A 57671-nucleotide genomic window follows, 5' to 3' on the forward strand; every position below is an offset into this window, starting at 1 on the left:
AACCGGGATTAAATATTAGGATTGAAATGTTGTTAACTTAGAATTAACCTTAAGGTAAACAAACCTTAATTAACATCTAACCTGCAGTTAACACTGTGGTAATAATTTTGCCCTTATCAAATAAAGGCAAATTGGAATTACTAAACTCTTTTAAAAGAGCGGCACTTACTGTGTTCGCTTTGACGATGAGCATACTTTCGTATGCGCAAACTGGAAAAATTTCTGGAACAGTTACGGATAAAAAAACCGGTGAAACCTTAATTGGAGTAACGGTTAAAATTAAAGGTACAACTAAAGGTACTTCTACAGGTGCTGATGGCAAATATACTATCGCTGCATTACAAGATGGTAAATTTATAGTAGAAGCATCATATGTAGGTTATGCTACAAAGGAAGTATCAGCTGTTGAAGTAAATGGTGGAGGTACAACTACCTTAAACCTGGCTCTTGATGAATCGAATTCTCAAAAACTAGCTGATGTACAAGTAAAAGGTCAAGCCAGTAGAGAAACTGAAACGGCACTTCTATCGCTTCAAAAAAATGCTATTGAAATTAAACAGGGCATCGGAATCCAGGAACTCTCGAGAAAAGGCGTAAGCGATGTTGAAGAAGGATTGACAAAAATTACCGGCATTACTAAGGTAGATGGAAGAGGTTTATTTGTAAGGGGTTTAGAAGATAGGTACAATAATCTTTTAATAAATGGTTTAGCTGTACCTTCTAACAATCCCTTCAAAAAAATTGTTCCTTTAGATCTTTTTCCAACGGATATTGTAAGTGTTTTAGAAACCTACAAAACTTTTAACGCAGGCTTATATGGCGATTTTGCTGGCGGAACTTTTAATATTGTAACCGCTAAAGGTGAAAAAGCAGTAACCAAAATTAATATAGGTACAAGTTTTCTTTCCAACAGTAGCTTTAAGAAATTCTTAAGACCTGAGGGTGAGACTTCAATCGGTGATTACTTCGGTTTTACAGGAAGTGACCGTAAACTACCTAAGGTTTTTGGAAAAGCACCTTCAGCATATACGATGTCGGCAAGCGAAGCCAATTCACAGTTCGGATCGGGATTTGACGTTGAGGAGGGAAATGCACCGTTAAATACAAACATAGGCATATTACACACGCAGAAAATCAGGTTTGAAAATAACCGATATTTCCAGTATTTGGTCTCTGTAAATACAGATAATAACTTTCAGGTTAGGGAGGGAGTAGATCGTTTTTTCAATACGGCACAAGGTATTTATGATAATAATTTATACACCACCAAGTATAGATTTTCTACCAATTCATCTTTATTGGGTGCTATTAATTATGGTTCAAATAGGTTAAACCTGAATTTAAATGCATTTTATTTAAAGGGAACTGAAGCCATGATACAGGATCAATTGGGTTATACAAATAGCCAGGCTACTGCCACTAACTCGTTTATCCGCTTAAATCAATTGCAAAAAACCGATTTCTTTACTGGTCAGTTATTTGCAAACTATAAAATAACTGCAGATGATACACATAGCGTAAGGGCTGGGGTTTCTTATTCAAAAACAGATTACCAATTACCTGACAGGAAGTCGTTTAAAGGAGCAATGCTCGATGAGAATACCACTTCAATCAGTTACACGGGTAATAGTATTACTAGACAGTACATGGATTTTAACGGTGATTTCTTTGGCTCTGGCTTATTAGAATATAATTGGAAATTTGGAGAAGACGACAATGGAGTAAAGGCACATAAATTATCAGTTGGTTATAATGGATCTTTTAATAAAATCGAATCTAATTTTAGATTCCTGGTTTCACAAAATCTATTATCTAATAACGCCACTTTAAACACAAATAAACCTGATGCTACACTTTCAGAGCAAATTGCTAATGGTGGTTTTACTTATAACGAAGGTTCGGGTGCAACCTATATTGCTAAAATGCAGGAAAGTGTAAATGCCGGTTACGCTGATTTATCTCTTAAAATTAATGAAAAACTAAATTTAAATGGTGGTTTAAGGATTGAACAGTCACAAAGGATTACGAGGTTCAGGAATCCGGGAGATTTTGATGCCCCTTTTCAAAAGGTAACAAAAAATAATACGGATCTTTTGCCAGCTGTAAACTTTAAATATTCGGTCTCCGAGAAAACAAACCTAAGACTGTCGCTTTCAAAAACGTTAACCAAGCCGGTTATTATGGAAGCTTTCCCTTTAGAGTTTGTGAATCCCGATGCTACAATTGAAAACGGTAACCCAAATGTTGTGAACAGTCAAAACTACAATGCTGATCTAAAATACGAATTTTTCCCTTCAAGTACCGAAATGTTTGCCATAACAGGTTTTGCTAAATATTTAAAAAACCCAATCGAGCGTCTATTTTTACAATCAGCAGGTAGCGGTGGATTGGCTATTACCTATGATAACTCTAAAAAAGCAATATTATATGGTGCTGAATTGGAATTTTTATTACAACTTTCAAGGCTCAGCGAATCGCTGTCTAATTTCTCTGTAGGTTTCAATACCTCGTTGATGTACACCCAAACAACCATAGATAAGGCGAAAAATAGTGCAGAAACTGCTGCGATCGGCAACGATAATACCCGCAGGCTTCAAGGGGCTTCGCCATGGTTAATCAATGCTGATATTAAACACGAAACTGATTTTAGCAAAAAATGGAAAAGTACCATGACATTGGCTTACAATATTTATGGTGAACGTATTTACGCTGTAGGTACAAATGGATTAGATAACTATTACGAAAAACCATTTGGTAAACTCGATTTTATTTGGAACAACAAAATCTCAAATAAATGGGATGTGAAGTTTGGTGTAGAGAATATTTTAAACCCAGCTTACAAGATAGATTTAGGGGAGAAAAGTACAGTAAAGATATATGAGAATGACTTAACGGTTAAAGATTATAAAAGAGGTGTTGGCGTATCATTAGGTCTGGGGTATACATTTTAATCTAAGATTACATTTATTAATCTTCGGTTTACGCAATGTTAAAACTGAGTTAATGTATTGAAAACATAGGAAAACTAAATTTACAAAGGAAAATTAAAAAAGAGTTAAAAATGAAAAAATTACTTTATGCAATTGCTGTGTCAGCTACAATCTTTACGGGCTGTTCAAAAGATGATGATGAGGAAGTACCTACAAAAGTTCCGGTGGTAGGTGAAATCACAGGTGATATTACAGCTAACAGAACGCTAGCTTTTGGTAATTATACGTTAAAAGGTATTGTTAAAATTCAATCAGGTGTTACCTTAACTATTGAAGCAGGTTCTACTTTTACTGCAGATAAAGCTGATGGTGATGATGGTTTAGTTGTATTAAATGGTGGTAAGCTAATTGCCAATGGAACTGCTGATAACCCGATAGTATTAACAGAGAAATCAAAAATTGGGGGCTCTTGGAACGGTATCATTATGTATGGTGATGCGCCAATCGTAAATTCTGCAACAAAACCAGCACCGCAAACAGCTACTTCAGAAGATGGTCTAACTTTATCTTATGGTGGAACTAATGCAACTCACAATGGTGGTTCATTAAAATATGTAAGAGTAGAATATGCAGGTCGTGTAATTACTACGAACTCAAAAGAGCAAAACGGTTTCTCTTTCTATTCAGTAGGTAGTGGAACGGTTTTAGAGAATCTGGTTTCTTATAAAGGAAATGATGATGGTTTCGAATTTTACGGTGGTACTGTAAGCGCTAAAAACTTAATCTCTTATGGCAATGCCGATGATTCTTTCGATTGGCAAGACGGCTGGAGAGGCCAAGACAACACCAACTGGTTTGCTTATCAAACTGGTGTGGGTAATTACGGTATGGAAGTAGAGTCCAAAGGAGTAAACAACGGGTTCTGGCCAAAAATTACAAACATAACTTTAAAAAGAGCTGCTGGTACAACAACCGAAGCACAGAGCGAAATCCAACTAGATGCTTTTCAGTTTAAAGCAGAAGGTAATGGCGATTACAGCAATATCATAATTGATGGATACAATAGTCAAACAACTCCTACAGCATTTGCAGGTGGTGCTGTTCAGATTAAAGATTTACTAACCTACGACGACCAGGTATTGACAGGTAAAATCAAATTAACAAATGTTAAAGTAACTAATACTCCAACTTTGTTCGTTACTGGTGCAGCAGGATTTACTGTATCTGCTGCTAGTTTTGGTACAAACTGGACAACCTCTACAACTGCTACAGGTGCTGCTTTAACAAAAGGTAAATGGGCAACTGTTGATGGTGTGGATTTGTTAGCCAACCTATAATCATTACGCTTCCTGTACCAACAGGAGATTTTAAAAGGGTGTTCATCATGATGATGAACACCCTTTTTGTATTAATTATTTTTATGATAATCAGTCGTTTAGGGCTCGATATTGATTGTAATGACAGGTTGTTAATGGAGATAATTTGCAATTAATAATATAACTTAATACTTACTTATATGTTAAGCATCTTTAGCTATGAAATTACTAATTACTTATGTTCTCAAACTGCAATAATTGCAGTTTTATCAATCTCCTCCTTAGTGGGATGCAAAAAAGATGAAATAAAAATTTAATCTGTTACTAAAAATAACAGAAGTATCAGAAATTGAGTTTCAAAACTTCTACAGTTTGTTTCTATAACTACAACGACATCAAAGATCAAATTTGACCAACTATCTATCAAATTTTTACAGGCCAGTTTTAATAATATTTATGCAATAATTTACATTTATATAGTTTCTTGTTACGTTTAGGGTTAAGTTTTCAATTTGTTTATTTTTAACACTTTATACGCATTTTGTAATACAATCTCATTATGATTAATCCAAATACGATCTGTTATGTGCTTAATATAAATCGATAATATTTATTCTTATATAAAGCTTTTTAGAAAGTCGTTGATGGCGTTCTTATATGTAGAATTTAAAACCTCAATTTAGAGCATTTGAGCCAAGTGGGCAACAGGTAGTTTAATGTTGTAATAACAAAATGTTAACATGGGATTAGTATTTTAAATTATGAAAATTCTAAAAACTAATGCTCTTAAAATCGTAATAGTTATGGTTATTGGGCTTATTACAATCACTAGTTGTAAAAAAGAAAACTTATCAATAGAAACTGTTCTTAATAAAGATGAACAACTCTATAATTTAATAATTAGCAGTGGTGTGAAATCTGAAAACATAAAGGATGTTGGAGAGTATTATCTAGTCGAAGGAGATATGTTGTTTAAAAAAAATAAGTCCGATTTGAAAAGGGTTAGTCAATATTTGAAAGGCAGTGCTGATTTTTCAACTAATTTAAAACAATCCATTCAGATGAGTTCTCCTGGAAGTATCCCTAATAAAATATCTCAGTGGCGTACAAATAGTATAATTTCATCTCAGAATGTTGAAAATATAAAGGTTTACTACGATTCATATCCTAATCCCTATGGTGCTCCGTGGAGTTCTGCTTGGAAAGTAGCTACGGAAAACTGGCAGAATATTCCAAATTGTAAAATAAGTTTCTATAATGATTTTAATAACAGATGGACGAATCAATATACAGATAATGCAATAACTATCATTGAGGGAGTTCCGCTATCCCCTAGTACTTATGCTTATGCTGAGTTTCCAAGTTCGGATAATGCTGGCTATAGCATTCATATAAATACAAGTATTAATTTATCTGAAGGGCAAAAAGTATTTATATTAAGTCATGAATTAGGACATTGTTTAGGTTTTAGACATACCAATTGGCAATCAGACTGGAGAGAATATAATACTCCAGAAGGGGCTATCCAGATACTAGGGACACCCGCTACTGATCCGGCCTCTATAATGAATAATGGAGCAAGTTTTCAAACTGTTCCAACTTGGAATTCATTTTCTTCTTATGATGTTATTGCAGCTCAAACGCTTTATCCATATAGTTTATACGATAATTGGATAAATGATGTTAGTCCTTTTGCTGGCTATGGTGATTCTGATTTACATCCGGAAATTACATGGAATAGTAATTTAGTGTCATCTTCAACTGTTTCAATTGAAATTTATCAATATGGAGTAAGTAAAGGCATAATAGCTTCAAATATTCCAAATAATGGTTCTTTTATAGGTAGTAATAATTATAGGTATTATTTACAGCCGTCTACTCATGATTATTTCTATGTCCAGTTAAAAATAATTTCAGATAATAATCCTTCTATAAGTGATATGACTAAAGCATTTAATTTTTTCTGGGACTAATAGATTTTGATTATTCCTTAAATGCTTATTTTATATTTGAAATTCTTTGCAAACGAAGCTTATGGAAAGTGGCAAGATTTAGGTATTGATGAAACTATTTTTAATTTAGGTAGTACTCCTAAATTCACTTTAAATACCGGATCAATTTTATTAACAGGTGCTAGTTTTACAGGCTTAACTGGTTTTGATGTGGTAGCTCACCGTGGCGCATTTGGTACTTCAGACTGGACAGCAGGTTGGGCTAACTTTACGCCTCAAACTAATATTTATTAATTCTTATATTTTCAAATTATAAAAAAGGCAGGGATGTTCCAGATGGAACATCCCTGCCTTTTTATTTCAAATTATACGCCATTAAAGCGCTTATTAGTGCCGTAATGTCTGATAAGATTACTCGCTAACCGGCTCTTTTTTTACTGCTTTCTTCTCTGCAATAGGTTTAGCCGTTTTAGCCTTCAGAGCTGCAGGAGTAACTTGCTCTTCTTTGATATATGGCGTTATAGAATCATCCTGAATATGGAAAGTAACTTTTTTAGTTAATTGCTTTGCAAATTTTTCGATTACTTTATCGGTTTTTTTCGCTTTGCCGTACTAGATAACAAGTTCGTTAAATGCAAGGGCCAATTTCGATTCTAATTCTTTATGTAATTTTTTGCTTGTCGAATGATTTTAGCTAACTCAGTCTTTATCAGCTTTAAATTCGGAATCGATATCCTTGATAAAGAAACAGGTGATGCTTAACTGATAGAACTTCATTGATTAAAAACAATATTTTATCAATCATTTACTACAGGTAAAGATGTTGTTGCTAATGGTTCAACACCTTCATTCGCAAGCGCTGATTTGTTAAAAACATATTTAACAGGTAAAGGAAATACAATTATTGATGAAACTGCAGCTGCTGCTTTATTAAATGCTTTTTTCAGCTTAACCGCTCCTAACTTTACAGTTAAAAGTGGTTCTTCGGCTGCTACTGGCGCAAGCTTTTAAAATTTAAAAAATAGTCCCATACAATAGGCTAATATAATAAATTAAGAGCCCTTGTTAGTTTGATCTAACAAGGGCTTTAGTATATGTTCAATTTTTCGATTTGAAGATAGTCTTCCAAATAATTATTTGTTAGTCCTGGCCATTAACAATAAAATTAATGGCTTCAGAGGATATAATTACCTTTTATGGTTACCAGATTATCTCCATAATAACTTCTCCTGTACCTCATGTTTACCAATCCTTTACCCTCTAGGTAATAAATAGGTAGAGAAAAGGTAAGCAAAGGGTAACCCTGGGGTTAACTTGGTGTACAGAAAGGGTAAACAACAGGTAAAGAAAGGGTAAGCAATTTCATGTTGTTATACACTAATTTTAATCTATCAATATTGTCCTGTACTAAAATAGATGAACGAATTAATGCCGTATTAAAATGCAGGTATATTGTTTTATTTTAATGTATGTTTTGTTTGTTTATTATTAATGATATGTGTTGTATGATTTGTATTTTTTATTAGATTAAACTTAATGATTTGTTCATTATAGCTTAACACTAAGATGGTTAACTTGTTTGAAGGAAAACCTAACTATGAAGAAAACATCTAATTTAAGCTCATTCTCCAGGAAAGTGGGCTTGGCAGCTTTGCTGCTAACCTTAAGCATCTATTCATGTAAAAAATCTGAACCCTCTGTTATCGCGACCGAAAGCAAAGCAGAAGTTGACGCTACTGCACTTGCAAAAATCAAAGAAATGGGCTTTCAAACAGATGGTATTAAAGAATCTGGAGATTACTACGTGGTGGAAGGTGATATCCTGATTTCGAAGAAATCACTATCAACAGTTAATAATATTGAAAAAGCAAGAAATACTGGTGGTAAAATAGCGCAGGCAAATACAAATAATTTACTTCAGGGAAATTTAACTAATGTGATCATTACAACGGAAGATTACGATATCAGATGGCACTATGCAATCAGGGAAGCAGTTGCTGCCTGGAATGCAGTTAGCAACTGTCGGATCAACCTTATCCATTCCTATAGTCAATTTTATCCTCCGTATACGAATTCGGTGACACCTACAATTACTATAAAAAAATCGAATTTAGGAACTGGTGGTTTTGGACAGGGACAATTTCCTACCACATCTGGTACTGCTGGAGCAATTCTGCTTGTAAACCCTTTTACAAATAATGTTAATAGTAACGGGCAAGATAATGGTATTCCTAGAAGCCACGAGCAGGATGTTTATATGTTAGTACACGAAATTGGCCACTGCCTTGGTCTTAGACATACGGATTGGAAGGCGGAAGGTACTGGTGGAAGTGCTGTAGGTGCAAATCCGATTCCAGGTACACCTAATAATGGAAATCCCGGTAACGACCCTAACTCAGTAATGAATTCAGGTAGGTTAGGTACATCAAACGCGTGGTCGAGTTTCTCTTCTTATGATGTAATTGCTGCCCAATATTTATACCCGCCAGTAACCACGCCATTTGTAAGTACCTTTAAAAATGTAATCAATGGTCCATCTTCCAATTCAGCAGGTAGCGAAGTGATCAGTACCGCTGGCGCCATGTACAATGGTGGTTACTATGAATGGAGGATGTTAGATCAGAGTTTAAATGTTGTATTGCCAGTAAGCAGTTTTAGTAATTCGGCACAACAGGAATGGACGCACAGTACTCCTGGAACTTATTATTTAGAGTGTCGTTTGGTTGGTTTAGAATGTGCAGGAGAGTGGGCAAGACAAACCGTAACTTTTAATTAAGTATCAGCTGATCAAAATAGATCTGTTGCAAAAAAAAAGCAGGGTAATTTCCATTAGAAAATTATCCTGCTTTTTTATTTAAAACTGGTTATGCGCTAAAAGGTGATTTATGACCGTATGCGGTTAACTAAATTTTAATTTACTCCGCTATCGGCTCTTTTTTTACTGCTTTCTTTTCTGCAATAGGTTTAGCCGTCTTAGCTTTTGGAGCTGCAGGAGTAACTTGCTCTTCTTTGATATATGGCGTTATAGAATCATCCTGAGTATGGAAAGTAACTTTTTTAGTTAATTGCTTTGCAAATTTTTCGATTACTTTATCGGTTTTTTTCGCTTTGCCGTACTGGATAACAAGTTCGTTAAATGCAAGGGCCAATTTCGATTCTAATTCTTTACGTAATTTTTTGCTTGTCGAATGATTTTTCGACTTAGATTTATTCTTTTTCATTAAAACTTATGGGTTTTTCCAAAGGTAAAGAATTGGAAAGTTAAATTAATATTATGATTATGTTAACACGTTGCTGACTGCTTAACATATAAAATATTTCTTATAACTTAGGTTAAATCACATAGGTTAGCATTTAATCGAACAAATATGAATTACCCAATAGTAATCGGCGTTGCACTTCTGGTCGTTATTTTAATTGCTTACCTGATTAAAAGAAACCAAAAAGACAAAAAGGAATTTGAAGAAGAGGTAATTCAGTCAGAACTTCCACCGGAGAAAGAGGATAAAGAAAACAGCTAAAAACTACTTCCCGGTGCGATATCACCGCCCAGATCTAGTGTATTCTGGAAACCTTCCAGGTATTGAAGTAAATGCCGCTCAGCATTTGCGTAAGAAGTAAATGTAGATGCCGGTTCATAGGCATCAGCATCAGTTTTGCTTTTGTAAAATGAACTGATTTTGAAAACGAAAACTTTGTCGTCGTTAATGGGCGACATAATTCTAGCCTTTATGGCGTGGCCGTTTACCTCAACAAAAAATTCTTTTAAAACGGTATAGATAACAGCAGGCATAAACAAGGTTTTAGATTTAACTCAATATAAGAGGTCTAAATTACCTTAAATAGCTCATGAATCAGTGTGTTATTGATAAATTAATATGTTTTTAACATTAATTTAATGCTTGGTATTTTATTTAATACCAAAGTTCTATTTCTTAACAGGCTCGTAGGCATAAACCACTTCATATTTACTGTTCTTGAAATTTGAAGAAAGTTGTCCGATTTTTAAGTTTTGTGCCTGCGGTGTAGGCTCACAGTACGAATACTTTTTGCCTTTATAAGTAACCGGTTCACCAATTGGTTTATCGAACTGTACGGCGATAGTTAAATGTTTAGGGTAGAGTAGGGCAATCATCGGCAGGTTATAGATTTCCTTTACGAGATAGAAAAATAACGCGGCCCGGTCATCGCAATCACTGTAGGTACTTAATAAGGTTTGTTCAGGCGAGAAACGTTTTTCTTTGCCAAAGTTTTCATCGTCATCTTCGTATAAAAAACCATAACGGGTAAATCTCATGAGGTAATCAACACCTTTTTTCTGATCCATGTGTCTCAGGTTTTCTTTCAGGGTTGGAATAAGAGAGCTGTATGTTTCCCTGCTCAATGGAATATTAAAATAACTTTCAAAATCTACTACCGGATAATTTTTAAAAATGGTTTGTACATCTTCATTAACTTTTAGCTTAAAATGATGGATTTTTTGACCGTAACTAAATTCGATATCCTTTTCCTGGTAGCTTTCCGGTTTAAAATCGGGCATTCTGGTTACCTTATAAGAGAAAGGATTTTTAGCCTCTGGTATTATAATTTTAACGGGCTTATAAGCATCGGCCTGTTTAAATAGTTTGCCATAATCATGATAATTCAAACACATAAATTTTTTGTTGTCAATCATGAAAAATGGAATATCGCTAATGTCCTCTTCATTCCTTACATAAAAGATAACCTGATCATTCCCTACAGCTAACCGTGCATCGTAGCCGCATTTACTCAGTAAAAACCATTTATATAAAGTATAAGCAAAATAATTATCTGCTTTCGGACTAATCTGTTCAGCTGTCTTACGGATCAGTTGATAATAAATCCAGTCGTTTAAATGATATTTTTTCTGGTATTTTTCTAAAGAGGAAATAAGCGGCGCATATTGGCCAGAAGAGATGCGGCTGTAAAAGTTAGAAACAGCTGATGTTGTAGCTGTTTTAGGTATAGGAAAAACGACTGAAGAATCTACATTAAAGTTGAAAGTTCCATCATAAAAATCGAAAGAATAATGCTGTCCCTTCGAGATGACGGTATTCATCATCAGGAAAACGAACAAAATGGTCCTCAAAATAGATGTGTAAATTCCTCTTTTCAAAATGCTCCATATTTGGTTACATTAAATTTACCTATTATTAACATAAAAGCAACAATTTCTTTATGTGAACAATGGGGTAGCGCTTAACGGAGAATTAACATTGGATTTCGTAAATTCAAATAGGATTAATTTTTTAGTGCATAAAGTTCTTCTCTTAAATGTTTTAAAAGTGAGATATTACAATCTTTACACGCTATTTCTTTCAAATGAATGGGTTTGCCGATACTGATTTTTAACTGGTGACCATTTTTGTTGAATAACTCTGAAATCAGCTTTGCTGTTTGTAAAGAAGGGTGTATAAATTTCAGCAGGCTAAAAAAGATGCCATTATTGCCGTGAAAATACACTGGTAGTATCGGTACATTGGCTTTGGAGATGATTTTTCCAACCACGGGATGCCATTCGCGGTCGGTAATCTGATTTTTTCTGAATTTATAGGAAGAAACTTCGCCTGCCGGAAAAATAGCAACTGGGCAGCCGTCTTTTAAAGCTTTTAAAGTTGTTTTTAATCCGCTGATACTTGATGAATCCTGAACTTTTTCGAACGGATTTACCGCGATAATGCATTTCTCCAGATTTGGGATTTTCTTTAACAGAAAATTCCCCATAAACTTTGTATCAGGTCGGTGATTGGCAAGGATACTTAATAAGGCCAATGATTCTATAGCACCGTAGGGATGGTTTGCAATCGCAATAAATGCACCTTCTTTTGGAATGTTGGCTAAATCCTCATCGCTGATCTGAATAATAACGCCCAGAACATTCAGGATATGATTGGCAAATTTTTCTCCTTCTAAAGTATTAGCATCTCTAATAATTCCATTGAAGTCGTTAATCTTTAAGAACTTCATTAAAAAGGAAGCAAGACCAGGAATTGGAATATTACAAATGCCTGTTGCCTTTGAAAAATTCTCTTTAGAAATGACTGTCATAATTATAGTTCAAAATTGATTCCATTAGAGAACCAATTTGATAAATGATTTTTATTTGAGCTAAATATAAGGGAGGGAAACACTCAGTTCTCACGAAGAAGAATGTTTATCATAGCTCATACAGAGTACCTAAAGATAATGGAATAATATGAATAAGAGTGTATTAATCAATTAAGAAATTGTAAGGAATGAAATTCTATAAATAACATTTCATTAACATCAATTTAATAACATGAACCTACTTTTGTGGCATAAATATTTGGTTAGTATTTATAAAGTTTAGGTTAGTTGATAATAAAAAACCCAGATGGATGTCTGGGTTTTTTTATTGAATTAATTTACAGGTTTTTGCCGAGTTTTTCGAGCATTTCTGGTGGAATATTATGCGTATCAACCACTAAGAAACCATCCAGGCAGTCAGAGAATTTAGGATCGATATTAAATGAGATAATCTTCGCATTCAGATTCATATACTGCCTCAACAGCACTGGTACTTTAATATGCGAATTTTCAATGTCTCCGATTATGCTATCCAGATCTTTAAAAGACTCGCTGCTATCAACCAATGTATCCGTAGAAATTGGTAAAAGATCAGCTTTAAATTTATTTCTTGGCTTCACATATTTGGCCAGCTCATAATCGAAATGGTTTTTGGTAATATAATCAACAATTAAAGCCTTGCTGAATTTCGAAAAATTGTTGCTGATACTTACCGGCCCGAACATGTAACGGTACTGTGGGTTATCGATGAGGTATTTTAAAATTCCTTTCCACAGTAGGAACAATGGTAGCGGCTTACCCTGGTATTCTTTTCTGATCCAAGATCTGCCCAACTCGATACCCTGCTTTAACATGGGGTAAAACTGATCTTTCATTTTAAAAAGTTCAGAAAGGTAGAAACCACGGCGTCCCATGCTTTCTAAAATTTCATCTCCTTTACCAATACGGTAGGCACCTACAATATTCTCTAAATCTTTATCCCATATAAATAAGTGGTTATAGTAGATGTCGTAATTGTCGAGATCGATTTTTTTGTTGGTACCTTCACCCACTTCACGGAAAGTAATTTCTCGTAAACGGCCAATTTCTCTTAAAATATTTGGGATTTTTAAAGTTGGAACAATATATACCTCATAATTTTTCTCCGTCCAAACCCTGAAATCTTCCAGAAGCGTTACTTCATTTTTAATCAAAAGCCTCGAAGTTTCTTCAATTACCTCAGCAGGTTTCTTTTTAATTTTAAATAAGTTTAATGGGTTAAAGAGTTTCTTCTCTGTATCTAAACCAATACCCAGCGCATAGGTACGGGCTCTTAAAAAGTCCATCAGTTTATTGCTGCTGTTCATGTGCGAAATTTCAGATACGGCTATTGGTTTACCAATTCGTACCTTAATGGTGCGTCCATGTTTATTTAAAAATTCCGAAGGTAATTTTGCTGTACGCAGGGTAGGGTGTATGAAGCTCAAAATGTTAAAGAAAACACCGTTATTACCATGAAAATAAATAGGTACAACAGGTACTTTTGCTTTAGCAATCAGTTTTCCAACAACAGGATGCCACATCCTGTCCGTTACCTGCTGAGCATCTAATTTAAAGGTAGAAACTTCTCCTGCAGGGAAAATACCAATTGGGATTCCATTTCTAAGCAAATCAAAAGTAGTTTTTAATCCACTGATACTTGAAGAATGCTGCACATTTTCGAAAGGATTTACAGCAACAAAAAATTCATCAAGGTTTGGTATTTTTTTCAAAATGAAATTGACCATTACCTTAGCATCCGGCCTAACCGTACACAATAGTTTAACTAAAGCCAAACCTTCTACACCACCATAAGGATGATTTGCGATTGCGATAAAAGGACCTGTTTTAGGAATACCATTTAAATCATCATCATCAAATTCTATAGAAACGCCAATGGTTTCTAATATCTTGTCTACAAACTCTAAGCCTTTAAAATGTTGATTTTGAGCAAATACGTCGTTAATGTCGTTCAGTTTCATGATCTCCATCATCAAACCTGCTAAACCCGGTACACCTAGCTTATCTATCTTTGTTGCTTTCGCAAACTCAGATGTAGTTATGATCTTCATATAAATTCTTAGATTGTTGATAGGCAAAACCTATTCTGTTTTGCAATCCCAAAAATAAGATTTATATTTATAATACACATGTCATATCGCATCAATGAGAATTTGGTTTAACAAAAATTTTGGTGTCAGCAAAAGTGAATTCAACGGATTGTTGTTTCTCGTCTCTATTATTGTTGTAATTAAGGCCATTCCAACGATATATGGCTACTATCAGCCAATTTCGAACGATGATCCGAATCTTTTAGCACAAATTCAGCAGATCAGTATAACAGATCAGGCATATGCTAATACTATTCGCGATCGGATTGAAGAAGCTAACCCTCGAAAAACAATTAAACTTTTTAAGTTCAATCCCAACAGCTTAGATGCAGAAGGTTGGCAAACTTTAGGCTTATCTGCAAAACAGGCACAATCAATTATAAATTATACCAATAAAGGAGGCAAATTTTACAAAGCCGGAGATCTTCAGAAAATGTATACCATTTCGCCGGAAATGTATAAAAAGATATCGCCTTATGTTGACATACCCGATCAGCCCATCAATGCCTCAAGGAAGTATGTACATTTTGAAAAAAAGGAATATGCTAAAAAAACTGCTTTGATTGTTGATATTAATAAGGCAGACTCGATGCAATTGGATGAGATTAAAGGTATTGGCGGAACTTTTGCCCTTAGGATTATTAAATACCGTGAACGTTTAGGTGGTTTTTACAAAAAAGAACAACTTCTCGAAGTTTATGGTTTAGATTCCAGTAAGTATGCTGAAATTAAAGATCAGATTGAAATCAGCAATACTGCACTAAAAACAATAAATATTAATACAGCAACTTTTAACGATTTAAAGCGCAATCCATATCTTTCGGTCAAACAGATCAATGCCATTATTCAATACCGTAAACAGCATGGCAATTATGCTAACCCATCCGATTTAAAAAAGATCATCATTTTAAACCAGCAGGTTATTGATAAGATTACACCTTATATTTCTTTTTAGTACCTTAAACTTAGCGCCTGCTTAAAATTAAATAAAATTTATTCGTATGTCAGTCTGAGCGTACTCGAAGACCATTTCAGCGCATTTATAAAAGCAATCCATTATGCTATCATTGACAGCCTCCAAAAATTCGTCATTGCGAGAAGGAATGACGAAGCAATCTATCATCCAGTGATCCATGCTATAAAGATTGCTTCGTCGGGCTGAAAAAGCCTTCTTATAATGACATTCATGTAAACTACTGATATTCAGTGTTTTTTGTTTTGGCCATATAAGACATTTAAGGACCATATAAGCTTATATTTCTTATATGGTGTGAAAGCCTAAAGGATTATTTAATGAATTAGATTTTCTTAGGTGTCTAAGGTGGTTAATTAAACAGCGTAGTCTTTAATTTTGCGACCACCTTAGACATCTTAGCTCAATGAGTTTTACAGGATGCAAAATCTTAAACCTAATAAGCTAGAAAGCGCACATAGGATGTCATTCCTATTTTTTTATACCACAGACCTGATGGGTACTCGCAATGACGATCCCTCGGGGAGATTTATTTCCATTAAATTCTACTGTCATTTATATTGATTTTATAAAATAATTTTCTCTCAGTGTGAGAGAAAATGGACATTTATATTTGTTATTAAAATTTAAACATGCTCTTAAAAGCTAAAATTTTAATTGTGATTTGGAAAGCAATACCAGTGCTAATCGGTTCCGAAAGCCCTGCTTTATACTTTACTCACCCGATTAAAAACCTGAGAAACAAGTAAGCACACAATAAAAGTAAAAACAAGTGCTTAAACCGGGATTCGTGTTCGTTTCAATCAGGTTTAATTATGGAGGGGCAATGCTGGTTAACCCCAAATCATAGCGCCGGCCGTGCCACCTAAACCTGATCGGAACGACACGAAGTGAAACGGAGTAAAGTGGAGAGCAGGGCTGAATAACGCTAAACGCTTCTGTACCTGATTTCCAAAAAAAGATAGCCAGGTTAAAACTTATGCATTTTCTGTTCCAGTTTAGTTATAGGAGTTAATTGCTTGCAAGGTTTAAAAAAAAATCTGTTTTGGCCAAAGATGCTTTCTGTTCAGTTAATTTTTCACGCGATCCGTCATACTGAACTTGTTTCAGTATCCATCATGCTGTTTTTGTTTAAAGATCTTCCTACTGTTAATACCTTATCCTCGTTCAATCGAAAACGCCATTATGTAAGCTTATTCGGCTGAAGTTGTAAAAAAATAGAAAAAAATTTTTCCCCGGTAATTTCAAGGTTTAAAATTAACCGATAAACTAATTGAACCGAATACCATTTCATTCTGTAATTGCACAAATATTTAATGGTAACTAACTATCAAATAATTGTTTATAATTGCCTCAACTAACTTTAAAATATAAATTTAATGAGCGTAAGCTTCGATTTTTCAGAAACAGAAACTCAGCAGAGCGTAAAGGCCATGGTCCGCGATTTTGCAGAGAAAAACATTCGTCCAAATATAATGGAATGGGATGAGGCACAGCATTTTCCTGTCGGATTGTTTAAACAGCTCGGAGAATTAGGCTTAATGGGCGTTTTGGTTCCCGAAGAATATGGAGGCTCCGGATTGGGCTACCAGGAATATGTTGATGTGATTGTAGAAGTGGCGCGGGTTTGCGGTTCAATCGGCTTATCATTAGCCGCTCACAACTCTTTATGTACCGGCCATATTTTGGCCTTTGCAACTGAAGAACAGAAACAAAGATGGTTACCAAAGCTGGCTACTGCCGAGTGGATTGGTGCCTGGGGTTTAACCGAAGCAAACACAGGTTCGGATGCCTTAAGGATGATGACCACTGCTGTTGAAGATGGCGACGATTACATTATAAACGGCGCAAAAAACTGGATTACCCATGGCAAAAGCGGAGATGTAGCAGTTGTGATGGTAAGAACAGGGGAGCAGGGGAGCTCGAAAGGGATTTCGGCCATTGTGGTAGAACGCGGTACACCTGGTTTTACGGCAGGGAAAAAAGAAAATAAACTAGGCATGCGCGCATCAGAAACCACAGAAATGATTTTTGACAATTGCCGTGTACCGAAAGCCAATTTATTGGGCAATGTTGGTGAGGGTTTTAAACAGGCCATGAAAGTTTTAGATGGCGGACGCATTTCTATTGCCGCATTGGCTTTAGGAATTGCAAAAGGTGCTTTTGATGCAGCAGTAGCTTATTCAAAACAGCGCCAGCAGTTTGGTCAGCCCATCTCCAGCTTTCAGGCCATTAGTTTCAAACTGGCTGATATGGCTACAGAGATTGAAGCAGCCGAATTATTGATCCGCCAGGCAGCAGATTTAAAAAACAGGCATTTACCTATGACAAAAGAATCGGCCATGGCGAAATATTTCGCCTCAGAGGTTTCGGTAAGAGTAGCAACCGAAGCAGTTCAAATATTTGGCGGTTATGGTTATACCAAAGACTTTCCGGTTGAGAAATTTTATCGCGATAGTAAGTTGTGTACGATAGGCGAGGGAACATCAGAGATACAAAAGATTGTAATTGCCAGAGAAATTTTATCAAGGTAGAAGGTTTAGGGCTATATACGTTGAACCTTATACCCTAAGCCTTACGCCTTCAACCTTATATACAATAAGCCAAATATATTATGAGTAATCCGGATGGTTTAACTACCTCCGGATTTTTTGTTTTAAAATTTTCAAAACTAACTTTCAATTGCCGGTGTTTTGACTAAAGACTAAAGACTAAAGACTAAAGACTAAAGACTAATTGGGTTTGGAGTGGGGCGTTTGGCGTCAGTTAACCTATTAAACATACTAACTAATGAACAATTGACTAATGGACTAAAAATATGGCAAACTATTCAGAAAAAGCTGGTGAGAAAGTAGAAAAAACCATGCACGAAATGAAAGAAGGTAAGCTTAAGAGCGGATCGGGTAAAAAAGTGACATCCAAAAAGCAGGCAATTGCTATTGGGCTATCCGAAGCCAAAAAAGAAGGGGCAAAAGTACCTAAGAAAGGTTAAAAGCTTAAAGACTAAAGACCAAGGCAAATAGGTGTGGTGCCTAAACTATCTTCCCAGAACTTTAGTCTTTGAATTTTTCGCTCTAAGCTTATTGCGGTAAATCTTTTGATGTTAAAATGCTGTCAACCACATAAACGCTAAATCCTCGCCATGGTAGGGAATGTTTATATTCTTTATAGTGTAATTCGAAAAACTTACCACTGTTGGCCATCATTTTTTCAGCAATTTCCTGGTTAGCGATAGAGAATTCGAATTCGTTGTTCTGCAGCGTTCCTGTTTGCCGGGATTTTATTCCGCTTTGAATTAATTTGCCTTCATAGGTTTTAAATACATAGCCTTTTTTTACTACATAGTTTAACTCTCCTGCTTTAACACCTTCACCAAAAACAAAGAAATAACGGTAGTAACAAATTGCGATTAATGCGATAACAACTATAACTGCGATAATTGAACCTACTTTTTTACCTGTTGTCATATATGATTTTATATATAAATGTAGCTAAACAACACATAAGTTCTACTAATGATTTAAATAAAAATTCTTTTTATAAATCTTTCTCGTTTTCAATATTTTGCTTACATTTGCAGCCCCGATAACACGGGAAATTTAAAAACCACGAGAGGAGGTATTTCAGCGTTATGATCATTATCAACATTAAAGACGGCGAATCATTAGATAAAGCCCTTAAACGTTTCAAGAAAAAGTTTGAAAAAACTGGTGTATTGAGAGAACTACGTAGTCGCCAGGCATACGAGAAAAAATCCGTTGCTCGCCGTACTGAAATTAAACATGCTGTTTACATTCAGAACATGAATCTAGATACAACTTCTTAGTTGTTCACGATATAAATACAAAAAGTCCTTCCGATGTTAAATTGGAAGGACTTTTCTTTTAAAAAAGAAATCAAAAACATTTTAATAAACGATTAATTAATGATTTCTTTATATCAAAACTATTTGTAACTTCATATCAATGCCCCGCAAAAAGATATTGAATGTTGCTAAAAAGTTTTATCACCTATTTAACTCACGAGAAGCGCTATTCTCCACATACCGTTACCTCTTATCAGGTAGATTTAGATCAGTTTGAAGTATTTATTAAGGCATTAGAACTGGATTTTCCTGAAGTAAAACATACTCACCTGCGCAGTTACCTGGTTGAGTTAATGGAAAAGGAAAATTCAGAAAACACCATTAACAGAAAAATATCTGTTTTACGGAGCTTTTATAAATTTTTACATCGAACCGGAGCGATTGATCAAAATCCTGCTGTTTTAATTAAGGCGCCAAAAATACCTAAAAGGCTGCCTGTGTTTATAGATGCGCAGAAAATGGATCATTTGCTGGATTCGGAGCAATATTTCGATGAAAGTTTTCCTTCCATTCGCGATCATTTGGTCATCGAACTACTTTTTGGAACTGGTATTCGTTTAGCTGAACTGTTGCAATTAAAAGATACTGATATTGATCTGTATTCAGGAACGATAAAGGTGCTGGGTAAAAGGAATAAAGAAAGAATTATTCCAGTAAATAAACAGCTTATCAATCAGGTAAATATGTATATTGACCTAAAAAAGTTGCAAAACTTTAATAACAATTTGCTTATATTAATCGTTACCAATACAGGTGCAGCGGCATATCCGAAATTAATATACCGTATTGTTACCTCATACCTAAACCATGTATCAACCAATGAAAAGAAAAGTCCCCACGTGTTGCGGCATAGCTATGCCACTAGCCTGTTAAATGCAGGAGCAGATTTAAATGCGATTAAAGAACTTTTGGGCCATGCCAGTTTAGCAGCAACCCAGGTTTACACCCACAATTCGATCGAAAGATTAAAAACAATTTATAAACAAGCCCATCCAAAGGCGTAAAAAAAGGAGGAAAAATGAAAATCGGAGTTCAATCAATCCACTTCAGTGCAGACAGTAAGTTGTTAGATTTTATACAGAAGAAAGCAAATAAGCTTGATCAGTTTTTTGACCAGATCATTAGCGGAGAAGTGTATTTAAAGTTAGAGAACGTAGAGGACGAGGCGAATAAAATTAGTGAGATAAAACTGATTGTACCAGGAGGTACCCTCTTCGCTAAAGAACAATGTAAATCATTTGAAGAAGCCACAGATCTGGCCATCGAATCGTTAAGGAAGCAGATTACGAAACATAAAGATAAAACACGTGCAAAATTAAGTGAGCATAAAGCAATTTTAAGTGAGAGCGAAGCCGCTGACTATTAGTAAAGCACAAAAAAGTATAATGCAAATGGTCGGTACAATTAAATGTGCCGCCTTTTTGTTTTGGTGATAACTTTCCAGGTTACCGTCAATCTATGAAAAATTAAAAAGATAATTCCCTTTGGCGGCGTCATCTCGAGCGGAGTGTAACGTAGCCGAGAGGTCTATCTTGAGAATACTTTTTATTTAGATCTCTCCGTTTCGCTGCGCTTCAGTCGAGATGACGACTTTTTTTATATTAGTTTCTTCATATAATTTAAAGAAATCGGAAGCTATTCGTGCAATTTCTATAAACCAATTTTAATTTTCTAAGCAATTCTCCGTGAAAAAATCGGCCTTATGATATAAATTTTAACTTTTATTGAGATTAATACATTTGTTATTTTCTATTGATTATTGTGATTATAGATCGTAATCATGTTTATAAGGACAACAGGCATAAAAAAATATTCAATTTTAAGAGATTGATTATTAAGCTCCTTCAGGTGTATGATGAGCACTAACTAAAATAACTTCATTATTTTTTTCAAATTTATTTTGAAGTGAAATATAAGTGTGTATATTTGCATTCCCTTTCGGAAACGGCGTTACGCTAAGAAGAAAAGGGTTGTTCTTTAAAAAGATAAAAGTTTTAAAAAAACACGTTAATAGTATGAAAAATGAAGATTTTTCGTATCATTGCACAAAATTTAAAGCCTCCTTAGCTCAGCTGGTAGAGCAACTGACTTGTAATCAGTAGGTCATTGGTTCGATTCCGATAGGAGGCTCTTTTTATTTTAAAGTGTTAACATTTTGAAGTAAAAAATGGGGAGATTCCAGAGCGGCCAAATGGGACAGACTGTAACTCTGTTATCGCAAGATTTCGAAGGTTCGAATCCTTCTCTCCCCACACTTTAAATGAATGACCAAATGTTTTAATGATGGAATAATTCTCTCATTCTTTCATTCAATCAATCACTGATTTTTAAAAGCGGAAGTAGCTCAGTTGGTAGAGCGATAGCCTTCCAAGCTATAGGTCGCGAGTTCGAACCTCGTCTTCCGCTCCAATAAAAATTAGAAAGTGGGCAGTTATCGGTAACAGTTTTGATATAGTTAAAACTAAAGGCTGGAACTGGAAACTAAAAAGCCGACTTAGCTCAGCGGTAGAGCACTTCCTTGGTAAGGAAGAGGTCATGGGTTCAATTCCCATAGTTGGCTCAGGATAATAAAGCTTTGTTAAATCTGTTTAATATGCAGTGTAGACAAGGTTTTTTGTGTTGCATTGCAATAAAACAATAAATAAAAATTAATAAAAAGTTAACCTACTAATTAGTTATAAATAAAATGGCAAAAGAAAAATTTGACCGTAGTAAACCGCACTTAAACATCGGTACAATCGGTCACGTCGATCACGGTAAAACAACTTTAACAGCAGCTATTACAAAAGTTTTAGCTGATGCAGGTTTATCTGAGGCACGTTCATTCGATTCAATTGACTCTGCTCCAGAGGAAAAAGAAAGAGGTATTACTATTAATACTGCGCACGTTGAGTATTCAACTGCAAACCGTCACTACGCACACGTAGATTGTCCAGGTCACGCGGATTATGTTAAAAACATGGTTACAGGTGCGGCTCAAATGGATGGTGCTATTATCGTTGTTGCTGCTACTGATGGTCCAATGCCACAAACTCGTGAGCACATCTTATTGGCTCGTCAGGTTGGTGTTCCTTCATTGGTTGTATTCATGAATAAAGTGGATATGGTTGATGATCCTGAATTATTAGAATTAGTAGAAATGGAAGTTCGTGAATTATTATCGTTCTACGATTTCCCTGGTGATGATATTCCTGTTATTCAAGGTTCTGCTTTAGGTGGTTTGAACGGAGATGCTAAATGGGTAGCAAAAATTATGGAATTAATGGATGCTGTTGATAGCTACATTCCAATTCCTCCACGTTTAACTGATCTTCCATTCTTAATGCCTGTTGAAGATGTATTCTCGATCACTGGTCGTGGTACTGTAGCAACTGGTCGTATTGAGCGTGGTGTAATCAACTCTGGAGATCCTGTTGAAATCTTAGGTATGGGTGCTGAGAACTTAAAATCTACAGTTACTGGTGTTGAGATGTTCCGTAAGATCTTAGATTATGGTGAAGCTGGTGATAACGTAGGTTTATTGTTACGTGGTATTGAGAAAACTGATATCCGTCGTGGTATGGTAATCTGTAAACCAGGTTCAGTAACTCCTCACACTGATTTCAAAGCTGAGATCTATGTATTATCAAAAGCAGAAGGTGGTCGTCACACGCCATTCTTCAACAAATACCGTCCTCAATTCTATTTCCGTACTACAGATGTTACTGGTGAGATTTCACTAGCTGAAGGTACTGAGATGGTAATGCCAGGTGATAACGTTACCATCACTGTAAAGTTGATCAACGCTATCGCAATGGAAAAAGGTCTACGTTTCGCTATCCGTGAAGGTGGTAGAACAGTAGGTGCTGGTCAGGTAACTGAAATTTTAAAATAAAACCCCAAACCCCTTAAGGGGCTTCAGGTAAATAACTGAAAGCAAAGTACTTGAGTTCACTTAAGTACTTTGCTTTCTAAATACGGGAATAGTTCAACGGTAGAATAGAGGTCTCCAAAACCTTTGATCAGGGTTCGAATCCTTGTTCCCGTGCTCAAAACAATGGTTGAGTAATTGAATGAGTGAATGATTGAATTTGAAAGTTTACTTTCGGATATTATCATTCACTCATTTACTCATTCAGTCATTCAATAAATTAAATATGGCTAAAGTAGTTGAGTTTATAAAAGAATCGTACGATGAAATGACCAATAAGGTTACATGGCCTACTTGGGGCGAACTGCAAAGTTCTGCAATTCTTGTATTAGTGGCTTCTTTAATTATTGCATTGGTTATTTTTGCAATGGATAAAGGATCTACATTTGTGTTAGATACTTTTTATAAATCACTTTCTAATTAATATTTACTAATGAGCGATCTAAAGTGGTACGTTGTAAGGGCTGTTAGCGGTAAAGAAAAGAAAGTAAAACAGTACATTGATGCTGAGATCAGCCGTTTAGGTTTCTCTCATTTGGTTCCTCAGGTTTTAATACCAATGGAAAAATATTACCAAATGAAAGATGGTAAAAAAATTGCTAAAGAGCGTAACTTTTATCCAGGTTATGTTTTAATCGAAGCTACTCTTGATGGTGAGTTAGAGCACATCATTAAAGGAATTAATAGCGTTATTGGTTTCTTAGGTGATAAAGCCGGTAATCCAATTCCAATGCGCCAGGCAGAAGTTAACCGTATTTTAGGTGTGGTTGATGAAATGAGCGAACAGGGCGAAACCATGAATGTGCCTTACTACGTTGGCGAAGGTATTAAAGTTATGGACGGACCTTTCAATGGTTTCTCAGGTATTATCGAAGAGGTAAACGAAGAGAAGAAAAAACTGAAAGTAATGGTTAAAATCTTTGGCCGTAAAACACCACTTGAGCTTAACTACATGCAAGTAGAAAAAGAGTAAGAAAATTATTGAAATATTTAGAGAGCCCGGAAATTTTTCCGGGCTTTTTTATGCTTTAATTTTTTCGATACATTATTGTATTATTTGTTTGTAATTTTAAGATTATTGCTATATTAGTCTTGCTCATATATCATGTTATTTAATTTATTAAATCTAAATTAATAATGGGAAAACTCCATCTCTCAGTAAAGCAATGTGTGCTTACTTTAGCGATATTGCTAATGGCAATAACCATAATCTATTCCTGTAAGAAAGATAATACGACAGAAAATCGCGATATTGTATCTATCAGTTCTTGGGTACAAAAGAACCTGGATCATAGCAAAAACAACCGGTTTGCATCAATGCAACCGAATCTGGAAGACATTTATATAAATGTACAGGAAACTGAAACTATTTTTGAAATCAAGTTAAAGAATCCCGAGGGGATTTTTCAAGCCAATCCTGATATAAACATAAAAGAACAAGAATTGGCTGTTAAAAAGAGCAACATTAAGCTGCTGGTATTTAAGGATAATAAAACAGGACAAATTACGAAAGCCTGTTACATGTCTACCGTTTCGAAAACTGAAGAAAAGGCAGCTGTAGAAACTCGATACAAGAAGATGGATGATTTTAGTGGAGACATTTTTTATTTTAATCTTAATGGGGTACTGGTTAATGGTTGGGGTTATGAGAATGGGCGTGTAGAAAGGAAAATAAAGGTAGCGAGTGAGAATGAAATAAAGGTTGCTATGAATGCAAAATTGAAGAATTTGAATCTAAAATTATATGGCAATGGCAAAGTGATGATGAATTCTCCTGTAACCTGCGATTATATGCCTACGGCAATTTATGGAGAAAGTTGTACAGGAGTATCTGGTTATATGCACTGTGTGCCCTATGTAAAGGGCTATGAATATTTATTGATGTGTACAGGTAGTGATGGAGGTGGCGGTGGTGGATTTGAGCCTCCTCCAGGAGGCCCTGGTGGTAATGGCACACCGACTGATCCTCCTAACTACGACTGTGCCGGAGTGGCTAATGGCTCAGCATATAATGACCCAAAATGCGGATGCATTGGAGGGACGACAGGTAAAACAGAATGCCCTAAAGATATTATTGACAGTGTTAAAAATGCATGTATTAAAAATGCTCTAACATTGGCATTAGCAAAAAATGCTGTTAATGAAATAAAAACGCTTTTTTATAATGCTTTTGGGAGTAATAAAAATTATAATGTAGTATTTGCAGATGGTTCGCTTAATAACTCTAACCTTGACGCAAGATCAAGAACAGAACCTGATGCTAATGGAATCATGACCTCAACCATAACCTTTAATACCGATGTAGCTGGCAATAGGTCAGAGCAATATGCAGTAGCTACTATATACCATGAAATGTTACATGCGGAATTGCGTAAATTATTTCCCCAATCGCCAACGGGTAAAATACTTATACCACCACAACATGAGTACATGGCGCAGAACTATGTTAATCAGCTAACTACATCGCTTAAAAGCGTGTTCCCCAATTTATCAGAGGGAGATGCCTGGGCATTATCATGGGGTGGTTTAAAACAAACCTCATTTTTCGATTTATTGAGTGAAGCCAATAAAATATTGATAGGCGAAACACTAATGAAATATAGTGATAAGGATAGATATGATAAACTGGGAACCTACTGTAATAACTAAAATTATGAAAAAATTATTATTTACAATCGTTATATTTCTATCGTTAGTACACTTTTCCTACGCACAAATGCTTGATATATCGAAATTGGGATTACCAATAAGTGTTACGGACGAGTATCTGAATAATTTAATACCTAGAAAAGCCTTTATATATTCTATCAACATTGCCGTGAATAAATTGGGCAATATTGATTCTATTTATTTTTCCAAAACCGAGAATATAGATTTGGGAAAGGCAATAAACCTTGGGAAAATAAAAGCCACTATCATGTCAAAGACTATTTTTTTTAAAAGGTATACAAATTGTGTTATTATAGCTCCTGTAATGATTATTAATTTGAATGACCAATTTATCAGTTTTCAAAATGAATTATTGAAAGAATGGTCTACATTATTTCCTGAAGTTAGAAAATTTAGAAGTAGGCGTACTGTATTGTGTAAAACTTTGAGTAGTTACTATACAATAGATTACAATTAGAATGCGATAAAGATAGATATGATAAATTGGGTAGCTATTGTAACTAATTCTATAATTGGTTTAAACTAAAATAATAATGAAAAAGATATTATTAGCTGGGTTGCTATTATCAATAACTCAAATTTGTTATGCGCAGATCATCGATTTATCAAAACAGAATTTGAAACTCGGTATTGGTTTCAAAGATGCCTATATGGATTACCCTTTTATAAAAAAAGCATTTATATTTTCTATAATTGCATCTGTTAATAAATTAGGAAAGATAGACTCCATTTATTTTTCTAAAACCGAAGATGTAGAATTAAAAGATGCAATGGATATAAATAGAATTAAAAAATCAATTATTTCTGAAAAAGCATTTTTTAGTCGCTATAAAAATTGTGTTGTTAACATACCTGTAATGGCATTGAATCTAAATGATCAATATATAAGTAATCAGCAAACTTTATTGCGTGAATGGGGAGGGCTATTTCCGAATGTAAATAAATTCAAAAATAAGCGTGTTGTATTATGTAAGCCTATAAGCTTCTGGTTTGTAACGGATGTAGATTAAAACCCTCACTTAAAAGTGTATTTCCTAATTTATTAGATACTGATGCTTGGGCATTGTCATGGGGTGGTTTAAAGCAAACCTCATTTTTCGATTTATTGATAGTACAGAAGAAGTTTTGGGATTAAGTTGGGGAGGCTTACAGAACACGACGCTTTATACTTCTAAACTAACTACCAATCAGCGTACTCAAATTGTAGATATTAACAATCGTCACAAATCTAAGACTATAGCAAATAAATTAGGAACTTATTGCACACCTTAATCAAAATCAATATGCGAAGAAATATACTCATACTTTTAAGTCTTAGCTTTTCAATCTGCCAGGCTCAAGAGAAAAAGCCATCATTCAAGAAGGTAATAGAACATTATTTGTTTAAAAGCACATCCGATAGACTTTTTGATGCAAAAAAAATCAAGCCTATATTTATAGCATGGGTATTTAGTTTAATGATAAGGGCTTAATAGACACGCTTTACTTTTCTGATAAAATAGATTCTGAGGTTCATGACATTTTTATGTTAGACGACCGAAAAGTAAAGTTGTTCAAATCCATAACCATCCCTTTTTAAGGAATATGCAAATAGAATAGTTGTTTTAACATTGTACCACTATAACAGGGAGGATGGAATGTTGGACTATGGTTTTGGCTTGCTCAGACAAGTTGAAAAACTATATCCAATAATAAACTCATCTAAGCCTATTGTTTTGCACCAACCAATTGTTTTTGGCTTTATCAGGCATATCAATTAACCTTGAAAGGCATCAAAGTAATGCACGGATCTTTCAATGGTTTCTCAGGTATTATCGAAGAGGTTAACGAAGAGAAGAAAAAGCTGAAAGTGATGGTTAAAATCTTTGGTCGTAAAACACCGCTTGAGCTTAACTACATGCAGGTGGAAAAAGAATAACAACAACATTAAAATATGAAAAAGCCTCTAATATCGGTTTTTTTGCCGTACAAGCAATTAAAATGATACTAAGTAACTGGTAATAACTCTGAGCTTCACCCGTTAAATAGAAGATTAGTAAATTTTTGATCTGAATGATTCTTAAAAAGTAGTGCATAAATTAATTTTTATCAATACTATTGTTTTACTGTAAGTTAATCCATATCTTTGCAGTCCTTTAAGCTTTATAGGAGCTACAAGGAATTAAATGTTACATGCTTCCAATATTTAACATTGAGTTTTAAATAAACAAAAAACACAAAATGGCAAAAGAAGTCAGTGCAATGATCAAATTACAGATCAAAGGCGGAGCGGCAAATCCATCGCCACCAGTAGGACCTGCATTAGGTGCTAAAGGGGTGAACATTATGGAGTTTTGCAAACAGTACAACGCTCGTACCCAAGATAAAGCAGGTAAAGTATTGCCAGTTGTAATTACTGTTTATGCTGATAAGTCATTCGATTTCATCATCAAAACCCCTCCGGTAGCTATCCAGTTAAAAGATGCTACTAAATTACAGAGTGGTTCTGCTGAGCCTAACCGTAAAAAAGTTGGGTCGGTGACCTGGGACCAGATTAAAGTTATTGCTGAGGATAAAATGCCTGATTTAAATGCATTTACAATCGAATCTGCAATGAGTATGGTTGCTGGAACAGCACGCAGTATGGGAATCACCGTTTCTGGTGACGCACCCTGGAACAATTAATTAAAAAACAGTTTACAACAGTGGCGAAATTAACTAAAAATCAAAAAAAGGCACACGCTAAAATAGAAGCTGGTAAAGCTTATACTTTACAGGCTGCTGCTGCTTTGGTAAAAGAAATCACTACCACTAAATTCGATGCGTCAGTTGATATTGATGTATCTTTAGGTGTTGATCCGCGTAAAGCGAATCAAATGGTACGTGGTATTGCTACTTTACCACACGGTACAGGTAAAACTGTTCGTGTTTTAGCTTTGGTAACTCCTGATAAGGAAGAAGAAGCAAGAGCAGCCGGCGCAGACTTCGTAGGTTTAGACGAATATGTGGCTAAAATTGAAGGTGGTTGGACCGATGTAGACATTATTATCACAACACCAGCTTGTATGGCAAAAGTAGGTAAATTAGGCCGCGTTTTAGGTCCAAGGAACTTAATGCCAAATCCAAAATCTGGTACAGTAACTAACGAAGTTGGTAAAGCTGTAACAGAGGTTAAAGCAGGTAAGATTGATTTTAAAGTAGACAAAAGCGGTATTATACACGCTTCAATAGGGAAAGTATCATTCCCAGCAGATAAAATTTATGAGAATGCACTTGAAATCATTCAGGTAATTTCAAAATTAAAACCATCTGCTGCTAAAGGAACTTATTTTAAGAGCATTCACGTGTCTTCTACAATGAGTCCTGGAATTGCAATTGAAACAAAATCAGTAGCGGGGATTTAATCATGAACAGAGAAGAAAAAAACGAAGTAGTTTTAGAACTACAAGGACAAATGCAAGAGTATGGCAATTTCTATATTGCTGATACCTCTAGCCTTTCTGTTGAGCAGATTAATAACATCCGTCGCAAATGTTTCGAAGGTGATATCATCATGAAAGTAGCTAAAAACTCTTTAATCCGCAAAGCGATTGAAGGTTTAGATGGCGATGCTTCTGAGATATACGAAGCCCTTAAAGGTTCATCATCATTATTATTCTCAAAAACAGCAAACGCTCCGGCTAAGTTGATTAAAGCTTTGAGAAGAACATCTGATAAACCATTGCTTAAAGCAGCATTTATAGATTCATCAGTATACGTTGGCGATGACCAATTGAATAACTTAGTAAGCTTGAAATCAAGAGAAGAGCTTATCGGAGATATCGTTGGATTATTACAATCACCAGCTAAGAATGTTATATCTGCGCTTAAATCAAGCGGAGGCAAAATTGCAGGAATTGTTAAAACTCTACAAGAGAGAGAAGGTTAACGAACACCTTAAGTTCGCAATAAAACAAAATTATTTTTACGTAAATTTTTAAAATCTTAATAAAATGGCAGATTTAAAATCGTTTGCTGAGCAATTAGTAAACTTAACCGTTAAAGAAGTTAACGAATTAGCTCAAATCTTAAAAGACGAGTATGGTATCGAGCCTGCAGCTGCTGCTGTAGTTGCTGGTCCTGCTGCTGGTGGTGATGCACCTGCTGCTGCTGCAGAAAAAACATCATTTGATGTTATCTTAAAAGAAGCTGGTGGCGCTAAATTAGCAGTTGTGAAACTTGTTAAAGACTTAACTGGCCTTGGTTTGAAAGAAGCAAAAGACTTAGTAGACGGAGCACCAAAAGAATTAAAAGCTGGTGTTACTAAAGACGAAGCAGAAGCTCTTAAAAAACAATTAGAAGAAGCTGGAGCAGTAGTTGAGATTAAGTAATCACTTAACTTAGCTAAGCTAAAAATGTATCAGACACCGACTGAAAATGTCGGTGTCTTTACCTGTTTATAAACATCTCATTTTGTTTGGTTAATGAGCATGGTTAGAACGAAACCAAACAAATAGTTTATTCTTAAACTAAAATCTTTTAGTCCATTGGCAAAGACAGTCGAACAAAGAGTAAATTTTGCAACTAGTAAGCACATTATAGACTATCCGGATTTTCTGGATGTGCAATTGCAATCATTCAGAGAATTTTTCCAGATAGATACCACATCAGACGATCGCTCTAGCGAAGGTTTGTTTAAAGTGTTTGCTGAAAACTTTCCAATAACAGATTCAAGAAATATCTTCGTATTAGAGTTTCTTGATTATTTTGTTGATCCGCCACGTTACGATATACACGAGTGTATTGAGCGTGGATTAACCTACAATGTTCCATTAAAAGCAAAGCTGAAGCTTTCTTGTAATGATGTAGAACATGAAGATTTTGAAACCATTATCCAGGATGTGTACTTAGGTACTATCCCGTATATGACACCAAAAGGTACGTTTGTTATCAACGGTGCAGAACGTGTTATCGTTTCGCAATTACACCGTTCTCCAGGTGTGTTCTTCGGTCAAAGCCGTCACACAAATGGAACCAAATTGTATTCTGCACGTGTTATTCCTTTCAAAGGTTCATGGATCGAGTTCGCTACAGACGTTAATAACGTAATGTATGCGTATATCGATCGTAAGAAAAAATTCCCGGTTACCACTTTATTACGTGCTATCGGTTACGATTCTGATAAGGACATCTTAGAACTTTTTGATCTTGCTGACGAAGTAAAAGTTAGTAAATCAGGTTTAAAGAAATACATCGGTCGTAAACTGGCTGCAAGAGTATTGAAAAAATGGGTTGAAGATTTTGTTGATGAAGATACCGGTGAGGTAGTTTCTATCGACCGTAATGAAGTGATTCTTGAAAGAGAAACCGTTTTAGAAGACGAACACATTGATATGGTTATCGAAGCTGGCGTAAAAAGCATCATCTTATCTAAAGAAGATGGCGCAAGTCAGGCAGATTATACCATTATATATAATACATTACAGAAAGATACATCAAACTCAGAAAAAGAAGCTGTAGAAAACATCTATCGTGCTTTGCGTAACGCAGAACCACCTGATGAGGAAACAGCCCGTGGTATCATTGATCGTTTATTCTTCTCGGATAAACGTTACGATTTAGGTGATGTTGGTCGTTACCGCATCAACCGTAAATTGAAAATGAATACACCTGATGAGGTTAAAGTATTAACAAAAGCAGATATTATTGCAATTGTGAAATACCTGATCAAATTGATCAACTCAAAAGAAGAGGTAGATGATATCGATCACTTGTCTAACCGTCGTGTACGTACGGTAGGTGAGCAATTGTACGCACAATTTGGTGTTGGTTTAGCCCGTATGGCCAGAACAATCCGTGAGCGTATGAATATTCGCGATAACGAGGTGTTTACCCCAACTGATTTGATTAACGCCCGTACGTTATCATCAGTGATCAACTCTTTCTTTGGTACTAACCAGTTATCTCAGTTCATGGATCAAACGAATCCATTGGCAGAGATCACACACAAACGCCGTTTATCGGCTTTAGGTCCAGGTGGTTTATCACGTGAGCGTGCCGGTTTCGAGGTACGTGACGTTCACTATACTCACTATGGTCGTTTATGTACTATTGAAACTCCAGAGGGACCAAACATTGGTTTGATTTCATCACTTTGTGTGCATGCAAAAATCAACAATTTAGGTTTCATTGAAACACCATACAAACGTGTTGAAGATGGTAAAGTAGTTGTAGATTCAGACGTTATTTATTTATCTGCAGAAGATGAAGATGGTAAAACCATTGCTCAGGCTAATGCAGAGTATGATGATAAAGGTAACTTTACCACGCCACGTGTTAAAGCGCGTTATGAGGGTGACTTCCCGATTATTGAGCCTGAGAAATTAGACTTAATGGACGTTGCGCCTAACCAGATTACTTCAATCGCTGCTTCGTTAATTCCGTTCTTAGAACATGATGATGCGAACAGGGCTTTGATGGGATCGAACATGCAACGTCAGGCCGTACCATTATTACGTCCTGAAGCACCAATTGTAGGTACAGGTTTAGAAGGTCGCGTTGCACGTGACTCAAGAACTTTGATCAACGCAGAAGGTGACGGTGTTGTAGAATATGTTGATGCTAATGAAATTACCATTAAATATGAGCGTAACGAAGATGATCGTTTAGTTTCATTTGAAGGTGATAGCAAAACTTACCGTTTAATTAAATTCAAAAAAACCAACCAGAATACTTGTATTAACTTAAAACCAATCGTTAAGAAAGGTCAGAAAGTTACTAAAGGACAAGTGCTTTGCGAAGGTTATGCAACTGAAAATGGTGAATTGGCATTGGGTAGAAACTTAAAAGTGGCATTCATGCCTTGGCAAGGTTTCAACTTTGAGGATGCGATTGTAATCAACGAGCGTATTGTTCGTGATGACGTTTTCACTTCATTGCATATTGAAGAGTTTGAATTAGAAGTACGTGATACTAAACGTGGAGAAGAGGAATTAACACCAGATATCCCGAACGTTTCTGAAGAGGCTACTAAAGACCTTGATGAAAACGGTATTATCCGTATTGGTGCTGATGTAAAAGAAGGTGATATTTTAATTGGTAAGATCACTCCAAAAGGAGAATCTGATCCTTCACCGGAAGAGAAATTACTACGTGCAATTTTTGGTGATAAAGCAGGTGATGTTAAAGATGCGTCTTTAAAAACTCCTCCTTCAATCCAGGGTGTGGTAATTGATACTAAATTATTCAGCCGTGCTAAGAAAACTACAAAAGCTGAAGAGAAATCAGCAATTGAGAAATTAGACAAAGGATATAATAATATCACTGAGAAATTAAAAGCAGAATTAGTTGACAAATTATTCACTATCGTAAACGGAAAAACATCTCAGGGTGTATTTAACATTTACAAAGAATTATTAGTTGCTAAAGGCGCTAAATTTACTCAGAAAATTTTAGCTGAACTTGAATTTGCTCACATTAGTCCTAACAAATGGACAACTGATGACGACAAAAACGAGATGATTAAAATGTTGCTTCACAACTACGGTATCCGTGTTAACGAAGAACTTGGTGCTTACAAACGCGATAAATTCGCGATCAGTGTAGGTGATGAGCTTCCTTCAGGAATCGTACAGATGGCAAAAGTTTATGTAGCTAAAAAACGTAAATTAAAAGTAGGTGATAAAATGGCGGGTCGCCACGGTAACAAAGGTATTGTTGCACGTATTGTACGTGATGAAGATATGCCTTTCTTAGCTGATGGTACTCCGGTTGATATCGTGTTGAACCCACTGGGTGTACCTTCGCGTATGAACCTTGGTCAGATCTACGAAACTATTTTAGCTTGGGCAGGCCAGGAATTAGGTGTTAAATTTGCAACACCGATTTTTGATGGAGCTACCCACCAAGAAGTAGAAGAATGGATCGCTAAAGCAGGAGTTCCTGCTTCAGGAAAAACCTACTTATACAATGGTTTAACAGGTGAGCGTTTCGATCAGACTACAACTGTAGGTATTATCTACATGTTGAAATTAGGTCACATGGTTGATGATAAGATGCACGCCCGTTCAATCGGACCATACTCATTAATTACACAACAACCATTGGGTGGTAAAGCCCAGTTCGGTGGTCAGCGTTTTGGTGAGATGGAGGTTTGGGCATTAGAGGCATTCGGTGCAGCTAATATTCTTCAGGAGATCTTAACCGTTAAATCGGATGATGTAATCGGAAGAGCCAAAACTTACGAAGCCATTGTTAAAGGTGAGAACCTACCAACGCCAGGTGTACCAGAATCGTTCAACGTATTGGTACATGAGTTACGCGGATTAGGTTTAGATATTACGTTAGACTAAGTATTAAGTATAAAGTATCGAGTATCAAGAAGGTTAATTCAATCTCGATACTTGATACTAAGTACTTGCTACTAAAAACAAAAAGATATGTCTTACAAAAAGGATAATAAATTAAAAAGCAATTTCACATCAATCACGATTAGCTTATCGTCTCCAGAAATTATTTTGGAACGCTCAAGCGGTGAGGTGTTGAAACCAGAAACCATTAACTACCGTACTTACAAACCTGAGCGTGATGGTTTGTTCTGTGAGCGTATTTTTGGTCCGGTAAAAGATTACGAATGTCATTGCGGTAAATACAAACGTATCCGTTATAAAGGTATTGTTTGCGATCGTTGTGGTGTTGAAGTAACGGAGAAAAAAGTACGTCGTGAGCGTATGGGACACATTGCTTTAGTGGTTCCTGTTGCACACATCTGGTACTTCCGCTCTTTACCAAACAAAATCGGTTATTTATTAGGTTTACCTACTAAAAAATTAGATTTAATTATCTATTACGAGCGTTACGTAGTTATTCAATCAGGCTTAATGGCTGAAGAAGGTATCAACTATATGGACTTCTTAACGGAAGAAGAATATTTAGATATCTTAGATAAATTACCTAAGGAAAACCAATACCTAGACGATAAAGATCCTAATAAATTCATCGCCAAAATGGGTGCTGAAGCATTAGAAGATTTATTAAAACGTATTGATTTAGATACTTTATCTTATGATTTACGTCACCAGGCAGCTAACGAAACTTCTCAACAACGTAAAAATGAGGCTTTAAAACGTCTTCAGGTTGTTGAAGCTTTCCGTGGTGCTAATACACGTATTGAGAATCGCCCTGAGTGGATGATTGTTAAAATCGTTCCGGTTATTCCACCAGAATTACGTCCGTTAGTGCCATTAGAAGGTGGCCGTTTCGCTACTTCCGATTTAAATGATTTATACCGTCGTGTAATTATCCGTAACAACCGTTTAAAACGTTTGATCGAGATTAAAGCACCAGAGGTAATTTTACGTAACGAGAAACGTATGTTACAGGAAGCTGTAGATTCGTTATTCGATAACTCACGTAAAGTTAACGCGGTTAAAACTGAAGGTAACCGTGCTTTGAAATCACTTTCAGATATCCTGAAAGGTAAACAAGGTCGTTTCCGTCAGAATTTATTAGGTAAACGTGTGGATTATTCAGCTCGTTCGGTAATTGTTGTAGGGCCTAGCCTTAAATTACACGAATGCGGTATTCCTAAAGATATGGCTGCTGAGCTTTACAAACCGTTCATTATTCGTAAGATGATTGAGCGTGGTGTGGTAAAAACAGTTAAATCTGCTAAGAAAATCGTTGATAGAAAAGATCCATTAGTTTGGGATATCTTAGAAAATGTATTAAAAGGTCACCCGGTATTATTAAACCGTGCACCTACGCTACACAGATTAGGTATTCAGGCTTTCCAGCCAAAATTAATTGAAGGAAAAGCAATCCAGTTACACCCGTTAGTTTGTACTGCATTCAACGCCGATTTTGATGGTGACCAGATGGCTGTCCACTTACCTTTAGGTAACGCAGCAATTTTGGAAGCCCAGGTATTGATGTTGGCCGCACATAACATCTTAAACCCTGCAAATGGTACGCCAATTACAGTACCATCACAGGATATGGTTTTGGGTCTTTATTATATTACTAAAGGCCGTAGAACAGATGAAACCAGAGTTGTAAAAGGACAGGATTCGAATTTCTATTCTCCGGAAGAAGTTATTATTGCTTATAACGAGAAAGAATTAGACTTGCATGCATTTATCAAAGTAAGGGTAAATGTGAAGCAAAATGATGGTTCGATCGTTAATAAATTAACTGAAACAACTGTTGGTAGAGTATTATTCAACCAAATGGTTCCAGAAGAAGTTGGTTATATCAATGAGTTATTAACTAAAAAATCGTTAAGAGATATTATCGGTGAGGTAGTTAAAATGACGGGTATGGCACGTGCTTCTCAGTTCTTAGATGATATCAAAGAATTAGGATTCCGTATGGCATTCCAGGGAGGTTTATCGTTCAACTTACAAGACGTAAACATTCCGGTAGAAAAACATACTTTACTAGAACAGGCAGCTGCAGAAGTTGAAGAGGTAAGAAACAACTATAACATGGGTTTCATTACCAACAACGAGCGTTACAACCAGATTATCGATATCTGGACCCGTATCAACAACAGGTTAACTACTTTCGTTATGACTCAGTTATCGTCAGATAACCAAGGTTTTAACTCAGTTTACATGATGCTTGATTCAGGTGCACGTGGATCTAAAGAGCAGATTCGTCAGCTTTGCGGAATGCGTGGTTTGATGGCAAAACCTCAAAAATCTGGTTCAGGTGGTGATATCATTGAAAACCCGATCTTATCAAACTTTAAAGAAGGCTTATCGGTATTAGAGTACTTTATCTCTACTCACGGTGCGCGTAAAGGTTTGGCGGATACGGCGTTAAAAACAGCTGATGCGGGTTACTTAACCCGTCGTTTACATGATGTTGCACAGGATATGATTGTTAACTCAGTTGATTGTGGTACTTTAAGAGGTATGTACACAACTGCGTTGAAAGATCAGGAAGATATTGTTGAGCCATTATACGACAGGATTTTAGGCCGTACTTCATTACATGATGTTTATAATCCTTTGGATAACAAATTGTTAGTAAGTGCAGGCGAAGATATCAACGAAGATGTTGCTAAACTGATCGAAGAGTCTCCATTAGAAGGTATCGAAATCCGTTCGGTATTAACTTGTGAGAACAAACGTGGTGTTTGCGCATTATGTTACGGTCGTAACCTGGCATCTGGTAAACGTGTTCAAAGAGGTGAGGCAGTTGGTGTAATTGCAGCACAATCAATCGGTGAGCCGGGTACACAGTTAACACTTCGTACTTTCCACGTGGGTGGTACTGCATCAAACATTGCTGCAGAATCTAACATCGTAGCTAAGTTTGATGGTGTAATCGAATTCGAAAATATCCGTACTGTTGATACGCAAACAGAAGAAGGAACAGTTCAGGTGGTATTGGGTCGTTCAGGTGAGTTCAAAATTGTTGAACCAGGAACCGGACGTATCATTGTAACCAACAACATTCCTTACGGTGCATTCTTGTTCGTAAAAGAAGGTGATAAACTTACTAAAGGTGATAAAATCTGTTCATGGGATCCGTACAACGCGGTTATTCTATCAGAATTTGCCGGTAAAGCACAATTTGATGCCATTATTGAAGGTGTAACCTTCCGTGAAGAATCAGATGAGCAAACTGGTCACCGTGAAAAAGTAATTATCGATACACGTGATAAAACGAAAAACCCTTCGGTTCAGATTGTTGATAAGAAAGGTGAATTCATCAAAGGTTATAACATTCCGGTGGGTGCCCACGTTTCAGTTGATGAAGGTGAAGCCATCCAAACTGGTCAGATTATCGCTAAGATTCCTCGTGCAACTGGTAAAACCCGGGATATTACAGGTGGTTTACCTCGTGTAACGGAATTATTTGAAGCACGTAACCCATCTAACCCAGCTGTAGTAACTGAGATTGATGGTGTGGTAACTTTAGGTGGCGTTAAACGTGGTAACCGTGAAATCACAATCGAATCGAAAGATGGTGAAGTTAAAAAATACCTGGTTCCATTGTCTAAACACATCCTTGTACAGGATAATGACTTTGTGAAAGCGGGTATGCCGTTATCAGATGGTTCAATTTCTCCTGCGGATATCTTATCAATTAAAGGCCCTGCAGCGGTTCAGGAATACTTAGTAAATGGTATTCAAGAGGTTTACCGTTTACAAGGTGTGAAAATTAACGATAAGCACTTCGAGGTAATTGTTCACCAGATGATGCAGAAAGTTCACATTGAAGATCCGGGTGATACTATTTTCTTAGAAAACAATGCTGTTGACCGTTGGGATTTTGCTGACGAGAACGATGCGATGTACGACAAGAAAGTGGTTGAAGATGCAGGTGATTCGACAGAAATCAAACCAGGTCAGATTGTTTCATTACGTAAATTAAGAGACGAAAATTCTCAATTAAAACGTAAAGATTTAAAACAGATCACGGTTAGAGATGCAAGACCAGCAACTGCAAGTTCTATCTTACAAGGTATTACACGTGCATCATTAGGTACTAAATCGTTCATTTCTGCGGCTTCGTTCCAGGAAACTACGAAAGTATTAAATGAGGCAGCTATTGCAGGTAAACGCGATAATATGTTAGGCTTGAAAGAAAACGTGATCGTTGGTCACTTAATCCCTTCAGGTACTGGTGTACGTGGTTACGAAAGAATCATCGTTGGTTCTCAGGAAGAATACGATAAATTATTAGCTTCGAAACAAGAAGAAGTAGAAGCTTAATAAAATTAATTTTTTTTGAAAGGGCTGCACCATTAAATTGGTGTAGCCCTTTTTTATAATCAGTATTTTCCTTCCAACTGTAAAGATCCACTTTGTCATTCATTTCCATCCTCATCCTCATCCGTGGTGAAATTAGGTGCATTATTACAAGTTTTCAATAGAAGGGAAATATTTTGTAAGTCATTCTTTCAGTTTACTTTACTGAAATCATTATAAAAGCTTATAAAGCTATCATTCCTATTAAATAGATCGCTTCTTCAGTTGAAAAGGCTTCTCGTAAGAATGGGAAAAATAGGTTAGTAGTAGCCCTATAGGAGAACTTATTTTTAATATTAAGTAAGTAGTCAACGATCGACCTGGATATCGGGAGGCTCAGTGTGATAGGAAGTAGGGTAAGGATAGAATTTAAACAAACCCTTAATGTTCAGCGATTTGAATAATTAAGATCTGGTTTTATAATAAATTCTCTTTTTTTTCTGTCTTTTAGAAAGAATATCTCCGGTACCTGCGGTGATGATAATCATACTTAAAGGAATAAGATATCCACAGAACGCTAAGGGGAAACTTAAGGTAGGCCTGTCATAAATTGACTTTTTTTTCGAAGAATTTTTCTGATGAGTAAGTATAAAACAAAATGAAACCCCGAATAATAGCATGATTATGCCAATAATTATTTTTTTCATTGCTTGCAAAAAAAGCTTCAATTATTAGGCTAATGGAATCAATATGATTTAAACTTAATATCTGATAAAAGAGACCAGTGATTAGCTCTTTTATCAGATATATGTTAACTTATTTAAGGTTAAAAGATAAACCTAAAGTAGTCTGTATTTCGGATATGGGTTGTTTAGTCACCAATCTGCCCGCATTGATATTACGGTTATCATTAGTGATCTTAATTCCATCAGCACCAATGTAATTTCCTCTTAAAGCGAGACCTATTTTATCGGTTAAGCTATAGCGTAATCCTATTCCGCCGCCATAAGCAAAAGTAGAAGCAGTAGAACTACGCTGGTAAAAAGTGTGTGTAGGGTCATCTTCCAAATCAACTTTTAATTCTGGTGTAGAAAAACTTTTAATCACACCAGCAACTGCCCGCACATCAAGGATCAGTTTAGGATGAAGTAGAAACGAATATTGAGGGCCTACCAGCACATTTAGATTACGGTAGCGTTTATTCGAAGTAACTGTCGAATTATCTACAGCAAAGCCATCCGTGTATCCTGCAGAAAGATTTTCTACATCCTTATGGCTTAATCTTCCCTGATCCTGATAAGATATTACACCTGCTAAGGCAAGTTTTTTATAGAGGTACCAGGCACCATCTACACCAAAGGTAAAACCGTTTTTTGCGTAACCTGCTTTGTTGTTCTCCTTATAAATTTCTCCATATTCCGACTTTGCAAAATTGTCGATTGGTGAGGATAATCCACCAAAAAATCCGATATAACTTTTAAGCTGTGCACTCGCGCTGAAAACAGTAAAAATTAATAAAAATAACGGTAATAATAAGTATTTTCTCATGATAAAAGGCTCAAAAATTAGTTAATAGCTACTTTAAAATTCACATCAAGATCTGTTGATCCAGGAGCAAAAGTTCCGTTTTTAGCGTTAGGCTGGTGACGTAAGATTACCTCCAGATTACCTGTACTTGCTGCTCCTGTGGTAAATAGGTCGGTTAATCCTACTTCTAATGCCGGACTGTTGGTGTCACGATCCGTTCTACTTACTGCAAGGTTGAGGTAGGGGCCTTTTGAACTGGTTAACGTACCTGGGATATAAGGGCTTGTATTGCCTGTGATCAGGTTAGCACTGGATATTGGTGTAGGCTGGAAAAATAAAAGGTGATAATTTTGCCTTTCTTTAATTTCATTACCTACATTAAATACTGGAGTCTGTTGTTCATCATAAATATTTACTACTGCATTATATTTCGCATTTGCTTTAAGCTTTAATACGGTAGAATCCGAAGACTTCACATTACCGGAGTTATCAAAATAATACTTATACCTGCAGGAGGTAGTATCACTTACATCGGCCTGGTTGGTCAGGTTAAGTACCACTGTAGTTAAAGATTCATTTGCTATTGTTGGAGCAACTGCCTGCTCTTCTTTTGAACACCCTGCAAAAAACAAGGTAGCCCCGCATAACAGCAGGCTTAGGGATTTAAATTTAGTCATCATTTTTATGTTTTAATTGTTGTGTATTTGTATTCATTAGTATCAATTAATTACCGATTGGTATGGGTAGTTTTTGAGATTTTAAAAGGTACTTTGAGGCGAACAATAAAGTTTCTTCCGGGCTCATCCGTGAAATAACGGAAGCGGTCCAGGTAATCACGGTAAGCTGTATTGGTTAAATTATTAACGGCAAAGCTGACGTCGGCATAATTGTGCAGGTAGTTTACCCTAAAGCTCAGTTGTAAATTAATCAGGTTATAACCAGCCGGTGGCAAGGCATAATCCTGCCCCACTGGTACCCGGGATTGCTTACTTACATAAACATCTTCCACACTAAAGAAAATACGCTTTAAGCCGGATAAATTACCAAAATGATAACCGATACTATTTTGAAAGCGACTTGGAGGAGTATAAATCAGATAATCATGAATGGTTTTATTGTAAGCGTAAATCAGTGACGTTTTTGAATTAAGTTCCAGAGAATCTACCGGCTTTAGGATTAAGTTAAAATCCAGCCCCCTAAAGTAAACATCAGCTTGCGTGTAATTGAAAACCAATGCAGGTCCACGAACGGTGCGTGTATATTGATTTGTTGGATTTGCAAAGATAAAGTTATTGATGCTGTTATAATAAGCCTGAACATTTATTAATAACCTTGAAGTGGTATAATCTAAATTTATATTAAAATTGTTGGCACGCTCCGTATGTAAATCTGGATTTCCAATTTCATAGGAGACTAAGCTCTGGTGTATTCCGTTGGAGTATAATTCGTTAACTGTTGGTGCCCTGAAAGCTGAACTGTAATTGCCACTTAATTTTAATGCATCGGTTATACTATACGTGGTACCAATCGTATAGCTGGCACTCTGATAGTGAGTTGTAGGTGTCTCTATTAAAGCTGTATTGTTATTCAGTTTATACGCCCTAAGCCAGCGGTAATCATACCTTAAACCCGCTTCCAGCAATAAATTACCGTGTGTATATTTCTCTATAAAGTAAGCTCCTCCTCCATAATTCCTGTAATTAGGGATGAGGTATTCATATTTTCGAATATTGCCCTGAGTAATACCATTAAAACCAAATGAGCCTGAGAAATTGCCTAAATCTTTATGTTCATAATTGATATCTGCAGTCTGTGTATTGATTTTAAGATATAATTCTGGATTGATTCTTCCATTAAGTGGCAAAAAGTCATATTCTTCCCGGGTATTGGTCTGATTAGCAAATTGAAACCGCAGCTTACTGCCATTTTCAAAATTGTAAAAGCTATTCAGTTTTAAGGTTTGGTGATTTACAGTTTGGTAGGGGCGATCAATGGCGTAAGTAAAAAAAGATGGTGTTAAAGGTTCAGGCTGTTCAATAGCTAATTTTAAATCTGCAATGGAGCCTACTTCTGCTCCCTGAAAGATACCTAGCTTTGTATTGAACACACTATAGTAAGCCTCAAATCCATAATTTTTATGATGGTACTGTACTGCTGCAGAACCATCCTGTTCTCTCAGTCCGGTATTTGCAAGCAGATAATTAGGCGTACTGCTGTTTCCCGCAATTTTGAAAGTTCCTTGTAAACGGTAGCTTAATCCGGTAAGCTTTTTATCAAAAGCGCCTTCCAGCATACCTGAAAATGCGCCAAGTCTACTATTAGACATCCCAATGGCGTTTATTTCTCCATCCATTCCGGGGTTTTTAGGCAGCGCTTTAGGTTCAGCAAGAATCACCCCACCTATAGCATCCGATCCATAACGGATGCTGGCAGCACCTTTGATCACTTCAAGCCGGTTAGCAATAAAAGGATCAATTTCCGGAGCATGTTCAGATCCCCACTGCTGAGCCTCCAGTCGTACGCCATTGTTTAAAATCAGAATTCGGTTGCTATATAAACCATGGATAATAGGCTTGGCAATGGAAGGACCTGTTTGAAAAGTAGTGACACCTGTAATAGATTTTAACGATTCTCCAAGGCTAAATCCTCGGGTATGATCCAGCTGCTCTCCCTCCAATATAGATAGGCTTTGGGTAGCGATTTCTTTAGGGGAACCAGTACCTTTTACCTTGACCTCTTTTAAATTTTGTTGGGAAATGGTTAATGATAGATTAAGTACAACATTAGAATTAACCTGGACTAAGGTATCTAAAGGAATATATCCTATAAAATCACATTTCAAGTGATAAATACCCTGTTTAACGCTAAATTTATAATTTCCGTTCTGATCTGAGTGCGTTGTGCTTGGAGGAACCGAGAGACTAAGATTGGCACCAACCAGAGCCAAATGAGTGCTAAGATTTGTTACGCTTCCCGTTATCAGATATTCTCCTACTTGTTCATGGTTATGTTGTGCATACAATAAGTTAGCTGCCAATAGCAATAACAAGGAAAATAGGGATGACTTTATCAACGTTGATGTATTTTTTAAATGCAGCAAAGATGCATTTGTTTTTGCAACAATATTGCATATAGGTAATGTAATAAATATGATACAAATGAAACTAAGTTGCTTTATTAGCTTTAGAGTAGCTAACCAAATCTATCATTGGGGTCTCTCGTAGCGAGAAATAATTTTTTGATATTAGGCAGGTTTTTATAAAAATAAGGTCTCATTCAATATTCTAATTTATGGTTCCGGCCGTTTTTATAAAGAATATTGTCAGTTCTGGTATACCATAAAACCTGTAAAGACTTTGTAGGATGGGTTATTAAAGTTATGGGTGAAAAATACGTGGATGTTAGCCTGTCTAAAACCTTATTTTAATAGTAAGCAAAGAAGCCATTGATGATTAATCTCGATATACAGGGAGAATCAGTGTTGCAGAAAGGAGGATAATTATACCATTAAAATTTAATAGGCTCCCTGATAACATTCATATCTTTTTAAAAAGGGTTATTTCGATAAGGAGCAACCCTTTTTTGTTTTTAATAAATTTTAAAGCTTGGCACTTAAATATTACCTTTAAAGGCTTATAGTTTCAATAGACGCATTATTATAATATTATGGAAGAACAACAAAACGAAAATCAATTAAATATAGAATTATCAGAAGAAATTGCTGAGGGAATTTTTTCTAACCTGGCTATTATTACCCATTCAAATACCGAATTTGTATTAGATTTTATCCGTGTAATGCCAGGCATTCCGAAGGCAAAAGTAAAATCAAGAATTATCCTAACTCCGGAACACGCAAAGCGCTTATTATCAGCATTGGAAGATAATATTGAGAAGTTCGAGACGGTAAACGGCCGGATTAAAGCACAAGAGGAACCGCCTTTCCCGATGGGTTTTGGCGGACCGACTGCCCAAGCCTAAAACGCATAAAATTCTTACAAACAAATATTTGTTTGCTATGCTAACATAGTATATATTTGTGTATAACCATTTATAAATGAAAAAATTTTTATTGAGCGCATTACTTTCTGCTCCACTTTGGGTTTTGGGGCAGGGTTTCCAGGTTAATTTACAAGGTCAGAAACAAATTGGTATGGCTGGTGCAGGTTCTGCATTGGCTTTAGATGAGGCTTCTGTATTTTATAATCCCGGTGCAGTAACTTTCTTAGAGAAAAACTCAGTTTCCGCAGGTGTAAACCCACTATTATTTAAATCAGCTTTTAAACAGAGCGGTTCGAATGTTACAGAAGATGTAAAAAACAAAATTGCTCCTCCTTTCGAGTTTTATGCGGTTTGGGGACCAAAATCAAACAAATGGAAGCTAGGCCTGGGGGTTTATACACCATTTGGTGGTTTGGTAGATTGGGGCGATAACTGGTCTGGTAAGTATGCACTAACCTCATTAAATTTAAAAGCCATTTATTTCCAACCTACTTTAAGTATTAAAATTACTGATCGTATTGGTATAGGTGCTGGTTTTGTATACAATCATGGTGATGTAAATCTTCAAAGGGCATTACCGGTAAACTTTCCTGACGGACGTTCTGGTCATGTTACCTTAGATGGTACAGGAACAGGTTATGGATGGAATGCTGGTTTATACATTAAAACCTTAAGCAATATCTCGTTTGCTATCGTACATAAATCGAAAGTAATTACCAAACTGGATGGTGGTACTGCAGATTTTACAGTTCCGCAATCATTAGCAGGATCTTTTCCTGCTGGCAATACATTCAATGCCGAACTGCCTTTGCCTGCAACAACCAGTTTAGGTGTAGGTATTCCTTTATCGAAAAGTACGGTTTTAGCATTTGATGCAAGTTGGGTGCAGTGGCACATTTACAAAGAACTGGCTTTTGATTATGCAACAAATACTTCGGCATTAGCTGACACAAAATCAGCGCGTAACTATCATGATGGTTCATCATTTAAATTGGGTATCAATCACCAGGCATCAGAGAAATTGGCTTTAAGAGCGGGTGTAGGTTATGCTTTTTCTCCGGTTCAGGATGGTTATGTAACACCAGAAGCACCAGATGCTGATCGTTACATTTTAAGTGCAGGTTTAGGTTATACACCTACCCGCCATTTCGAAGTTAATGCATCGTTCTTTTTTGAAGATGTAAAATCGCGTAAACAGAAAAATATCGAAACAGGTTTGGATGGTACTTTTAAAACTTTGGTTTATGCACCAGGTCTTTCATTAACTTATAAATGGTAGGAGAAATTACAAATGAAAAAATATATATTAAATAGTTTCGTTGCTGCTGCCATTCTTTTTACCGCAGCCTGCAAACCAGAAATAGAAACACCTGCAGGCTCTACTGCCGGACAAGCTAATTTTAGCAAGTACATTGCCGTAGGCAACTCTTTAACTTCTGGCTTTGCCGATGGAGGCTTATATTTAGAAGGCCAAAAAGTAGCTTATCCAAATTTAATTGCAGCCAAAATGGCTTCAGTTGGTGGTGGAGCATTCACTTCTCCATTTTTTACTGACGCACAAGCTAATGGTTCTGGATATATTTCACTTACAGCTTTAGTAAATGGTGTCCCAACTTTAACTCCTGTTTTAGGTAATGGTTGGCGTAATTCGCCAACAAATAGTCGTTTATTTAAATATTCTGGCGAAATCCAAAATTTGGGTATTCCTGGTATGCGTGTCGATTTATCTTTCGACCCAACACTTACTTTTAGTGCCGCCAATCCATATTTCGAGCGTTTATTAACTGATGCACAAGTGGGTAAAACCAATTACTTTCAGTATATACAGGGCAGAAACCATACCTTTTTCTCGCTTTGGTTGGGAAATAATGATGTATTGGGGTATGCTTTAAATGGTGCAGTTACCGTTACAGGTGATCCAACTACTGTATTAACAGATAAAGTAACATTTTCATCATTGTATGCTAATTTTTTAAATGCATTAACTGCTGGTGGTCAGAAAGGTATCGTGGCAACTATTCCTGATGTAACTGCTGTTCCTTATTTTCATACGGTTACCGTAGCTGCTTTATTAAATGCTGCTAAAGCAATTAATCCTGCAGCGGCAGCTATTTATATTCAAACAGGAACGGGTGTGGTAAGGCCTGCAACTGCTGAAGATTTAATCCGTTTGCCGTTTCAATCAGAAGGCATATTTGGAAAACCAAATGGTTCTGGAATTCCTTATGGCTTACACCCCTTAAATCCGATAGAAAATAAATGGGTATTGGATAAAGATGAGGTAGTTAAGGTGAAGGACTATGTAAACAGTTATAACAGCAGTATTAAATCTTTAGCTACCAGCAAAGGCCTGGCCATTGCAGATACTTATGCTTATTTTAATCAGGTTAAAACTGGTATTAATGTTCAGGGTGTTGGTATCAACGCTTCATTTATTACGGGTGGCGCATTCTCTTTAGATGGTATTCACTTAACGCCTCGTGGAAATGCAGCAATTGCCAATGTATTTATTGATGCCATTAATGCTAAATACGGTTCTACTGTACCTTCTGTTGATATTACACAATATAGGGGAGTAAAATTCCCTGATAAATAATTTATACAATAAGAATGAGGTATCAGAAATTTTGAGATACCTCATTCTTACTATAGTATATTAATAGTTGAAAAACCTTTTTAGTTATGTATTGTAAACGGAGTAGATTTTATTGCAAGAATAGTATTACAATCATTCATGTTTGCTTGCATACGAACCTCTCCAATATATTGACCGTTTGTTCTGACTTTAAGCCTAGAAGTTCCTTGCCCACTTATTAAATCAACTCCTTGTGGTATTATCCATGTTATAGTTTGATAACGAAACGGAGGGAGAGCATTTTCATTATAACTAATACGCGGACCAGTTCCAAACATATTCCAGATATCAATCTCTACGGAATAAAATAACCAAAATTCTAATTCTGTTCCAACAGCTACAGATCCATAGCTAGGGGTCATTCCATGTTGGTATGTAGGGTCATTACCATATATAATTCTAGACCCTACAACATCATCAACACTCAGAGTTCTCATATTCAATCCAAAATAGTGAGGGGTCATCGTAGCATTTATGCATTCTGAATGGTCTAATCCGATAGTGTGCCCAAATTCATGTGCTGCGACAGAAGCTATATCTATAGTCCCAAACTCAGGACCAAGTGATGAAGCAGACCAGTTTTCATCATCATCAAAATGAATAACCCCACTGGTAGGATAAAAAGCATGTGCCAAAACTCCACCTCGGCCATCAAAGGCGTTATTGGCTCCGTCACCATGATCTCCTTTGTACCAGCCTATTTTGATGTCTGCATTATTGATAGAAGTTGTATAACCAATAGTTATGTTAATACCTGGAAGGAAATTTTCCTGAAACCATGCCCCTATACCTTTAAAGACTTCATCTTTGGCGACTTGTGGATTAATACTGCTAGGATTATTAATAAAAGTGATTAATAAACGATGGCCTCCAGGTTGAAAGATATTACCTTGGGCCACCCAAGATTTTAAAATGTCATTAAGAGTGTTATTTTCTGTAGTTGCTAGTTTTTGAACTATGCTAGAATGCGGCACACTTTCTAATGGTATCCAATCTTTAATAAACTTAATGTTTTTATAAATGTCAGGTTTCAATTCCTCCGTTGTGGTTTCATTCTTTTTACAAGACGAAACGAATAGACTTAAAAAAAAAGTCGCTAAAAGAGTAAAAATGTAGTTTTTGTTTTTCATAATTAAATGTTTTTAAGTTTCCCTTACCAAACTTAAAAATTTAATTCATGATAATGTATGTATAACTACATTTTTGATAGTAAAAATTATAATTGTTTTGTAGTATTATATACTGCTATGTATTATTGAAATTATGTAATTTGTGATTTGATCCTTTTCTTCTGGCTCAAACCAGTTAATCTCCTCATCTCTTCTAAACCAGGTGAGCTGGCGTTTGGCAAAGCGGCGGGTATTTTGTTTAATTACCGAAACAGCATTCTCAAGAGATAATTTTCCATCCAGGTAATCGAAAATTTCACTATAACCTACCGTGTTTAAAGCATTGTATTTTTTAAATGGTATTAGCGATTTTACTTCATCTATTAAACCATTAGCAATCATTTGATCAACTCTGCTGTTAATCCTATCATAAAGAATAGCTCTATCGGTATTTAACCCGATTTTAATAATATTAAATGGGCGTTCTTTTTTAGTGGCCGATAACATTGAAGAAAGTTTTTGACCCGTCGATAAATATACTTCCAAGCCCCTGATCATTCTTTGTGGATTTTGCTGATCTACCTTTGCAAAATATTCGGGATCCAACTGGGAGAGTTGATTTTGTATAACTGCTAAACCTTCTTCTTCAAACTGTTTATTTAGCTTTTCCCTGATCGATAAATCGATCTCGGGCATTTCATCTAAACCATTTATTAAAGCGTTTACATATAATCCAGAGCCGCCGACCATAATAGCGAGATCATGCTTTTCGAAAATTTCTTCGAGCGTTTTTAAACCTTCTACCTCAAAATCGCCCGTACTGAACAGCTGCGTTACAGCATGTGAATTTATAAAATGATGTTTTGCCGCTGCTAATTCCGCAGCGTTCGGCTTTGCTGTACCAATGGCCATTTCCTTAAAAAACTGGCGTGAATCTGCAGAAATAATTTCTGTGCCAAAATGTTGAGCCAGTTGAATAGCCAAGGCTGTTTTGCCAATTGCAGTAGGACCAACAATGGATATTAAGGTTTTGGGTTGAGGCATGGGGTTTGTATAAAATAAAAGCTGCCAGATTTAAATATTTGGCAGCTTTTGTACTCATTATTTTGTTGCTAATTAATAGTCGTCTTTATGGCTATCATCTTCGAAGTTATCACTATCAGAAAATTCATCTCCAAATTCATCTTCTTCACTTTCCTCATCTTCATCCCTTTCTTCCTCATTGATGCCCATTTCGCCCATGGCTTCTAATTCGTCGGTGTCTTCAGGCACAAAATTCATTTCATTTAAGAAATCAAATTCACCTGCAACTGCACTAACAGCTGCGCCAGGATCGGCAATGGGTGCATTGCTGCTTTCGAAAATTTTTGGTGCCTCACCACTACTTTTGGCTAAAAATGGGTATTCTATATTTGGATCGGCATCTAAAATTATTTTTACCAGTTCTACATGGAAATCATAAGGGCGATCGAAATTATAGATATAGTAAAACTTTTGATGTGGATCTTCAATAAAACCACTCAGTTTAGAATTCTCCATTAAAACTACACGGTCTTTTTTACGTTCGTTTGGTAAATAGGCAATTTCATCACCTTTTAACCAATTATCAGTGCTCACATAAAAAGAAGAAGATTTCTCGGCATTATAACCTGTAGATCTGTGAATAGCCTTGTGGAGGTCTTCAAATGTTTGGTTTGATTTAATGTCGATCTCTCTCACAACATCATCAAAATCTTCAAAAGTAATTCTAAATTTATAAATAGCCATTATTGTATTTTGGAATCGTAAAAATAAAGTTAATTTATAATTACCACAAATATGATGTGCCATAAAAACACCATATTCATATTGTTACGGCAATTAAATTATTTATTAACAGGATTTAATCCCATTTGTTTTGCCTGATTGAGCATAAAATTAAACGCTTCCTGGTAATCGTTTGTGATCTCACCTTCCAATATGGCCTCACGGATGGCATTTTTAATTATGCCGACTTCTTTGCCTGCATCAAGACCAAAAGTTTCCATAATATCGTTACCAGAAATCGGAGGTTGCCAGTTTCTAATTTTATCTCGTTCCTCTACGTCCTTTAGCTTTTGTTTTACCAGCTCAAAGTTATTTCTATATTTTGTTTTTTTGTATTCATTTTTTGTTGTTACATCGGCATTGCAGAGTAACATCAAGCTCTCAATTTCTTCTCCGGCATCAAAAAGTAATCGCCTTACAGCAGAATCAGTAACAGTTTCCTGTGCCAGAACAATCGGGCGTAAATGAAGCTGCACCAATTTTTGCACATACTTCATTTTTTCATTTAAAGGAAGTTTCAGCTGTGCAAATATTTTGGGAACCATGCGTGCACCGCGGTCTTCATGTCCGTGAAATGTCCAGCCGTGGCCTTCTTCAAAACGTTTGGTAGCAGGTTTGGCAATATCGTGCAAAATAGCTGCCCAGCGTAACCATAAATCATCGGTATCTGCACAGATGTTATCCAGTACCTCTAAAGTATGGTAGAAATTGTCTTTATGTCCTTTTCCTTTAATAATCTCCACGCCATAAAGCTGTGCCATTTGAGGGAAAGTGATATGCAATAATCCGGTATCAAAAAGATGTTTAAAACCTATTGACGGTTTTTTAGATAAGATGATTTTATTCATTTCATCAGTAATCCGTTCCTTGGAAACAATGCTAATGCGCTGTTTCTGGGTTTTAATGGCATTAAGCGCTGCCGGATCGATATCGAAATTAAGTTGTGAAGCGAAACGGATGGCCCGCATCATACGCAATGGATCATCCGAAAAAGTAATTTCCGGATCGAGCGGGGTACGGATCAGTTTATTTTCTAAATCTTTAATCCCATCAAAAGGATCTAGCAGTTCACCAAAATGATCTGCATTTAAATTGATCGCCAATGCATTGATGGTAAAATCCCTACGGAGCTGGTCGTCTTCTAAAGTGCCGTCTTCAACAATCGGTTTACGCGAATCCGATCGGTATGATTCTTTTCTCGCCCCTACAAATTCGACCTCTAAATCCTGATATTTGATGTTTGCCGTACCGAAGTTCTTAAATACAGCTACTTTTGTGCTTAATTTTCGGCCTACGGCTTCTGCATATTCGATTCCACTGCCTACAACAACTACGTCAATATCTTTTGAAGGGCGATTTAAAAACAGATCTCGCACAAATCCTCCGATTACATATGCTTCGGTTTTGCTCTTATCGGCAATTGTAGATAAGGTTTTAAATATTGGGTTTTGTAGGTATTGTTGCATCAAGTTAATTATTTTGTCACGCCGAGATAGAAAGCGTCTGCGAGCTATGAAACAGATCCTTCGTGCCTCAGGATGACAATAAGAATTACAAAAGTAATAAAATTACTTGCGAATAAACTCAAACTGTCCACCAGGAGAAAGTTTCATAATGGTTGATGGCTTTTTGCTGGTTCGATTTTCTTGTTCGAAATCTACTACATAATCAACAGCATCGATAATTTCAGGATCAATGTCGTCAAAGAATTTTGGCGAAGGTTGTCCGCTTAAATTGGCAGAGGTTGAAACAATAGGTTTTCTGAAACGCTGGATTAATGGTGTGCAAAAATCGTGTTTAACAATCCTGATGCCTACACTACCATCAGCATTGATTACATTCTGCGCCAGATTTTTGGCATCCGAAAAAACGATGGTCAGCGGGTTTTCTGCATATTCGATCAGATCGTATGCCACATCAGGTATTTCGGCAACATAACTTTGCAATTTGCTGTCTACATCCAATAAAACAATTAAGCTCTTTTCTGCCGGACGGTTTTTTATTTTAAGCACTTTGTCTACTGCTTCCGGATTGGTGGCGTCGCAGCCTATTCCCCAAATGGTGTCGGTAGGATAGAGGATCACCCCGCCCGATTTTAATACTTCAAAAGCTTTGTTAATCTCGTCTCTTAGCATTTTGCAAAGTTAATTTATAAAGCGGAAGTTAAATAATGTTAATGTGTATTTCCTGTGCTGTCAGATATTTCTATCTGACACTTGTAATATTGATAAAGGAATTTTTATGATAGTAACATATTCTTTATCTTTTATTTATAACAACTGATGTGTTTTAATGCGATAAACCTGTATTTTAGTAACAGGTTATTAAATAAAACATAAAATGAAACACACACTTAAATGGGGTATGCTGTTTACTATTGTAATGGCATTTACCAGTTGTATTACTGTGCTTACGGCATCAGATTACGACAAAAAGATTGATTTTTCTAAGTTAAAATCCTTTGCTTACTATGAAAAAGGAATTGAGCATTTAGAATTAAACAACCTCGACAAGCCCAGGATGTTAGATGCCCTTGAAACTACCATGGTCAAAAAGGGCTTTACTAAAACTGGCCGACCAGATTTTTTAGTTAATGTAGTGGTTTTGAGCAGCATTAATGCGAGGGCCGATTGGGGTTATAGCGGAGGCGGTTATCAATGGGATGCTGTTTCATCTTCGTACCAATGGAGAGATTCGCAATTCGGACCGCTCAACAGCAGCAAAGAATACCAATCCGGCACCATTATCATTGATTTTTTGAATCCCGAAACCAAAGCAATTATGTGGCACGGGGTAGGCTCGGGCTTTAATTTTGATGATTATGAAAATAGAGAAGAAAGAATAAAGCTGGCTGTAAAACAGATCTTATCGGAATACCCACCGATTTATTGATTCCTACGATTAATCCAATTGTAAAATATTTAGTCTGAGTGATATAACGTCAAAACATAATCGAATAGAAATCGTTTTACAGATAACAATCTGATTGTAAAAAATGTTAAATGATTTGCCATTTGGTTTACAATATCGTTATATTTATGTCAGGTTATTTATACAAACAGCGCACAAAATGAGAACAGCACAAAAATTATTAATGCTTTTTACAGTAGTATTGGCATTAGCAGGATGTACAACACTCCGCACCGCATCAGACTATGATAAAAATGTTGATTTAAGCGGTTACAAAACTTACAATTTTTACGATAAAGGTATTGCAAGGGTTAAGCTCAACAATTTGGACAAGCGCAGATTAATAGCTGCAGTTGAATCTGAAATGAATGCGAAAGGATTTACAAAATCAGATCGCCCGGATTTATTAGTTAATTTGGTTGTAGTTGCCCGGGAAAAAACTGATGTGTATGGCCCAGGTTACTATGGTGGCTGGGGATGGGGATGGCGTGGCGGCTGGGGAAATCCTTTTTGGGGCGGCGGAACCTACGTAAATCAATATATTGACGGTACCATTGTCATCGATTTCCTGGATCCGGCTAAAAAGATTTTATTCTGGCATGGACAGGGATCAGGTTTTAACCTCGATAACTTTAATAAAAGAGAACAACGGTTGTATACCGGCGTAAAAGAAATATTGGCACAATATCCACCAAATGTTACCGCTGCTAAATAAGTTGTAATATTAGATTAAGATAACAAAAGGGCTGTTGAATTTTTAAATAAATTCCGGCCCTTTTTTTTGTGGTTTATAGCTTGTATTCCTTAATTGTTACTACAGTCTATTCCATTCTAAACCTGACATTCGAGGAAAGCCCGGAATCCGATCCTTCATCGGATGAGGACTTGGAGCATTGGCAGGACTAACATTTAATAGCAGGACTAACCTTGCTTTTCAAATATTAAAACTAAATTTTTGAAAATCGACCTGAATAAGTTACACATTCATTATGCGCTAAGCTATATGAACGGAATTTGAGGATTATTAAAGAGATAAGTAGCAATCCATTAACTGCTGCGTCACCAAATTGCTGTCGAATTTTTGAACAAATTCCAATCCTTTTTCTTTCATCTCTTTTTGCTGCTGAGGACTTTCCAGAATTTGATTAATGGCTTTTGCAAGTTCTTTAGCGTCATTTGGCGAAACGTATAAGCTATCTGGTCCGCCGGCTTCTTCTAAGCATGAGCCTGTAGCCGCAACCACCGGAACACCTGAATATAAGGCCTCTATAATGGGAATGCCAAAGCCCTCATAAAAGGAAGGATAAACAAATACGCTGGCCATCTGGTAAATGCCGGGCAGATCGGCAAATGGAATATTTTTTAAGAATACGATCCTGTTCTTTAAGCCAAGTTTTTCGATTTCTTTTTCTACGGTTTTAAAATAACCCGTTTGTTTGCCTATTACTACGAGTTTATATTCCTCACTAACCTCTTTTAAAGCTTGTACAGCCAATTTAAGGTTCTTGCGTTCTTCAATGGTGCCAACGTTCAGTATGTATTTTTCAGGGAGTTTATAGGTTGCCTTAATGCGGCTTAAGGTTGTTGTAGCAAAAGCTGTTTTAAAACTATCATCGCAGCTTTGGTAAATCACCTCAATTTTTTCAGGACTGATCCCGTATAAATCAATGATGTCTTCTTTTGTTTTTTCACTAATGGCTATAATTTTATTGGCACGTTTACAGGCTGATTTGCTTTTCCATTTGTATAATTTCCGGTCGATGAATTTATAGTATTGAGGGAAACGCAGAAAAATCAGATCATGTATAGTAACGATCGATTTAATCCTGGTATGCTGTATGGCTAATGGGATTTCGTGACTCAGTCCATGAAAAATCTGGCAGCCATCCTGATTTAAATCTTTCAGGATATTTAAAGTTCTCCATAAAAAAGGGCCGTTTTTAGGGAGTTTAAGTTCGATGTTATCTTTTTCAAAAAAAGTATCAATCTGTTTGGCCGCTTTTACTTTTGGAGCATAAACGAGATATTCGTGTTCGGGATACTGACTTGCCAAATGCTCAATTAAAGACCTGCTGTAATTGCCCAATCCGGTTAAATTGTTGGCAGCACGTTTGCCATCGTATCCAATCTTCATTAGAGGTGTAAGGTTAAAGGCATAAGGTATAAGGTTTGGAATGTCACCTTACACCCTAAACCTTACGCCTCAAGCCCATTTTATACTGCTACATTATTTTCTCTCAACGCGTCGTTAAGCGAAGTTTTCTTATCTGTACTTTCTTTACGTTTTCCGATAATTAATGCACAAGGCACCTGAAATTCACCAGCAGGGAATTTTTTAGTGTAACTACCAGGAATTACTACTGAACGTGCAGGAACAACACCTTTATATTCTACCGGAGTTGGGCCGGTAACGTCGATAATTTTGGTCGATGCGGTTAATACCACATTGGCACCAAGAACTGCTTCTCTTTCTACTTTAACACCTTCTACTACGATGGCTCTTGAACCTAAAAAGGCATCATCTTCGATAATAACCGGAGCAGCTTGTACAGGCTCTAAAACACCACCAATACCCACACCACCACTTAAGTGAACGCGTTTACCGATCTGTGCGCATGAACCTACAGTAGCCCAGGTATCAACCATAGTACCTTCATCAACATAAGCACCGATGTTTACATAAGATGGCATCATGATTACACCTTTTGCTAAAAACGAACCGTAACGTGCGCTTGCCATAGGCACCACACGTACACCAGTTGCTTTATAATCAGTTTTTAATTCCATTTTATCGTGGTAAACAAACGGACCGCTTTTAATTTCCTTCATCTCACGGATAGGGAAATATAAAATTACCGCCTTTTTTACCCATTCATTAATGCCCCAAGAGTTTAAAACTGGTTCGGCAACGCGGATTTCGCCTTTATCTAGACCCTGAATTACGGTTTCGATGGCTTCGCAATAGTTGCTATATTTTAAAAGGGTTCTGTCTTCCCAAGCGGCTTCAATTAATTTCTTTAAATCTGAATACATGATGTTTTTAAATTTTACGCAAAATAAATCAATTTTTGTTTATTAAAGGGCTAATTGTTTAAATTGTTTTGTAGTTGGGTGAGTGCAAAAGATTGTTGAATTTTTCGATTGTTCAGATTGCTGGCCTTAAAGGGTTTAAAATGATGAGAATGATTTAACAATAAAGCAATAAAACAATTTAACAATTCTTTACTTTTGAACCTTTATGACAGAGACAGAAAAACTTAGGATAGATAAATATTTATGGGCCATCAGGTTGTTTAAAACCCGTAGCCTTGCTACTGATGCCTGCAAAGCCGGAAGAGTGAAGTTGAAAGGGCAGAATATTAAGCCTTCGGCCATTGTAAAAGTTGGTGATGTTTATCAGGTATCAAAAGGGATTGAGAAGAAAATCATTGAGGTAGTCGAGCTTTCATACAACAGAACTGATTCGCCAACAGCTTTAACTAAATATAAAGATTTAACCCCTGTTGAAGATACCCATGCCTTTAAATCGATGTTCCATGCGCCAAGCTTAAAACGCGATAGGGGTACAGGGCGTCCGACTAAGAAAGATCGTCGTGAAACAGATGATCTGATTGGAGGAATGTTTGAGGAAGAGTAGTTAGTCCTCAGTCTTGAGTCCAAAGTCTGTAGTCTGTTTGATAACTATAGACTTCAGATTAAAACCATCAATTTCCTTTCTCCAGTCTGAAATCACTGATTGGCTCATGACTCAAGACTACGGACTGAAGACTAAAATATCTCATTCTATAACTCATTATGGCGGTTTTACCGAGTTTTTCGATCAATTTATAATTCGCAACGGCTCCTACTGCTGCACCAACAAAAGGCAACATCTGGGCAAGTTTGGCCAAATCGATATAATCGCGGTATTGCTGTTGGAAAGTGAGCCAATCAAATTCATCAATGTTGGTCGGTAACTGATGTGCTTTATCATCCCAATCCTGCATTTTATGAAATATATTCTGGCTTTCTTCTTTGCTCGAAAAGGCCAGTTGAAAAATGTGTAATATATATAAACGCTCGCGGTAATCTTTAACATCGTATCCGTAAACCGCGGCAATGTCAAAAAGCATCTTCATTTTTATGCCCAGCAATAACGGGAAATCCGCCAGGCTCATTAAAAAACCACCCGCTCCGGTAATTCCACCCTCTGCTGCACCGGTTTTTTTGTAATTATCAATTTTTTGTTTCACCAACGCTTCCCGGTGCATTAAGGTTAAATCGGTAATGGGTTTCGACGTGGTAAAGGTAGAACCAAAAAGAACCGCCTTAACCATTTGTTTAATCGCAGTGGTAATGGCATTGTGAACCTTGTCGGGAATATAGCTGTTTATTTTTTTCTGCACTTTATCCGTCACTTTACTCAAAAGCGAAGGTTTCTGCAAGGTTTTAAATTTCCAGAAATTTAGTTCACCACTTATTTTTTGTTCGTAGGTCATGTTCATTACCCTACAATAATTATTCCTTAAAATTTAACATAAAATAACTTTGAAGAATAAATAATAAACTATATATTTAGTTACCTGAATATAAACTTAATCCTTTCATTATGAAAACCTTAAAATTGTTCTGTTCACTGGTGTTGGCTGCGGGAGTGGCTAATGCTCAAGGTGTAAAATTTTCAGCTGATCAACCTGCGGCAGGAAGTACCGTTAAATTTACCTACGATCCAAAAGGAACCAACCTGGAAAACCTGGCCGATGTAAGATGTAAGAGTTATACTTTTTTTTCGAAAACCAACCCAAAAGACACCAAAATTGAGCTGGTAAAAGAAGGGGCGATTTATAAAGGGGAAATTACTGCGCCGGATAGCGTTACTGTGGTTGGACTTGCTTTTTCGGTTGGCGATCAGAAAGATGAAGCGCCTGCGGGTTATGTACTTGAATTTACCAAAGGTGGAAAAGTGCCTGCTGAAGCCTATCTTAACGAAGCCTTTTTATACGGATTGGCCGGAAATTATTATCTCGGGCTTACCATTGATCCTGAAAAAGCAGTTAGTTTGTATAAACAGGCATTCGCCTTAAAGCCAGAGCTGAAAAAGAAAAACCTGCAACAATATCTTTCGCTGGAGTACAAAGCAGATAAAGATAAGGGAACAAAGCTCATCAACGAGAATATTTTGGCCTTATCTAAATTAAAAGAACCTAAAGAAGAAGATTTAAGCACTGTTATT

At 36.3% G+C, this 57671-nt stretch carries 50 protein-coding genes, 5 tRNA genes and 1 pseudogene (2 of these 56 cut by a window edge); 39 read left to right on the plus strand and 17 right to left on the minus strand.

The features are described 5' to 3' along the window. The 7 genes from IM793_RS04305 to IM793_RS04335 form a co-directional block, all read left to right on the plus strand. On the plus strand, positions 1-19 hold the end of the coding sequence (locus tag IM793_RS04305) for a DUF962 domain-containing protein (RefSeq protein WP_193419887.1). 497 nt of this gene lie to the left of the window's left edge; only the last 19 of its 516 coding nucleotides appear in the window; its start codon lies beyond the left edge, outside the window; its stop codon occupies positions 17-19. Positions 20-185: 166 nt separating this feature from the next. Continuing rightward, positions 186-2951, plus strand: coding sequence for a TonB-dependent receptor (locus IM793_RS04310; protein WP_193419888.1), 2766 nt, complete (start codon positions 186-188; stop codon positions 2949-2951). Positions 2952-3061: 110 nt separating this feature from the next. Continuing rightward, on the plus strand, positions 3062-4267 hold the full coding sequence (locus IM793_RS04315) for a hypothetical protein (protein WP_193419889.1): 1206 nt from the start codon (positions 3062-3064) through the stop codon (positions 4265-4267). A 740-nt stretch (positions 4268-5007) separates the two neighbouring features. After that, positions 5008-6219, plus strand: coding sequence for a M57 family metalloprotease (locus IM793_RS04320; RefSeq protein WP_193419890.1), 1212 nt, complete (start codon positions 5008-5010; stop codon positions 6217-6219). A 21-nt stretch (positions 6220-6240) separates the two neighbouring features. Continuing rightward, positions 6241-6492: a hypothetical protein gene (locus IM793_RS04325; protein ID WP_193419891.1), complete on the plus strand. Its 252-nt coding sequence runs from the start codon at positions 6241-6243 to the stop codon at positions 6490-6492. A gap of 570 nt (positions 6493-7062) precedes the next feature. Next, the gene (locus tag IM793_RS04330; protein WP_193419892.1) at positions 7063-7209 is read left to right on the plus strand and encodes a hypothetical protein; all 147 of its coding nucleotides are present in this window, start codon (positions 7063-7065) and stop codon (positions 7207-7209) included. Between the two features lie 586 nt (positions 7210-7795). Continuing rightward, the gene (locus tag IM793_RS04335; protein ID WP_193419893.1) at positions 7796-8974 is read left to right on the plus strand and encodes a M57 family metalloprotease; all 1179 of its coding nucleotides are present in this window, start codon (positions 7796-7798) and stop codon (positions 8972-8974) included. Between the two features lie 139 nt (positions 8975-9113). On the opposite strand, the gene IM793_RS04340 is transcribed toward IM793_RS04335, so the two are convergent. Next, on the minus strand, positions 9114-9419 hold the full coding sequence (locus IM793_RS04340) for a hypothetical protein (RefSeq protein ID WP_193419894.1): 306 nt from the start codon (positions 9417-9419) through the stop codon (positions 9114-9116). Positions 9420-9566: 147 nt separating this feature from the next. Here IM793_RS04340 and IM793_RS04345 point away from each other — a divergent pair, with 147 nt between their 5' ends. After that, positions 9567-9719 carry a hypothetical protein gene (locus IM793_RS04345; protein ID WP_193419895.1) on the plus strand — a complete coding sequence of 51 codons (153 nt, stop codon included), beginning with the start codon at positions 9567-9569 and terminating at the stop codon, positions 9717-9719. Here IM793_RS04345 and IM793_RS04350 read toward each other — a convergent pair. From IM793_RS04350 to IM793_RS04365, 4 genes are all read right to left on the minus strand, one after another. Next, a complete protein-coding gene (locus IM793_RS04350; RefSeq protein WP_193419896.1) occupies positions 9716-9991 on the minus strand; it encodes a hypothetical protein in 276 nt (91 codons plus the stop codon). The two genes, IM793_RS04345 and IM793_RS04350, sit on opposite strands and share 4 nt — an antisense overlap. 135 nt (positions 9992-10126) lie before the next feature. Beyond that, the gene (locus IM793_RS04355; RefSeq protein WP_370629758.1) at positions 10127-11335 is read right to left on the minus strand and encodes a hypothetical protein; all 1209 of its coding nucleotides are present in this window, start codon (positions 11333-11335) and stop codon (positions 10127-10129) included. Between the two features lie 125 nt (positions 11336-11460). After that, positions 11461-12267, minus strand: a complete 807-nt coding sequence (locus IM793_RS04360) for a lysophospholipid acyltransferase family protein (RefSeq protein ID WP_193419897.1) — start codon at positions 12265-12267, stop codon at positions 11461-11463. 338 nt (positions 12268-12605) lie between these two features. Then, positions 12606-14357, minus strand: coding sequence for a lysophospholipid acyltransferase family protein (locus IM793_RS04365; protein ID WP_193419898.1), 1752 nt, complete (start codon positions 14355-14357; stop codon positions 12606-12608). 94 nt (positions 14358-14451) lie between these two features. Between IM793_RS04365 and IM793_RS04370 the strand changes: the two genes are divergently transcribed. The 3 genes from IM793_RS04370 to IM793_RS04380 all read left to right on the plus strand — a co-directional run bounded on the left by IM793_RS04370 (position 14452) and on the right by IM793_RS04380 (position 18361). After that, positions 14452-15351 carry a ComEA family DNA-binding protein gene (locus IM793_RS04370; RefSeq protein ID WP_193419899.1) on the plus strand — a complete coding sequence of 300 codons (900 nt, stop codon included), beginning with the start codon at positions 14452-14454 and terminating at the stop codon, positions 15349-15351. Positions 15352-16748: 1397 nt separating this feature from the next. Further along, a complete protein-coding gene (locus IM793_RS04375; protein ID WP_193419900.1) occupies positions 16749-17903 on the plus strand; it encodes an acyl-CoA dehydrogenase family protein in 1155 nt (384 codons plus the stop codon). 284 nt (positions 17904-18187) lie between these two features. Beyond that, positions 18188-18361: a DUF6496 domain-containing protein gene (locus tag IM793_RS04380; protein ID WP_193419901.1), complete on the plus strand. Its 174-nt coding sequence runs from the start codon at positions 18188-18190 to the stop codon at positions 18359-18361. 88 nt (positions 18362-18449) lie between these two features. Here the strand turns inward: IM793_RS04380 and IM793_RS04385 are convergent, their stop codons facing one another. Continuing rightward, a complete protein-coding gene (locus tag IM793_RS04385; RefSeq protein ID WP_193419902.1) occupies positions 18450-18836 on the minus strand; it encodes a hypothetical protein in 387 nt (128 codons plus the stop codon). A 164-nt stretch (positions 18837-19000) separates the two neighbouring features. Here IM793_RS04385 and rpsU point away from each other — a divergent pair, with 164 nt between their 5' ends. The 21 genes and pseudogenes from rpsU to rpoC all read left to right on the plus strand — a co-directional run bounded on the left by rpsU (position 19001) and on the right by rpoC (position 38497). Continuing rightward, entirely contained in the window at positions 19001-19195 is a 195-nt protein-coding gene (rpsU, locus tag IM793_RS04390) for a 30S ribosomal protein S21 (protein ID WP_025143268.1), read from the plus strand. 161 nt (positions 19196-19356) lie between these two features. After that, complete coding sequence (locus IM793_RS04395) at positions 19357-20238, plus strand: tyrosine-type recombinase/integrase (protein WP_193419903.1); 882 nt, start codon at positions 19357-19359, stop codon at positions 20236-20238. 14 nt (positions 20239-20252) lie between these two features. Then, complete coding sequence (gene hpf / locus IM793_RS04400) at positions 20253-20600, plus strand: ribosome hibernation-promoting factor, HPF/YfiA family (protein ID WP_025143266.1); 348 nt, start codon at positions 20253-20255, stop codon at positions 20598-20600. Between the two features lie 691 nt (positions 20601-21291). Continuing rightward, positions 21292-21364 (plus strand) — tRNA-Thr (locus tag IM793_RS04405). A 39-nt stretch (positions 21365-21403) separates the two neighbouring features. After that, positions 21404-21486: transfer RNA gene (locus tag IM793_RS04410), tRNA-Tyr, on the plus strand. Positions 21487-21567: 81 nt separating this feature from the next. Further along, positions 21568-21643, plus strand: a tRNA-Gly gene (locus IM793_RS04415). Between the two features lie 79 nt (positions 21644-21722). Then, positions 21723-21794 (plus strand) — tRNA-Thr (locus IM793_RS04420). Between the two features lie 126 nt (positions 21795-21920). Further along, positions 21921-23108: an elongation factor Tu gene (tuf, locus tag IM793_RS04425; protein WP_057932476.1), complete on the plus strand. Its 1188-nt coding sequence runs from the start codon at positions 21921-21923 to the stop codon at positions 23106-23108. An 82-nt stretch (positions 23109-23190) separates the two neighbouring features. Next, a tRNA-Trp gene (locus IM793_RS04430) sits at positions 23191-23261 on the plus strand. A gap of 109 nt (positions 23262-23370) precedes the next feature. Next, positions 23371-23568: a preprotein translocase subunit SecE gene (gene secE, locus IM793_RS04435; RefSeq protein ID WP_025143264.1), complete on the plus strand. Its 198-nt coding sequence runs from the start codon at positions 23371-23373 to the stop codon at positions 23566-23568. 9 nt (positions 23569-23577) lie between these two features. Further along, entirely contained in the window at positions 23578-24117 is a 540-nt protein-coding gene (gene nusG, locus IM793_RS04440; RefSeq protein ID WP_025143263.1) for a transcription termination/antitermination protein NusG, read from the plus strand. Positions 24118-24281: 164 nt separating this feature from the next. Then, positions 24282-25793, plus strand: coding sequence for a hypothetical protein (locus IM793_RS04445; RefSeq protein ID WP_193419904.1), 1512 nt, complete (start codon positions 24282-24284; stop codon positions 25791-25793). Between the two features lie 4 nt (positions 25794-25797). Next, the gene (locus IM793_RS04450) at positions 25798-26271 is read left to right on the plus strand and encodes a hypothetical protein (protein WP_193419905.1); all 474 of its coding nucleotides are present in this window, start codon (positions 25798-25800) and stop codon (positions 26269-26271) included. Between the two features lie 76 nt (positions 26272-26347). After that, positions 26348-26824, plus strand: coding sequence for a hypothetical protein (locus IM793_RS04455; RefSeq protein WP_193419906.1), 477 nt, complete (start codon positions 26348-26350; stop codon positions 26822-26824). Between the two features lie 776 nt (positions 26825-27600). After that, positions 27601-27732 (plus strand): annotated as a pseudogene (locus IM793_RS04460) (transcription termination/antitermination protein NusG); the annotation flags it as partial. Positions 27733-28034: 302 nt separating this feature from the next. Further along, a complete protein-coding gene (rplK, locus tag IM793_RS04465) occupies positions 28035-28478 on the plus strand; it encodes a 50S ribosomal protein L11 (protein WP_010601094.1) in 444 nt (147 codons plus the stop codon). A 20-nt stretch (positions 28479-28498) separates the two neighbouring features. Beyond that, on the plus strand, positions 28499-29197 hold the full coding sequence (rplA, locus tag IM793_RS04470) for a 50S ribosomal protein L1 (protein WP_116250007.1): 699 nt from the start codon (positions 28499-28501) through the stop codon (positions 29195-29197). 2 nt (positions 29198-29199) lie between these two features. Then, positions 29200-29721: a 50S ribosomal protein L10 gene (gene rplJ / locus IM793_RS04475; protein ID WP_108200815.1), complete on the plus strand. Its 522-nt coding sequence runs from the start codon at positions 29200-29202 to the stop codon at positions 29719-29721. 64 nt (positions 29722-29785) lie between these two features. Next, positions 29786-30163, plus strand: coding sequence for a 50S ribosomal protein L7/L12 (gene rplL / locus IM793_RS04480; RefSeq protein ID WP_029279312.1), 378 nt, complete (start codon positions 29786-29788; stop codon positions 30161-30163). A 156-nt stretch (positions 30164-30319) separates the two neighbouring features. Next, complete coding sequence (rpoB, locus tag IM793_RS04485; protein WP_193419907.1) at positions 30320-34123, plus strand: DNA-directed RNA polymerase subunit beta; 3804 nt, start codon at positions 30320-30322, stop codon at positions 34121-34123. 87 nt (positions 34124-34210) lie between these two features. Beyond that, the gene (gene rpoC, locus IM793_RS04490; RefSeq protein ID WP_193419908.1) at positions 34211-38497 is read left to right on the plus strand and encodes a DNA-directed RNA polymerase subunit beta'; all 4287 of its coding nucleotides are present in this window, start codon (positions 34211-34213) and stop codon (positions 38495-38497) included. A 792-nt stretch (positions 38498-39289) separates the two neighbouring features. Here rpoC and IM793_RS04495 read toward each other — a convergent pair. From IM793_RS04495 to IM793_RS04505, 3 genes are read right to left on the minus strand one after another with little or no spacing between them, the layout of a single operon-like run. After that, positions 39290-40021 carry an outer membrane beta-barrel protein gene (locus tag IM793_RS04495; RefSeq protein WP_193419909.1) on the minus strand — a complete coding sequence of 244 codons (732 nt, stop codon included), beginning with the start codon at positions 40019-40021 and terminating at the stop codon, positions 39290-39292. A gap of 17 nt (positions 40022-40038) precedes the next feature. Continuing rightward, positions 40039-40680 (minus strand): hypothetical protein, encoded by a 642-nt coding sequence (locus tag IM793_RS04500; protein ID WP_219077464.1) that lies wholly within the window; start codon positions 40678-40680, stop codon positions 40039-40041. A gap of 47 nt (positions 40681-40727) precedes the next feature. After that, entirely contained in the window at positions 40728-43073 is a 2346-nt protein-coding gene (locus tag IM793_RS04505) for a TonB-dependent receptor domain-containing protein (RefSeq protein ID WP_193419910.1), read from the minus strand. Positions 43074-43666: 593 nt separating this feature from the next. Here IM793_RS04505 and IM793_RS04510 point away from each other — a divergent pair. The 3 genes from IM793_RS04510 (at position 43667) to IM793_RS04520 (ending at position 46595) form a co-directional block, all read left to right on the plus strand. Then, positions 43667-43978 carry a DUF3467 domain-containing protein gene (locus IM793_RS04510; protein ID WP_121282527.1) on the plus strand — a complete coding sequence of 104 codons (312 nt, stop codon included), beginning with the start codon at positions 43667-43669 and terminating at the stop codon, positions 43976-43978. A 76-nt stretch (positions 43979-44054) separates the two neighbouring features. Continuing rightward, positions 44055-45278 carry an OmpP1/FadL family transporter gene (locus IM793_RS04515; RefSeq protein WP_193419911.1) on the plus strand — a complete coding sequence of 408 codons (1224 nt, stop codon included), beginning with the start codon at positions 44055-44057 and terminating at the stop codon, positions 45276-45278. Between the two features lie 12 nt (positions 45279-45290). Then, a complete protein-coding gene (locus IM793_RS04520; protein ID WP_193419912.1) occupies positions 45291-46595 on the plus strand; it encodes a G-D-S-L family lipolytic protein in 1305 nt (434 codons plus the stop codon). Positions 46596-46675: 80 nt separating this feature from the next. Here IM793_RS04520 and IM793_RS04525 read toward each other — a convergent pair whose 3' ends face one another. The 5 genes from IM793_RS04525 to IM793_RS04545 all read right to left on the minus strand — a co-directional run bounded on the left by IM793_RS04525 (position 46676) and on the right by IM793_RS04545 (position 51684). Next, positions 46676-47764 (minus strand): matrixin family metalloprotease, encoded by a 1089-nt coding sequence (locus tag IM793_RS04525; RefSeq protein WP_193419913.1) that lies wholly within the window; start codon positions 47762-47764, stop codon positions 46676-46678. Positions 47765-47869: 105 nt separating this feature from the next. Further along, complete coding sequence (gene miaA, locus IM793_RS04530; RefSeq protein WP_193419914.1) at positions 47870-48787, minus strand: tRNA (adenosine(37)-N6)-dimethylallyltransferase MiaA; 918 nt, start codon at positions 48785-48787, stop codon at positions 47870-47872. A gap of 72 nt (positions 48788-48859) precedes the next feature. Continuing rightward, entirely contained in the window at positions 48860-49510 is a 651-nt protein-coding gene (locus IM793_RS04535; RefSeq protein ID WP_132394959.1) for a hypothetical protein, read from the minus strand. Positions 49511-49608: 98 nt separating this feature from the next. Beyond that, positions 49609-51015: a CCA tRNA nucleotidyltransferase gene (locus IM793_RS04540; RefSeq protein ID WP_193419915.1), complete on the minus strand. Its 1407-nt coding sequence runs from the start codon at positions 51013-51015 to the stop codon at positions 49609-49611. Between the two features lie 102 nt (positions 51016-51117). After that, positions 51118-51684, minus strand: a complete 567-nt coding sequence (locus tag IM793_RS04545; protein WP_193419916.1) for an L-threonylcarbamoyladenylate synthase — start codon at positions 51682-51684, stop codon at positions 51118-51120. A gap of 205 nt (positions 51685-51889) precedes the next feature. On the opposite strand from IM793_RS04545, the gene IM793_RS04550 reads away from it, so the two are divergent. Beyond that, complete coding sequence (locus tag IM793_RS04550; RefSeq protein ID WP_193419917.1) at positions 51890-52441, plus strand: DUF4136 domain-containing protein; 552 nt, start codon at positions 51890-51892, stop codon at positions 52439-52441. Positions 52442-52619: 178 nt separating this feature from the next. Further along, the gene (locus IM793_RS04555) at positions 52620-53174 is read left to right on the plus strand and encodes a DUF4136 domain-containing protein (protein WP_193419918.1); all 555 of its coding nucleotides are present in this window, start codon (positions 52620-52622) and stop codon (positions 53172-53174) included. A 309-nt stretch (positions 53175-53483) separates the two neighbouring features. On the opposite strand, the gene IM793_RS04560 is transcribed toward IM793_RS04555, so the two are convergent. Further along, a complete protein-coding gene (locus IM793_RS04560; RefSeq protein WP_193419919.1) occupies positions 53484-54593 on the minus strand; it encodes a glycosyltransferase family 1 protein in 1110 nt (369 codons plus the stop codon). A gap of 80 nt (positions 54594-54673) precedes the next feature. Continuing rightward, a complete protein-coding gene (locus IM793_RS04565) occupies positions 54674-55492 on the minus strand; it encodes a 2,3,4,5-tetrahydropyridine-2,6-dicarboxylate N-succinyltransferase (protein ID WP_193419920.1) in 819 nt (272 codons plus the stop codon). Between the two features lie 205 nt (positions 55493-55697). Between IM793_RS04565 and IM793_RS04570 the strand changes: the two genes are divergently transcribed. Continuing rightward, the gene (locus IM793_RS04570) at positions 55698-56096 is read left to right on the plus strand and encodes an RNA-binding S4 domain-containing protein (protein ID WP_121282548.1); all 399 of its coding nucleotides are present in this window, start codon (positions 55698-55700) and stop codon (positions 56094-56096) included. A 67-nt stretch (positions 56097-56163) separates the two neighbouring features. Here the strand turns inward: IM793_RS04570 and IM793_RS04575 are convergent, their stop codons facing one another. Beyond that, the gene (locus tag IM793_RS04575; RefSeq protein ID WP_193419921.1) at positions 56164-56937 is read right to left on the minus strand and encodes an EcsC family protein; all 774 of its coding nucleotides are present in this window, start codon (positions 56935-56937) and stop codon (positions 56164-56166) included. A 110-nt stretch (positions 56938-57047) separates the two neighbouring features. Between IM793_RS04575 and IM793_RS04580 the strand changes: the two genes are divergently transcribed. Continuing rightward, on the plus strand, positions 57048-57671 hold the beginning of the coding sequence (locus IM793_RS04580; RefSeq protein ID WP_193419922.1) for a TlpA disulfide reductase family protein. The gene runs 1290 nt beyond the window's last position; the window shows 624 of its 1914 coding nt (coding positions 1-624); the start codon lies at positions 57048-57050; its stop codon lies off the right edge, out of view.

Origin of the sequence: Pedobacter sp. MR2016-19 (assembly GCF_014947265.1) — a bacterium.
In the GTDB taxonomy this organism is placed as follows: Bacteria; Bacteroidota; Bacteroidia; order Sphingobacteriales; family Sphingobacteriaceae; genus Pedobacter.

Bases quoted from the DNA above. Each gene is read 5' to 3' on its own strand.
- IM793_RS04310 (WP_193419888.1), top strand. From the start codon at position 186: ATGAGCATACTTTCGTATGCGCAAACTGGAAAAATTTCTGGAACAGTT.
- IM793_RS04315 (WP_193419889.1), top strand. From the start codon at position 3,062: ATGAAAAAATTACTTTATGCAATTGCTGTGTCAGCTACAATCTTTACG.
- IM793_RS04320 (WP_193419890.1), top strand. From the start codon at position 5,008: ATGAAAATTCTAAAAACTAATGCTCTTAAAATCGTAATAGTTATGGTT.
- IM793_RS04325 (WP_193419891.1), top strand. From the start codon at position 6,241: ATGCTTATTTTATATTTGAAATTCTTTGCAAACGAAGCTTATGGAAAG.
- IM793_RS04335 (WP_193419893.1), top strand. From the start codon at position 7,796: ATGAAGAAAACATCTAATTTAAGCTCATTCTCCAGGAAAGTGGGCTTG.
- IM793_RS04340 (WP_193419894.1), bottom strand. From the start codon at position 9,419: ATGAAAAAGAATAAATCTAAGTCGAAAAATCATTCGACAAGCAAAAAA.
- IM793_RS04345 (WP_193419895.1), top strand. From the start codon at position 9,567: ATGAATTACCCAATAGTAATCGGCGTTGCACTTCTGGTCGTTATTTTA.
- IM793_RS04350 (WP_193419896.1), bottom strand. From the start codon at position 9,991: ATGCCTGCTGTTATCTATACCGTTTTAAAAGAATTTTTTGTTGAGGTA.
- IM793_RS04360 (WP_193419897.1), bottom strand. From the start codon at position 12,267: ATGACAGTCATTTCTAAAGAGAATTTTTCAAAGGCAACAGGCATTTGT.
- IM793_RS04365 (WP_193419898.1), bottom strand. From the start codon at position 14,357: ATGAAGATCATAACTACATCTGAGTTTGCGAAAGCAACAAAGATAGAT.
- IM793_RS04370 (WP_193419899.1), top strand. From the start codon at position 14,452: ATGAGAATTTGGTTTAACAAAAATTTTGGTGTCAGCAAAAGTGAATTC.
- IM793_RS04375 (WP_193419900.1), top strand. From the start codon at position 16,749: ATGAGCGTAAGCTTCGATTTTTCAGAAACAGAAACTCAGCAGAGCGTA.
- IM793_RS04380 (WP_193419901.1), top strand. From the start codon at position 18,188: ATGGCAAACTATTCAGAAAAAGCTGGTGAGAAAGTAGAAAAAACCATG.
- IM793_RS04385 (WP_193419902.1), bottom strand. From the start codon at position 18,836: ATGACAACAGGTAAAAAAGTAGGTTCAATTATCGCAGTTATAGTTGTT.
- rpsU (WP_025143268.1), top strand. From the start codon at position 19,001: ATGATCATTATCAACATTAAAGACGGCGAATCATTAGATAAAGCCCTT.
- IM793_RS04395 (WP_193419903.1), top strand. From the start codon at position 19,357: ATGTTGCTAAAAAGTTTTATCACCTATTTAACTCACGAGAAGCGCTAT.
- hpf (WP_025143266.1), top strand. From the start codon at position 20,253: ATGAAAATCGGAGTTCAATCAATCCACTTCAGTGCAGACAGTAAGTTG.
- tuf (WP_057932476.1), top strand. From the start codon at position 21,921: ATGGCAAAAGAAAAATTTGACCGTAGTAAACCGCACTTAAACATCGGT.
- secE (WP_025143264.1), top strand. From the start codon at position 23,371: ATGGCTAAAGTAGTTGAGTTTATAAAAGAATCGTACGATGAAATGACC.
- nusG (WP_025143263.1), top strand. From the start codon at position 23,578: ATGAGCGATCTAAAGTGGTACGTTGTAAGGGCTGTTAGCGGTAAAGAA.
- IM793_RS04445 (WP_193419904.1), top strand. From the start codon at position 24,282: ATGGGAAAACTCCATCTCTCAGTAAAGCAATGTGTGCTTACTTTAGCG.
- IM793_RS04450 (WP_193419905.1), top strand. From the start codon at position 25,798: ATGAAAAAATTATTATTTACAATCGTTATATTTCTATCGTTAGTACAC.
- IM793_RS04455 (WP_193419906.1), top strand. From the start codon at position 26,348: ATGAAAAAGATATTATTAGCTGGGTTGCTATTATCAATAACTCAAATT.
- rplK (WP_010601094.1), top strand. From the start codon at position 28,035: ATGGCAAAAGAAGTCAGTGCAATGATCAAATTACAGATCAAAGGCGGA.
- rplJ (WP_108200815.1), top strand. From the start codon at position 29,200: ATGAACAGAGAAGAAAAAAACGAAGTAGTTTTAGAACTACAAGGACAA.
- rplL (WP_029279312.1), top strand. From the start codon at position 29,786: ATGGCAGATTTAAAATCGTTTGCTGAGCAATTAGTAAACTTAACCGTT.
- rpoC (WP_193419908.1), top strand. From the start codon at position 34,211: ATGTCTTACAAAAAGGATAATAAATTAAAAAGCAATTTCACATCAATC.
- IM793_RS04495 (WP_193419909.1), bottom strand. From the start codon at position 40,021: ATGAGAAAATACTTATTATTACCGTTATTTTTATTAATTTTTACTGTT.
- IM793_RS04500 (WP_219077464.1), bottom strand. From the start codon at position 40,680: ATGATGACTAAATTTAAATCCCTAAGCCTGCTGTTATGCGGGGCTACC.
- IM793_RS04510 (WP_121282527.1), top strand. From the start codon at position 43,667: ATGGAAGAACAACAAAACGAAAATCAATTAAATATAGAATTATCAGAA.
- IM793_RS04515 (WP_193419911.1), top strand. From the start codon at position 44,055: ATGAAAAAATTTTTATTGAGCGCATTACTTTCTGCTCCACTTTGGGTT.
- IM793_RS04520 (WP_193419912.1), top strand. From the start codon at position 45,291: ATGAAAAAATATATATTAAATAGTTTCGTTGCTGCTGCCATTCTTTTT.
- IM793_RS04525 (WP_193419913.1), bottom strand. From the start codon at position 47,764: ATGAAAAACAAAAACTACATTTTTACTCTTTTAGCGACTTTTTTTTTA.
- miaA (WP_193419914.1), bottom strand. From the start codon at position 48,787: ATGCCTCAACCCAAAACCTTAATATCCATTGTTGGTCCTACTGCAATT.
- IM793_RS04535 (WP_132394959.1), bottom strand. From the start codon at position 49,510: ATGGCTATTTATAAATTTAGAATTACTTTTGAAGATTTTGATGATGTT.
- IM793_RS04540 (WP_193419915.1), bottom strand. From the start codon at position 51,015: ATGCAACAATACCTACAAAACCCAATATTTAAAACCTTATCTACAATT.
- IM793_RS04545 (WP_193419916.1), bottom strand. From the start codon at position 51,684: ATGCTAAGAGACGAGATTAACAAAGCTTTTGAAGTATTAAAATCGGGC.
- IM793_RS04550 (WP_193419917.1), top strand. From the start codon at position 51,890: ATGAAACACACACTTAAATGGGGTATGCTGTTTACTATTGTAATGGCA.
- IM793_RS04555 (WP_193419918.1), top strand. From the start codon at position 52,620: ATGAGAACAGCACAAAAATTATTAATGCTTTTTACAGTAGTATTGGCA.
- IM793_RS04560 (WP_193419919.1), bottom strand. From the start codon at position 54,593: ATGAAGATTGGATACGATGGCAAACGTGCTGCCAACAATTTAACCGGA.
- IM793_RS04565 (WP_193419920.1), bottom strand. From the start codon at position 55,492: ATGTATTCAGATTTAAAGAAATTAATTGAAGCCGCTTGGGAAGACAGA.
- IM793_RS04570 (WP_121282548.1), top strand. From the start codon at position 55,698: ATGACAGAGACAGAAAAACTTAGGATAGATAAATATTTATGGGCCATC.
- IM793_RS04575 (WP_193419921.1), bottom strand. From the start codon at position 56,937: ATGACCTACGAACAAAAAATAAGTGGTGAACTAAATTTCTGGAAATTT.